The sequence below is a fragment of the Candidatus Limnocylindrales bacterium genome (genome assembly GCA_035626395.1).
Lineage (GTDB): Bacteria > Desulfobacterota > Binatia > UBA1149 > CAITLU01 > DASPNH01.
Map to the genome: position 1 here is coordinate 520731 of DASPNR010000002.1, position 57671 is coordinate 578401.

General features: G+C 68.5%; 49 protein-coding genes (2 of these 49 cut by a window edge). 8 read left to right on the forward strand and 41 right to left on the reverse strand.

Annotated elements, in window-relative coordinates; all coding sequences use genetic code 11:
• From hemB to VEC57_02740, 7 genes are all read right to left on the reverse strand, one after another.
• Positions 1 to 918 carry the 5' portion of a porphobilinogen synthase gene (hemB, locus tag VEC57_02710; GenBank protein ID HYB98024.1) on the reverse strand. Its footprint begins 51 nt before the window's first position, so only the first 918 of its 969 coding nucleotides appear in the window; the start codon lies at positions 916 to 918; its stop codon lies off the left edge, out of view.
• A gap of 63 nt (positions 919 to 981) precedes the next feature.
• Positions 982 to 2484 carry a uroporphyrinogen-III C-methyltransferase gene (cobA, locus tag VEC57_02715; GenBank protein ID HYB98025.1) on the reverse strand — a complete coding sequence of 501 codons (1503 nt, stop codon included), beginning with the start codon at positions 2482 to 2484 and terminating at the stop codon, positions 982 to 984.
• Positions 2481 to 3407 carry a hydroxymethylbilane synthase gene (hemC, locus tag VEC57_02720; GenBank protein ID HYB98026.1) on the reverse strand — a complete coding sequence of 309 codons (927 nt, stop codon included), beginning with the start codon at positions 3405 to 3407 and terminating at the stop codon, positions 2481 to 2483. The genes cobA and hemC overlap by 4 nt, the downstream gene beginning before the upstream one ends.
• On the reverse strand, positions 3404 to 4702 hold the full coding sequence (gene hemA / locus VEC57_02725) for a glutamyl-tRNA reductase (protein ID HYB98027.1): 1299 nt from the start codon (positions 4700 to 4702) through the stop codon (positions 3404 to 3406). The genes hemC and hemA overlap by 4 nt, the downstream gene beginning before the upstream one ends.
• Positions 4703 to 5518 carry a cytochrome c biogenesis protein CcsA gene (ccsA, locus tag VEC57_02730; GenBank protein HYB98028.1) on the reverse strand — a complete coding sequence of 272 codons (816 nt, stop codon included), beginning with the start codon at positions 5516 to 5518 and terminating at the stop codon, positions 4703 to 4705. It abuts the gene before it with no gap.
• Positions 5518 to 6228 carry a bifunctional precorrin-2 dehydrogenase/sirohydrochlorin ferrochelatase gene (locus VEC57_02735; GenBank protein HYB98029.1) on the reverse strand — a complete coding sequence of 237 codons (711 nt, stop codon included), beginning with the start codon at positions 6226 to 6228 and terminating at the stop codon, positions 5518 to 5520. Before VEC57_02735 ends, ccsA begins: the two co-directional genes overlap by 1 nt.
• Positions 6229 to 6282: 54 nt before the next feature.
• Complete coding sequence (locus VEC57_02740; protein HYB98030.1) at positions 6283 to 8481, reverse strand: LysM peptidoglycan-binding domain-containing protein; 2199 nt, start codon at positions 8479 to 8481, stop codon at positions 6283 to 6285.
• 211 nt (positions 8482 to 8692) lie between these two features.
• On the opposite strand from VEC57_02740, the gene VEC57_02745 reads away from it, so the two are divergent.
• Entirely contained in the window at positions 8693 to 10096 is a 1404-nt protein-coding gene (locus VEC57_02745; GenBank protein HYB98031.1) for an ABC transporter substrate-binding protein, read from the forward strand.
• A gap of 36 nt (positions 10097 to 10132) precedes the next feature.
• Here the strand turns inward: VEC57_02745 and VEC57_02750 are convergent, their stop codons facing one another.
• Entirely contained in the window at positions 10133 to 11854 is a 1722-nt protein-coding gene (locus VEC57_02750) for a hypothetical protein (GenBank protein HYB98032.1), read from the reverse strand.
• A complete protein-coding gene (locus tag VEC57_02755) occupies positions 11851 to 12609 on the reverse strand; it encodes a hypothetical protein (protein ID HYB98033.1) in 759 nt (252 codons plus the stop codon). The genes VEC57_02750 and VEC57_02755 overlap by 4 nt, the downstream gene beginning before the upstream one ends.
• Positions 12610 to 12965: 356 nt before the next feature.
• On the opposite strand from VEC57_02755, the gene ftsH reads away from it, so the two are divergent.
• A complete protein-coding gene (ftsH, locus tag VEC57_02760; protein HYB98034.1) occupies positions 12966 to 14972 on the forward strand; it encodes an ATP-dependent zinc metalloprotease FtsH in 2007 nt (668 codons plus the stop codon).
• 20 nt (positions 14973 to 14992) lie between these two features.
• Here ftsH and VEC57_02765 read toward each other — a convergent pair whose 3' ends face one another.
• Positions 14993 to 17218 (reverse strand): molybdopterin oxidoreductase family protein, encoded by a 2226-nt coding sequence (locus VEC57_02765; protein ID HYB98035.1) that lies wholly within the window; start codon positions 17216 to 17218, stop codon positions 14993 to 14995.
• Between the two features lie 450 nt (positions 17219 to 17668).
• On the opposite strand from VEC57_02765, the gene VEC57_02770 reads away from it, so the two are divergent.
• Positions 17669 to 21763: a hypothetical protein gene (locus VEC57_02770; GenBank protein ID HYB98036.1), complete on the forward strand. Its 4095-nt coding sequence runs from the start codon at positions 17669 to 17671 to the stop codon at positions 21761 to 21763.
• A gap of 89 nt (positions 21764 to 21852) precedes the next feature.
• Here the strand turns inward: VEC57_02770 and VEC57_02775 are convergent, their stop codons facing one another.
• Positions 21853 to 23166, reverse strand: coding sequence for a YihY/virulence factor BrkB family protein (locus tag VEC57_02775; GenBank protein ID HYB98037.1), 1314 nt, complete (start codon positions 23164 to 23166; stop codon positions 21853 to 21855).
• Positions 23167 to 23271: 105 nt separating this feature from the next.
• Between VEC57_02775 and VEC57_02780 the strand changes: the two genes are divergently transcribed.
• Entirely contained in the window at positions 23272 to 24213 is a 942-nt protein-coding gene (locus tag VEC57_02780) for an ABC transporter permease (GenBank protein ID HYB98038.1), read from the forward strand.
• 11 nt (positions 24214 to 24224) lie between these two features.
• On the forward strand, positions 24225 to 25040 hold the full coding sequence (locus tag VEC57_02785) for an ABC transporter permease (protein ID HYB98039.1): 816 nt from the start codon (positions 24225 to 24227) through the stop codon (positions 25038 to 25040).
• A 20-nt stretch (positions 25041 to 25060) separates the two neighbouring features.
• Here VEC57_02785 and VEC57_02790 read toward each other — a convergent pair whose 3' ends face one another.
• From VEC57_02790 to VEC57_02810, 5 genes are all read right to left on the reverse strand, one after another.
• Positions 25061 to 25873 carry a carbohydrate ABC transporter permease gene (locus VEC57_02790; protein ID HYB98040.1) on the reverse strand — a complete coding sequence of 271 codons (813 nt, stop codon included), beginning with the start codon at positions 25871 to 25873 and terminating at the stop codon, positions 25061 to 25063.
• On the reverse strand, positions 25870 to 26757 hold the full coding sequence (locus tag VEC57_02795; GenBank protein HYB98041.1) for a sugar ABC transporter permease: 888 nt from the start codon (positions 26755 to 26757) through the stop codon (positions 25870 to 25872). Before VEC57_02795 ends, VEC57_02790 begins: the two co-directional genes overlap by 4 nt.
• An 89-nt stretch (positions 26758 to 26846) precedes the next feature.
• Positions 26847 to 27998 (reverse strand): extracellular solute-binding protein, encoded by a 1152-nt coding sequence (locus VEC57_02800; GenBank protein ID HYB98042.1) that lies wholly within the window; start codon positions 27996 to 27998, stop codon positions 26847 to 26849.
• A 5-nt stretch (positions 27999 to 28003) separates the two neighbouring features.
• Positions 28004 to 28822 carry an alpha/beta fold hydrolase gene (locus VEC57_02805; protein ID HYB98043.1) on the reverse strand — a complete coding sequence of 273 codons (819 nt, stop codon included), beginning with the start codon at positions 28820 to 28822 and terminating at the stop codon, positions 28004 to 28006.
• The gene (locus VEC57_02810; GenBank protein ID HYB98044.1) at positions 28819 to 30093 is read right to left on the reverse strand and encodes an LLM class flavin-dependent oxidoreductase; all 1275 of its coding nucleotides are present in this window, start codon (positions 30091 to 30093) and stop codon (positions 28819 to 28821) included. Before VEC57_02810 ends, VEC57_02805 begins: the two co-directional genes overlap by 4 nt.
• A gap of 513 nt (positions 30094 to 30606) precedes the next feature.
• On the opposite strand from VEC57_02810, the gene VEC57_02815 reads away from it, so the two are divergent.
• A complete protein-coding gene (locus VEC57_02815) occupies positions 30607 to 31095 on the forward strand; it encodes a prepilin-type N-terminal cleavage/methylation domain-containing protein (protein HYB98045.1) in 489 nt (162 codons plus the stop codon).
• A 7-nt stretch (positions 31096 to 31102) separates the two neighbouring features.
• Here VEC57_02815 and mutM read toward each other — a convergent pair whose 3' ends face one another.
• The 7 genes from mutM to VEC57_02850 form a co-directional block, all read right to left on the reverse strand.
• Positions 31103 to 31918 (reverse strand): bifunctional DNA-formamidopyrimidine glycosylase/DNA-(apurinic or apyrimidinic site) lyase, encoded by an 816-nt coding sequence (gene mutM, locus VEC57_02820; GenBank protein ID HYB98046.1) that lies wholly within the window; start codon positions 31916 to 31918, stop codon positions 31103 to 31105.
• The gene (gene rsmA, locus VEC57_02825) at positions 31911 to 32735 is read right to left on the reverse strand and encodes a 16S rRNA (adenine(1518)-N(6)/adenine(1519)-N(6))-dimethyltransferase RsmA (GenBank protein HYB98047.1); all 825 of its coding nucleotides are present in this window, start codon (positions 32733 to 32735) and stop codon (positions 31911 to 31913) included. Before rsmA ends, mutM begins: the two co-directional genes overlap by 8 nt.
• Positions 32732 to 33754 carry a tRNA (adenosine(37)-N6)-threonylcarbamoyltransferase complex transferase subunit TsaD gene (tsaD, locus tag VEC57_02830; protein HYB98048.1) on the reverse strand — a complete coding sequence of 341 codons (1023 nt, stop codon included), beginning with the start codon at positions 33752 to 33754 and terminating at the stop codon, positions 32732 to 32734. Before tsaD ends, rsmA begins: the two co-directional genes overlap by 4 nt.
• A gap of 5 nt (positions 33755 to 33759) precedes the next feature.
• Entirely contained in the window at positions 33760 to 34203 is a 444-nt protein-coding gene (locus VEC57_02835; protein ID HYB98049.1) for a tetratricopeptide repeat protein, read from the reverse strand.
• Positions 34204 to 34633: 430 nt separating this feature from the next.
• On the reverse strand, positions 34634 to 36973 hold the full coding sequence (locus VEC57_02840; protein ID HYB98050.1) for a PBP1A family penicillin-binding protein: 2340 nt from the start codon (positions 36971 to 36973) through the stop codon (positions 34634 to 34636).
• Positions 36970 to 38814, reverse strand: coding sequence for a DegQ family serine endoprotease (locus VEC57_02845; GenBank protein ID HYB98051.1), 1845 nt, complete (start codon positions 38812 to 38814; stop codon positions 36970 to 36972). The genes VEC57_02840 and VEC57_02845 overlap by 4 nt, the downstream gene beginning before the upstream one ends.
• Positions 38814 to 39389 carry a DUF1844 domain-containing protein gene (locus VEC57_02850; GenBank protein HYB98052.1) on the reverse strand — a complete coding sequence of 192 codons (576 nt, stop codon included), beginning with the start codon at positions 39387 to 39389 and terminating at the stop codon, positions 38814 to 38816. Before VEC57_02850 ends, VEC57_02845 begins: the two co-directional genes overlap by 1 nt.
• Positions 39390 to 39614: 225 nt before the next feature.
• On the opposite strand from VEC57_02850, the gene cysK reads away from it, so the two are divergent.
• Together cysK and larE are read left to right on the forward strand one after the other, a co-directional pair.
• The gene (gene cysK / locus VEC57_02855; GenBank protein ID HYB98053.1) at positions 39615 to 40553 is read left to right on the forward strand and encodes a cysteine synthase A; all 939 of its coding nucleotides are present in this window, start codon (positions 39615 to 39617) and stop codon (positions 40551 to 40553) included.
• An 8-nt stretch (positions 40554 to 40561) separates the two neighbouring features.
• Positions 40562 to 41407: an ATP-dependent sacrificial sulfur transferase LarE gene (gene larE / locus VEC57_02860; protein HYB98054.1), complete on the forward strand. Its 846-nt coding sequence runs from the start codon at positions 40562 to 40564 to the stop codon at positions 41405 to 41407.
• A gap of 90 nt (positions 41408 to 41497) precedes the next feature.
• Here larE and VEC57_02865 read toward each other — a convergent pair whose 3' ends face one another.
• The 18 genes from VEC57_02865 to VEC57_02950 all read right to left on the reverse strand — a co-directional run.
• Positions 41498 to 42274, reverse strand: a complete 777-nt coding sequence (locus tag VEC57_02865; GenBank protein HYB98055.1) for a 2-C-methyl-D-erythritol 4-phosphate cytidylyltransferase — start codon at positions 42272 to 42274, stop codon at positions 41498 to 41500.
• 99 nt (positions 42275 to 42373) lie between these two features.
• Positions 42374 to 42859, reverse strand: a complete 486-nt coding sequence (locus VEC57_02870; protein HYB98056.1) for a CarD family transcriptional regulator — start codon at positions 42857 to 42859, stop codon at positions 42374 to 42376.
• A 194-nt stretch (positions 42860 to 43053) separates the two neighbouring features.
• Positions 43054 to 43872 (reverse strand): hypothetical protein, encoded by an 819-nt coding sequence (locus tag VEC57_02875; GenBank protein HYB98057.1) that lies wholly within the window; start codon positions 43870 to 43872, stop codon positions 43054 to 43056.
• A 97-nt stretch (positions 43873 to 43969) separates the two neighbouring features.
• On the reverse strand, positions 43970 to 44887 hold the full coding sequence (locus tag VEC57_02880) for a dihydroorotate dehydrogenase (GenBank protein HYB98058.1): 918 nt from the start codon (positions 44885 to 44887) through the stop codon (positions 43970 to 43972).
• 159 nt (positions 44888 to 45046) lie between these two features.
• Entirely contained in the window at positions 45047 to 46054 is a 1008-nt protein-coding gene (locus VEC57_02885; protein HYB98059.1) for a beta-ketoacyl-ACP synthase III, read from the reverse strand.
• Positions 46054 to 47061 carry a 3-oxoacyl-ACP synthase III family protein gene (locus VEC57_02890; protein HYB98060.1) on the reverse strand — a complete coding sequence of 336 codons (1008 nt, stop codon included), beginning with the start codon at positions 47059 to 47061 and terminating at the stop codon, positions 46054 to 46056. Before VEC57_02890 ends, VEC57_02885 begins: the two co-directional genes overlap by 1 nt.
• Entirely contained in the window at positions 47061 to 48512 is a 1452-nt protein-coding gene (locus VEC57_02895) for a 4Fe-4S dicluster domain-containing protein (protein HYB98061.1), read from the reverse strand. Before VEC57_02895 ends, VEC57_02890 begins: the two co-directional genes overlap by 1 nt.
• Before the next feature lie 56 nt (positions 48513 to 48568).
• Entirely contained in the window at positions 48569 to 51004 is a 2436-nt protein-coding gene (gene gspD, locus VEC57_02900) for a type II secretion system secretin GspD (GenBank protein ID HYB98062.1), read from the reverse strand.
• Positions 51005 to 51057: 53 nt separating this feature from the next.
• Entirely contained in the window at positions 51058 to 51882 is an 825-nt protein-coding gene (locus VEC57_02905; GenBank protein HYB98063.1) for a hypothetical protein, read from the reverse strand.
• Complete coding sequence (gene gspM, locus VEC57_02910) at positions 51879 to 52502, reverse strand: type II secretion system protein GspM (protein HYB98064.1); 624 nt, start codon at positions 52500 to 52502, stop codon at positions 51879 to 51881. Before gspM ends, VEC57_02905 begins: the two co-directional genes overlap by 4 nt.
• Positions 52499 to 53809 (reverse strand): PilN domain-containing protein, encoded by a 1311-nt coding sequence (locus VEC57_02915; protein ID HYB98065.1) that lies wholly within the window; start codon positions 53807 to 53809, stop codon positions 52499 to 52501. Before VEC57_02915 ends, gspM begins: the two co-directional genes overlap by 4 nt.
• A gap of 57 nt (positions 53810 to 53866) precedes the next feature.
• Positions 53867 to 54832: a hypothetical protein gene (locus VEC57_02920; protein HYB98066.1), complete on the reverse strand. Its 966-nt coding sequence runs from the start codon at positions 54830 to 54832 to the stop codon at positions 53867 to 53869.
• A 49-nt stretch (positions 54833 to 54881) separates the two neighbouring features.
• On the reverse strand, positions 54882 to 55265 hold the full coding sequence (locus VEC57_02925) for a hypothetical protein (GenBank protein ID HYB98067.1): 384 nt from the start codon (positions 55263 to 55265) through the stop codon (positions 54882 to 54884).
• Between the two features lie 51 nt (positions 55266 to 55316).
• On the reverse strand, positions 55317 to 56150 hold the full coding sequence (locus VEC57_02930; protein HYB98068.1) for a prepilin-type N-terminal cleavage/methylation domain-containing protein: 834 nt from the start codon (positions 56148 to 56150) through the stop codon (positions 55317 to 55319).
• On the reverse strand, positions 56150 to 56569 hold the full coding sequence (locus tag VEC57_02935; GenBank protein HYB98069.1) for a prepilin-type N-terminal cleavage/methylation domain-containing protein: 420 nt from the start codon (positions 56567 to 56569) through the stop codon (positions 56150 to 56152). The genes VEC57_02930 and VEC57_02935 overlap by 1 nt, the downstream gene beginning before the upstream one ends.
• Positions 56566 to 57039 (reverse strand): prepilin-type N-terminal cleavage/methylation domain-containing protein, encoded by a 474-nt coding sequence (locus VEC57_02940; protein HYB98070.1) that lies wholly within the window; start codon positions 57037 to 57039, stop codon positions 56566 to 56568. The genes VEC57_02935 and VEC57_02940 overlap by 4 nt, the downstream gene beginning before the upstream one ends.
• A gap of 65 nt (positions 57040 to 57104) precedes the next feature.
• Positions 57105 to 57572, reverse strand: coding sequence for a type II secretion system major pseudopilin GspG (gene gspG, locus VEC57_02945; protein HYB98071.1), 468 nt, complete (start codon positions 57570 to 57572; stop codon positions 57105 to 57107).
• Between the two features lie 51 nt (positions 57573 to 57623).
• On the reverse strand, positions 57624 to 57671 hold the 3' portion of the coding sequence (locus VEC57_02950) for a type II secretion system F family protein (protein ID HYB98072.1). 1203 nt of this gene lie beyond the right edge of the window; the window shows 48 of its 1251 coding nt (coding positions 1204-1251); its start codon lies off the right edge, out of view; it ends in the stop codon at positions 57624 to 57626.

The window sequence follows — 57671 nt, forward strand, 5'->3', positions numbered from 1 at the left end:
CCCGGCGCGGCGGATGGAGAGCAGCGTCTCGTCGACGATTCGCTGCTCGTCGAGCCACCCCGCCCTGGCCGCCGCCTTGATCATCGAATACTCGCCGCTGACCTGGTAGGCGGCCACGGGGCAGTCGAACGTATCCTTGGCGCGGCGCACGATGTCCAGGTACGGCAGCGCCGGCTTGACCATGACCATGTCGGCGCCTTCGTCCAGGTCCATGGCGATCTCGCGCATGGCCTCGGCGGCGTTGCCTGGATCCATCTGATAGGCGCGGCGGTCGCCGAACTGCGGCGCGGACTCGGCTGCCTCACGAAAGGGACCGTAGAAGCCGGAGCAGTACTTGGCCGCGTACGAGAGAATGGCGACGTGGTCGAAGCCTTCCTCGTCCAGCACGGAGCGAATGCGCCCGACGCGCCCGTCCATCATGTCGGAGGGCGCAACGATGTCGGCGCCGGCGCGCGCGTGCGACAGCGCTTCCTGCGCGAGCACCTCGAGCGTGGGATCGTTGGCCACGTCCTGCCCGTCCAGAAGCCCGCAGTGCCCGTGGTCGGTGTACTCGCAAAGACAGACGTCGGTGATGACGAGCAGATCGGGCACCGCCTGCCCGATCGACCGGACCAGCGTCTGCACGGGGCCGTCGGCTCGCGCGCTGTCGCTGCCGACGGCGTCCTTCTTCTCGGGAATGCCGAAGAGCAGCACCGCGGGAATGCCGAGATCGCGCGCGCGGATGGCGGTGTCGGTGGCCTTGTCGACCGACTGCTGGAAAACGCCCGGCATCGAGCCGATCTCCTTCTCCACGCCGGTGCCGGGCACGACGAAGAGCGGCAGCACCAGATCCTCTCGCGACAGGCGCGTCTCGCGCACCATGCGTCGGATCGTCTCGTTGCGGCGCAGCCGGCGCGGCCGCTGATCGGGAAATCCCACGCGGCGATGCTAGCAGGCCGAGGCTAAAAAACCACTTGCCGCGGCCGGCGCGTGCACGTTCCGTCAGGCCTTGCGGGTGCCGCTGCCGAGGTGCGCGATGATGGCTTCGGCCAGCGCATCGATCGTGTAGTCGCCGGGCATCACCGCGACGTGCATGCCCAGATCGGCGATCGTCTGGGCGGTGACGGGACCGATGGCGGCGATGGCGGCGTCGCCGATGATCTCTCGCGTGCGGCCCTCGCACAGACGATCGAAGTTGGTCACGGTGCTCGAGCTCGTGAACGTGATCACGTCGAAGGAGCCGAGCGAGTCGGCCGGCTCGGGCGCGGACGGCAAGCCGGTGCGATAGACCGGCACCACATCGACGCAGGCGCCGCGCGCCCGCAGCTCCTCGGGCAGCACCTCGCGTGCGACTTCCGCGCGCGCCAGCAGGATCCGCTTTCCGTCGACCTCGCCGAGCGCATGCAGCAGCGCCTCGGCCCGAAACTCGGCCGGCTGCGCCGCCACCAGCACGCCGTGCGCTTCGATCGCGGCCGCGGTGACCGGACCGATGGCGGCTACGCGTACGCCGGCAAGCTGGCGCACATCGCACCGCGCCGCCTTCATCTGATCGAAGAACGAAGCCACGCCGTTCGTGCTCGTCAGCACCAGCCAGTCGTACGTCGCCAAACGATCGAAGACGTCGCGGCCGATCGGCAGCTCGGTCAGCTCGATGGTGGGATACTCGATCACCCAGGCACCGGCGCGCTCGAGCAGGGACGCCAGCGCCCCGGCCTGCGCGCGGGCGCGCGTGACGACGACGCGGCGGCCGAAAAGCGGCAGCCGTTCGTACCAGGCCAGCTCGTCCGCCAGCGCGGCGACCTGGCCGACCACGAAGATCACGGGCGGCCGCTTCAGGTCCTCGCCGGCCTTCGAGCCGATGTCTTTCAGCGTCGCGAGCACGCTCTGCTGCCTCGGCAGCGTGCCCCATCGAATCGCGGCAACCGGCGTAGCGGGGTCCATCCCCGCCGCGATCAGACGCGCCGCGATGTGCTCGATCCGCGTCATGGCCATGAGGAACACCAGCGTACCGCCGCTGCGCGCCAGGAAGTCCCAGTCCGGCTCGAACTCGGGGCGCGTGGAGCCGGGCTGGCCGGTGACGAACGTGACCGACGAGGAATGCTCGCGGTGCGTCAGCGGGATGCCCGCATAGGCGGGCACGGCGATGGCGGAGGTCACGCCCGGAACGATCTCGAAATCGATGCCGGCGGCGCGGCACGCCTGCGCTTCCTCGCCGCCGCGTCCGAAGATGTACGGGTCGCCGCCCTTGAGGCGCACCACGTTCTTCCCCTGCCGTGCCAGAGCGACCAGCATGGCCTCGATCTCTTCCTGCTCGACGCTGGTGCGGCCGTGGCGCTTGCCGACCAGGATCCGCTGCGCCGAGGGCGGCGCATGGTCGAGAAGACGGGCGTTGGCCAGCGAGTCGTAGAGCACGACGTCGGCCTGCTCGAGCACCTCCTTTCCGCGCAGCGTCAGAAGGCCCGGATCGCCGGGCCCGGCGCCGACCAGGTAGACGCGCCCGCTCACGATGGCTCTGCGGCAGCGATGATCTCGGCGGCGCCGCGATCGAAGAAGCCCCGCGCGAGCCGCTCGCCCAGGATCGCGCCGTGCTCGGCGGGGCCGATGGCCTGCTCGCGCAACACGCGCTGTCCGTCGGGCGACGACAGCAGCCCGGTGAGCGTGACGCGCGTGCCGGTGACCTCCGCGAACGCGGCCAGCGGCAGATGGCAGCCGCCGCCGAACGCGCGTGCGAAGGCACGCTCGGCATCGATGGCGGCGTGCGACGGAGGGTGATCGAGCGGGCGCAGCGCAGCGATGGTGGCCTCGTCGTCGGCGCGCGCGGTGATGGCCAGGGCACCCTGCCCCGGCGCCGGTACGAACACCGACGGATCGAGCACGACGCCGTGCGCGGGCGCCAGCGCCAGGCCGAGGCGCGCGATGCCGGCGGCCGCCAGGAACGTTGCCGCGCACTCGCCCGCCAGCAGCTTCTTCACTCGCGTCTCGATGTTGCCGCGCAGCATCCTGACACGCGCTTTCGGGCGGCGCGCGAGCAGCTGGCAGGAGCGCCGCAGGCTGGTGGTGCCGACGAGCACGTCGGCGGGAAGCTCATCGAGCGTGCGCCCGTCGGTGGTCACGAGCAGGTCGCGCGGGTCGGCGCGCTCGAGCACCGCGGCGATGGCGATGCCGGGAGCGAGCTCGGAAGGAACGTCCTTGAGCGAGTGCACGGCGCAGTCGATGCGGCCGTCCAGCAGCGCTTCGTCCAGCTCCTTGATGAACAGGCCCTTGCCGCCCGACTCGCGCAGAGGGCGGTCCTGTATTCGGTCGCCGCTGGTGACGATCTCCACCAGCTCGTAGGAGAGCGAGGCGTCGTGCACGGCCAGGGCGCGCATCGACTGCCGGGTCTGCGTCAGCGCCAGAGGGCTTCGCCGCGTTCCCACTCGCAGCTTCACCGGCTTTCTCCCAGTCCGAACAGACGCCTGACCGCGGTCAGCAGGCGCGACTCCTCGGTCGACGATTCCTCCTGCTTGAGCACGCTGGTGGGATGGTGGAGCAGCTTGTTGACGATGGCCTTGGTCATCTGGTGGATGCGCTCACGGTCTTCCTCGGACAGCGAGCGCATCTTCGCCAGCGTCTTCTCCACTTCGCCGCGCCGGATCGTGTCCGCGTACTCGCGCAGCTCGACGATCGTCGGCACGACGTCGAGCTTCTCGAACCACTGCCAGAACTGCTCGACCTCGCTTTCGACCATCGCCTCGGCGCGCACCGCTTCGCGGCGCCGCTCTCCGAGGTTGTCGTCGATGACGGCACCGAGCTCGTCGATGTCGTAGAGGTAGGCGCCGTCGAGCTGGTTGATCGCCGGCTGGAAGTTGCGCGGCACCGCAAGGTCGATGAAGAACACCGGCTTTCCGCGCCGCTCGCGCAGCGAAGTCCTGACGTCGTCGGCGGTCAGCAGCTCGCCGCCGCCCGCCGAGCCCACCACCAGGTCCGCCAGCGGCAGGTACGTACGGAAGCGCTCGAGCGGAAGCGGCGTAGCCGACAGCTCGCGCGCCAGCTCCACCGCCGTCTCGAAAGTGCGATTGACGACCATGAGCTGCCCGACGCCGGCGGCAAGGAAGTAACGGGCCGCGGTCTCGCCGGTATCGCCCGCGCCGATCAGCATCACGACCTTGCCCTCGAGCGTGTCGAAGATGTGGCGCGCCAGGTCGACGGCTGCCCCGGCCACCGATACCGACCGTGAGGCAATGCCGGTCTCGGTGCGCACGCGCTTGGCGACGGAGAAGCTCTTGTTGAAGACGCGGAACAGCACCGGTCCCACCGCCGCCATCGTGGCGGCCGCGTCGAACTGCTGCTTCATCTGGCCGAGGATCTGCGGCTCGCCCACGACCATGGAGTCCAGGCTGGAGGCCACGCGGAAGACGTGACGAACGGCGTCGCGGCCGCTCATCGCGGCGACGACCTCGGAGTGGCCCTCTGCGATGCCGCCCGACTCCAGCAGCAGCGAGCCGATGCGCGCGGCCGCGCCCTGCGACGACGCCGCGCACACCACGACCTCGATGCGATTGCAGGTGCTGAGCAGAACCGCCTCCTGCACGCCCTCCAGCGAGAGCACGCGCGAGAGAAACGCCGCCGCGTCCTCGCACGCAGCCGCCAGCCTCTCGCGCACCGCCACCGGAGCGTTGTGGTGATTGACGCTGACCACCGTCAGCTCACGACCGGCGGCGCCCTTGTGCGCGGAAGCGCTCAACTACCCGACCTGCCCCAGCCCATGACGCACGCCGATACCGAGGATGTTGACCGCCAGATACGAGACCAGCAGGAAGGAGAAGGCGGCGATGGTCCAGTGCGCGGCACGGCGGCCGCGAAGGTCGCCCAGCATGCGCAGCTGCAGGAGGCCCGCGTAGAGAATCCAGGTCAGCACGGCGAGCACTTCGCGCGGCTCCCAGCTCCAGAAATGGCCCCACGCGTTCATGGACCAGATGCCGCCGGTGACGATGCCGAGCGTCAGCAGCGGGAATCCCCACAGCAGGAAGACGTGGTTGAGGCGGTCGAGCCGCTCCAGCGCCGGCAGGCGCCGGATGAGCGCGCCGCTGCGGTGGGTCTTGAGCAGGTTCTCCTGCAGCAGGTAGATGGCGCTGACGGCGAAGGCCAGAGCGAAGACCGCGTTGCCAAGGAACGCCAGCGTGACGTGCACCGGCAGCCACGGGCTTCGCAGCCCCTGCGGCAGCGCCGCATCGCTGGCGCCCACCAGCGCGTCGCCGAGGACGGCGATGAAGGCCAGCGGCGCGACCAGCGCGCCGGCCGCCGCCAGCGGCAGACGCGACTGCAGCGCAAGGTACAGCCCCACCAGCAGCCAGGCGAAAAAGGAGAACCCGCCGGCGAAGCTCGCGACAGGCGGAGCGCCGCCGACCATGAACGCGCGCAGCAGATCGAACGTGTGCATGGCAAAGCCGGCGGCCAGCAGCCATGGCGCCAGCCGCGTGCCGGCTGCCTCGGGCGAGGCGATAGCGCGCGAGAAGCTGAACGACGCGGTCACGTAGCAGAGGGCCGCCAACAGAAGCATCAGGCTGTGCACGGGTCGACCTCGCTCATCGTCTCCCTCGTCGTTGCGCTCTGGCCATCATCGAGAGGCTCGGCCGCAGCGCGCGTGGCCGCCTCCGCCACGAGCGCCTCCGCTTCCGCGCTGCGGCCCTCGCGCAGGAGCTGCACGAGCCCGCGCTCCAACACGCTTCGCAGCGCGGTGGCGCGCTGCGCCTGCGAGGACGGCGTCGCTCGCAGCAGCGTTCGCATGTGGGCGAGGAGCTCGGCCGCCCGTCCGTACTCTTCGCCGACCGTTTCGGCGACGGCGTCTCGCGCACGCGCGGCCAGCGCGGGACTGGCGCCGCCGCTGGAGACGGCCACGCACAGCGTCCCGCGCCGCAGCACGGCGGCGCTGGAAAAATCCCCGGCTTCGGCGTCGTCGGCCCGGCAAAGCAGTGCGCCGCCGGCGTGGGCATCCGACTCGATCTCCGCCTGAGCCTCCGGCGAGGAAGTGCAGGCAAAGACGAGGAGCGCGCCGCGTGTGTCGTGCTTCTGGAAGTTGCGGGCAAGAATGCGAACGTTGTCGGCGCGTGCGGCAAGTGCGCGAAGGTTCGCGCAGGGCTCGGCATCGATGACCGTGACCAGCGCGCCCGCCTGCGCCAACGCCTCGGCCTTGGCCAGCCCGACGCTGCCGGCCCCCACCACGACACAGCGCTTGCCCTGGAGACGGAGAAAGACGGGGAACAAATGCACGACGGCCCGACGTATAGCACGCCGGGCCGTCGTTTCCGAAGGAGGCTTCGGTGGTTAGAGCGGAACCTTGATGGTCTGCCCGACTTTGACCTTGGAGGGATCGCTGATGCGGTTGATCTTCTTGATCGTGTCGACCGAGGTGCCGTACTGCCGTGCGATCGCCGACAGCGTCTGCCCCGGCTTGACCTTGTGCATGCCGTAATCGGCCGCCTTGGCTGCGGCCTTCGATGCCGTCGAGGTCGCGCTGCCGGTCGGCAGCTTGATCGTGCTGCCGACCTTGAGGTTGTCGGTGCCGGGGTTGAGACGCCTGAGCGTCTCCACCGAGGTGTCGTTGGCCTTGGCCACGCTCCAGAGAGTGTCGCCGCTCTTGACCTTGTAGCTGCCGGTGGCCGGCGCCGACGAGGCGATCTGCGTGGCGCTCGCCTTCACCTTCAGCTCCTGGCCCTGGCGGACCCTGGCGGCACTCTTGATGCCGTTGATGCGCATCAGCTCGGGCACCGTCGTCTTGTACATCGCCGCGATCTGCGTGAGCGTCTGACCGCGACCGACCTTGTGCGTGGTCGTCAGCACCGCATCCTCGTCTGCGCTCTTCTTGGCGGCCGTTTCGACCGGTCGGGGCTCGGTGGCCTCGTCGCTGCTCTTGGCGACGACGGCCGCCGGCATCGCGGCAACAGCCGTCTTGGCAGCCAGAACCGTTGCCGATGCAGCACCTGCGGGCTCGGCCGCGGAGGGCTTGGCCGGCGCGCTCGCCGCCGCCGGGACCGCAGCAGCAGCGGCTGCCGCAGCCTTGGCGTCTTCGACGTCCTTGGCCGCGGCCTTGGCGGCCTCGACCGCTTGGCTGGTCTTGCTCGACGAAGCCACCACCGCCGGCTCGACCTCGATGACCTTGGGCCCGCCCGGAATCTTCAGCGTCTGCCCGACCTTGACCGACTTGCTGCTCTTGAGCCCGTTGAGCTTCTGCAGCGAGGACACCGAGGTGCCGTAGCGGCTGGCGATCTGCGAGAGTGTCTGGCCGCGCGAAACCTTGTGCGTGCGGGTGCCCGAGGACGCGACCATCGTCGGGGCCGTGCTGCGATCCAGGCGCGCGTACGCGACGGCGAAGTCATTGCGCGCGCCGCGCGGCAGATTCAGCCGATAGCCCTTGGGCACGCGCGCACCGCCCTTGACGACGCGGTCGCCGAGCGCCGGGTTCATCGCTGCCAGATCCTCGACCGACACGCCGGCCGCCCGCGCCAGGTCCTTCAGCGACGTGTGCGCGTCGATGACGAAATCGTCGGGCATGTAGGTGTCGACGGCGATGACGCCGCAGATCTCCGGCGCGCGCTCGAGCGAGTCGTGGGCAGCGAGGAACTCGGCGTAGAAGTTGCGCGAGGCAAAGCCGAAGGTCTTGCCCTTGTAGTGACGGGCGATGACGCCGAAGTGCGTCGTCCCCATCGTCTTGACCGCATTGGCCACGCCGCCGAGGCCATGGTTGTAGGAGGTGATGGCCAGCGGCCAGGAACCCAGGGCGTCATAGCTCTTGCGCAGGTAGCGCGCAGCGCCTTCGGTGGCGCGGACCGGGTCGCGACGATCGTCGTAGAGGTCGTTGACCTCCATGTAGAGGCGGCCGGTGCTGGGCATGAACTGCCAGATGCCGGCGGCGCCGACGCTGGAGCGGGCGCCGATCTGGTAGCCGGACTCCACCAACGGCAGCGCGACGAGCTCTTCGGGCACGCCCTGGCTGCGCAGGATGGACTTCATCATCGGCATGTAGGCGGCGGCGCGCTTGTAGGCGTCGCAGAACTTGTCGCCGAGGCCGCGCTGGGAGCGGATCTGAGAGGCCAGCGTCTTGGCGTAGACCGGCTCGTGCCCGATCTTGGCGATGGCCTTGACGATGTTCTTTTCTTCCTCGGTGCGGGCGTGGCCCTCGCCGATCCGGTTGAGCATCGCTTCGATGCGCTCACCCTCGGCCTTGCGGCGGGCCGTGATGGCGGCATCCTGCTGGGGATATGGCAGGCGCGTGACGATGTCTTCGACCGACAGGACCGAGTACACCAGGTCCAGGTGCTCGACGTCGTGGAAGGCGATCTGCTTGCTCGTCCACTTCGTGAAGACGTTGCGCCAGAAGGCGACGTTGGATTCCAGCTCCTTGTATCTCGGGAAGTGCGAGCTGCCGGGAGTCGACCCCGGAGCCGCCGTCGCTGGAGCGATCGAACAAACCGACAAAGCCACCGCCGCCGCCGCAGCCGCCACTGCCCCACCAAATTTCCGCATTCCGAAGGACCTCCTGAAGGCGATAGGCGGTCATGGTACCAAACCGACCACCGGCCTTCTAATCAAAAAGGCTCATTTTCCTGCCCATTTACTCACCACCGGTGCGTTACTCGCCGTATTTTCCGCATCCTCCTGCCGCACTGCCCCAAGCTTGGTGGGCGATGTGTTTCAAATCGGGATCGAGTCGGCACCAGGAAACCTCGATCCGCGCATGGCCACCGACGCCAACGCCTCCCGGATCGCCGGACTCGTCTTCTGCTCCCTCGTCGAAGCCGATGAGAGCGGCGGCTATCGGCCTTCCTTGGCGGAGTCATGGTCGCGCCTGGACGATCAGACCTATGAGTTTCGGCTCCGCGCTGGGGCGTTTTTCCACGACGGCACGCCGGTAACCGCCGACGACGTCGTGGCTACGTATCGATCGGTGCTCGACGGCGCGGTGGCCTCGCCGAAACGGGCGGCGATGTCTTCGATCGGAACGGTCGAAAGCGATGGCATCGATGTGGTGCGGATGCGTCTGACGCAGCGCTCCGCGGCGGTGCTCGAGGCGGCCGGGCTCGGCATCCTGCCTCGAGCGCTGGCCGGCCGTTCAAATTTGAACGCGCGCGAGCTCGTTGGCTGCGGTCCCTATCGCATCCTCGCCGTCGATGAAGATCAGGGCGTCCAGCTCGAAGCCTTCCCGGGCTGGTACGGCGGCACGCCCGCTCTCGCCTCGCTTCGATTCCGCGTGGTGCCCGATTCCATCATGCGCGTCCTGGAGCTGCGCTACGGCAGCCTTCACCTGGTGCAGAACGCGCTGGAGCCGGACGCGGTGGCGTATCTTGCCGAGCACGAGCCCTCGCTGCGCGTGCTGCTCGGCCCGTACGACGCCGTGCAGTATCTGAGTTTTCGACACGACCACCCGGCCCTGCGCGACCTGCGCGTGCGGCGGGCGATCGCGCATGCCGTCGATGGCAAGGCCATCGTCACGCACGTGCTGCGAGGACAGGCCCGCGTGGCCACAGGGCTGCTGCCGCCGCATCACTGGGCGTTCCATGGCAACGTCCGCACCTACGATCACGATCCGTCTCTGGCGCGCGCGCTTCTCGACAGCGCAGGGATTCGGGACGCCGACGGTGATGGTCCGCAGCCGCGCCTTCGCCTGCGCTACCGTACGAGCACCGTCGAGCTTCGCCGCCGGATCGGCGAGGTGCTGGCGGCGCAGCTCGCCGAGGTCGGCATCGAGCTGGAGGTGCAGAGTCATGAATGGGGAACGTTCTTCGAGGACGTTCGCCGGGGCGATTTCGACCTGCACTCGCTGGCGTGGATCGGCATCCGCGATCCCGACCTGTTCCGCCTAGCGTTCCATTCGAAGATGACGCCGCCTGCGGGCAGCAATCGCGGCCGCTTCGCCGACCGCGTCGTCGACAGGCTCAGCGAGCGCGGCCAGAGCACGCTCGACCCTGCTCGACGGAGGCGCATCTACGCGCGTCTGCAAAGGCGCACGGCGCGCCTGCTGCCGTACGTGATGCTCTGGTGGCCGAACAACGTCGTGGTCGCGTCGGCGCGCCTCGACGGATTCACGCCGCATCCGACGGGCGATCTCACCGGTCTGGCGCGGGCGCGGATGCGGCCATGATGGCCTGGCTCACCGGCCGTGCAGCGCGCAGCTGGCTCACTCGCTCTGGCAGTCCGCGCTGCAGCCGTCGCCGTCCTCGACGTTGCCGTCGTCGCACGTTTCGTACTGGTCGATCTCGGAGTTGCCGCAGACCGGACATCCGCTGAGCGAGGCGTCAACCGACACTTGCGCCGCCGGCATCACTTGCCCGAGCAGAACCGGAGGCTTGGCGGCGTCGCGGTGGACGATGCGGGTTGAGCTTTCGGCCTTGTTGAGAATCTTCGTCTCCGGTCCAGCGTACATGCTCTCACCGATGTAGAAGTTCGTGTAGCCCTTGTCCTCGTACTGCTGCCCGAACCGGCCGTCGAGCGTCGCCCGCTCCTGCAGGCGCACACGGCACGCATCGAGCTCGATCTGACCTCCATACTCGGTCCCGCCCGTGACGAGGTCACCAGTGACGATGACGTTTTCTGCATCGATGCGCAGCAGGCCGCCGTTGCCGCTCGGGTATCCGTAAGATCGCCCGATGCCGCGCGCGTCGAGCCTGCCGTCGATGGTGACGTTGCGCCCGTACAGCGCAATCGGGCCCGCTACGCTCGCGGAGGTGGTGGTCATCAGCCCTCCTTCCGCGATGCGGATGTCTCCGTCGGCGTAGACCGGAATGCGCAGGCCGTAGCCTCCCGAGCCGATGCCGCGGCTGGTGACGATGCCGTGGATGTCGACGTCGCCGCCGGCCTCGAAGTACCAGTTGGCGGAGAACGGAAGATCGTCGGTGTTGCCGCGGCTCGGGCCGCTGTCGCCGAGCAGCGCCACCTTGGGCCCCAGCACCAGGTCGCGGCCGGAGAAAAGGAAGCCGTAGCCGCCCGGCCCTGCATAGGTTCCTCCGTAGTATCGGCTGCGCTCACTTCCGCCGGTGATGTTCAGACGGGTGCCGCCCGCTCCCGGCGCATCGATGATGAGGAGGTCGCGGCCGGCGGTAAGCTCGAGCGTCCCGCCGATCCAGTCCTCATTCTTCGGCCCCTGAGCGAAGATGGCAGCGCCGATGGCGACGTCCTGCCCAGATTCGATGTCGATCTCGGCGGCTCCGCCCACGGCGCGGACGCGATTGCGAAGGGTGATGTTGCCCGGCGCGCGCAGCACCAGGCTGCCGCTCAGGCCGGTCCCGCCGTAGTCGTCGTTGCGGCCCGCACTGATGTCGATGGGCCCGGCCACGTCGATGACGCCCATTCCGGACACGACCTCCACGGCGCCGCCGTAGCCTTCGGGCGCAATGCCCCTGGCACGAATGCTCCCCTCCAGGAGCACGTCTCCCGCCGCGCGCAGCATGATGCTGGGTGAAGCGCCAGAAAGGCGCCCAGACAGGAAGATGTTGCCGCTTCCCTGCGTGCACGTTCCCTGGCTCGCGGCGGCGCAGGAAGCGTCGTCCAGACACGGTGTCGAGGGCGAGAGCGAGCATCCGCGGCGAGCGGCGATGGCGACGCTGCCGGTACCGTCGGCCGGCCGCACCACCATCCACTGATCGCTCGGGTCCACCACGCTCTCGAAGGTGCCGCAGGCAAGTTCGAGGCTACCGACGAAACCGCCGGTGCCGCTCACTCGCACGGTGCGCAATCCGAAATCCAGTGGAGCGCTCGTGTCCACCTCGTACGTGCCGGTCACCAGGCACGGATCGGCGCTCGCTGGACAGATCTCCTCGGGCGATGTCACCACGGCCGCGTACGCGGCAACGACCCCAGCCAGTTGCGTGCAGATCGCCAGAAACATCGACCATGTGATCATCGAGGAACCTCTCGGGGCGACATGCGTATACGGTCGGAGCCGTCGACTCGGGCCGCGTGCGTGCACGAGCCGCGCACCAATACGCCGTCGCGGCCGTTGTCGCGGGCCGATGCGGCAGCCAGATCGTTGTCGGCACCATCGACGATGATGCCGCTGCGCGCATTTCGCACAGCAATCGCGTCCACCGCCATGCCGCGCGTGAACAGGCGAATTCCGTTCTGTCCGTTCTCTTCGCTGCGCACGCCGACCAGGCGCCCACCGGTGCCTCGCAGGTACAGGCCATCACCGCGATTGTGTCTGGCCACCACGTCCTCGAGCAGAGTTCCGGCAATGCGGAGCCTTGCACCTTCGAACCGATTGTCGCGTAGCTCGAGGCGGCTGACGCGCGCAACGCGGTTGCCCGCGTCGGCGCGCAGGCCGGTGCCAAAGCCTGCAATCGTGCCGTGCGCGCCGGCCGGTGCGCCGACGATGGCAGCACCGTGCGAGCCGCCGTACACGACGCGCACGCCAGCGCCGCTGCCGCTGCCGCGGATCATCTGTCCGCCCAGGTCCAGCTGGATGGATTCCGCCAGCTCACCGGCGCGAATGATCAGACCGTCGATGGGACAGACAGAGGCTACGACCGGGTCGGTCGCGAGAAGACGCGCATCGGTGACTACGGTGTCGCCGCAGGCGCAGGCGACGCGTCCCTGCGGGAGCTCGTCCCCGCACGCCGCCGCCGAAGCGGAAGCCGGAACGGCAGTGAGAACCAGCATGAGGCACCACCGTAGCGCCGGTCCCCCGATCGTCATGGCGCGGACCATAGTGTCCGCGCCAAGGTTGCGTCAATCGGAGACGCTCGCTCGTCGGCGCAGACGCCGTCGTGGCGCACCCATGGCAGCGCCCAAGAACGCGCTCCGGCGCCGCCATCGCTCTGCGACGATCCTCGCCCGGGACGATCGCGCTCGTGGTTGCGTGCAATTGGTGCATCCATCGTCACAATGGTTACGCAGGACGAGCGATGATCTGGCCCACACGAAAGGATCGCCCCGGCCGGGACGCTGCGCCCCGCCGCCCACCGCTGTGGCAGAAAAGCGCACCGCCGCAGCAGCAGCGCGCAGCCGCGCCGGCCATGCCGCCGCGCAACACCTGGCTGACTTTCGTCGCGATCCTGCTCGTCAACTACCTGCTCATGCGCTTCCTGCTGCCGGGGCCGGGCGACCCCGTCACCGTGCCGTACACGGCGTTCAAGGAGCAGGTGCTGGCGCGAAACGTCGCTTCCATCTACAGCCAGGGCGCGAGCATCGAGGGTCGCTTCGTTGCTCCCATCACGTGGCCGCCCCCGAGCGACGAGGCCACGGCGCAGATCAACCCCGAGGCCGGCGCCGCCGACAGGCCGGACGCCGGCGCCGCAGAGGCCGTCGAGCCCGAGGCCGGTGCTGCAGGGCGCGCGCAGCCGCGGCAGTTCGAGACATTCGAGACGACTCTGCCGGTGTTCGTCGACCCGGGCCTGGAGGGGCTCCTCATCGAGCACGGCGTCGAGATCAGTGCCGTTCCGATCCAGGACGGGAGCGGGTGGACGACGCTGCTGTTGGGGTTTGGCCCGGCCCTTCTCATCATCGGCTTCTACGTCTGGATGTACCGGCGCGCTGCCGGACAGGCCGGCGGCTTTGGCTCGCTCATGGGAATCGGCGCGAGCAAGGCGCGGCGCTACGATCAGGAGACCAGCGCAAGAGTCACGTTCGAGGACGTCGCCGGAATCGACGAGGCCGAGAACGAGCTCGTCGAGATCGTCGACTTCCTCAAGGAGCCCGACAAGTACACGCGCCTCGGCGGCAGTGCGCCCAAGGGAGTGCTGCTGGTGGGAGCGCCGGGTACGGGCAAGACACTTTTGGCGCGTGCAGTGGCCGGCGAGGCCGACGTTCCTTTCTTCTCGATGTCGGCCGCCGAGTTCGTCGAGATGATCGTGGGCGTCGGCGCGGCGCGCGTGCGCGACCTCTTCCGGCAGGCGCGCGAGAACGCGCCCGCCATCATTTTCATCGACGAGATCGATTCCATTGGCCGCGCGCGCGGCGCCGTTGCCATCGGCGGATCGACCGAGCAGGAGCAGACGCTCAACCAGATCCTCACCGAGATGGACGGCTTCTCCGGCCGCGAGGGCGTCATCGTGCTGGCGGCGACGAATCAGCCCGATCTTCTCGACAAGGCGCTGCTGCGGCCGGGCCGCTTCGACCGGCGCGTCGTCGTCAATCTGCCCGACAAGAACGGCCGGCAAGCCATCCTGAAGGTGCACACGCGAAAGGTGCCGCTGGCGTCCGATGTGCGCCTCGATGAGCTGGCCGCCGCCACTCCCGGCCTGTCGGGCGCCGATCTTCGCAACCTCGTCAACGAAAGCGCCCTGCTGGCGGCGCGGCGCAACCAGAGCGAGGTGCGGCAGAAGGATTTCCTGGACGCGCTCGAGAAGATCGTGCTCGGCCCGGAGCGGCCGCTGCTGCTCAGCCGCGAGGATCGCGAGCGCATCGCCTATCACGAGAGCGGCCACGCGATTCTGGGCCTGGTGGTGCCGGGAGCCGACCCGGTTCATCGCGTCAGCATCGTGCCGCGCGGGCAGGCGCTCGGCGTGACCTACCAGCGTCCGGAGTCGGACCGCTACAACTATCCGGAGGCGTACCTGCGGGCGCGCATCATCGGCATGCTCGGCGGCCGCGCGGCCGAAGAAATCGTCTACGGCACGCGCACGACCGGTGCGGAGAACGACATCGAGCAGGCTACGGCTCTGGCGCGCAGCATGGTCACGCGCTGGGGCATGAGCGATGCCGTGGGCCTGGTGCAGCTCGCGCCGCGGGTCAATCCGTTCCTGGGGACGCAGGACATGGCGGGACCGCGGCCGTTCAGCGACGAGACGGCGCGTCTGATCGACACCGAGGTGCAGCGCATCATCGGCGATTGCCACGACCAGGCACGCTCGCTGCTCACGCGCCACCGCAGGGAGCTGGAGGCGCTGGTCGAAGCGCTTCTCGAGCACGAGACGCTCGACGAGCAGCAGATCCTGGACGTGACCGGGCTTCCTCCGGCGCCGGCCCTGGAGAGCAGCCGCGTGGCGGCGGCCGATCGAAAGAGCGCGGCCGGCGGCGTGTAAGAGATGCAGGGACGAAAAGCCTACGCCGGCGCGCGCTCCAGCCGAACCGGAATGCCGTTGAACATCGTCGTTCCGGTGGCGACGTCGTAGGCGCGGTCGTCGGTCAGGAGGTTCGTGTTGACGCCGGCGTGCTCGGCGGCCACCGAGAGCCTGGCCCCCGGCGCATCGTGGCCCCAGCCGTGCGGCAGGCTGACGACGCCGGGCATGAGGTCGTCGGTGACCTCCACCGGCACCAGCACCCCGCCGGTTCGGCTGGTGAGGCGGACGCGATCGCCGCTGGCGACGCCGACGCGTGCCGCATCGCGCGACGACATCTGCAACGTGCACCGATCGCGCCCCTTCACCAGCGCGCGCACGTTGTGCATGAACGAATTGCACGAGCGCAGATCGCGCCGCCCGATCAGGACGAGATCGGGACGCGGCGCCGCCATGGCGGCGCGCAGGCGCGAAAGATCCGCGAGCATCGGCTCCGGCGCCAGCTCGATCTTGCCGCTGACGGTGTTGATGACGTCGGCGAGGTGCGGCTTGAGCGCGCCGAGGTCGATGCCGTGGGGATGCTCGCGCACCTTCTGCAGCGTCAGCCCGCCCGGCTTTCTGCCAAAGCCGTCGCCGTACGGGCCCACGCGCAGCAGCATGTCCAGGATCCGCTCGGGCCCCTGCCCTGCTCCTACCTTCTCGATGATCTCCTCCTCTGTCAGGCCGGGATAACGTCCGCTCTCGGCGACCGCCTGCGCGTACTGTCGCAGCACGAAGTCGTCCATCATCTGCAGCGGCGCCCCGCCCATGCCGAGAAGATGCGCGGACAGCGTCAGCAGGATCTGCCAGCTCTGCTGCGCGCCTTGCGGCGGCGGCACTGCCTCCGAATACCACTTGGCGACGTCGCGCACCGAGAGCAGGTACAGCGCCAGCTCGTATCCGGAGTGCTCGACATACGACGGCGGCGGCAGGATGACGTTGGCCAGGCGCGTGGTCTCGTTGATGTAGAAGTCGATGCACACCAGGTAATCGAGGCCCGCGAAGGCCTCGGTCAGCCGCGCCGAATTGGCTGCGCTGACGGTGGCGTTGGTCGCGAGCAGGATCATCGCCCGCACCTGCCCCGGCCCCGGCGTCAGCATCTCCTCGCACATCGCGTTGGACGGAATGAGGCCTGCGACCTCGGGCTGACCGCTGACGCGGCTTCGCCAGCGCGCGATCTCGAAGCCCTTGCCGCGTGGCAGCGCGGCATCCACGGGCGCGGCCGGCGTCGTGAACATGACGCCTCCTTCGCGGTCGAGATTTCCCGACAGGATGTTGACGAGATCGCAGCCCCAGCTCGCAAGCAGGCCGAACTCCTGTACGCAGGTGCCGAGGCGACCGTAGCACGCCGCGCTCGGCGCGGCGCAGAACTCGCGCGCGAGCCGGCGGATGTCATCGGCGCTGATTCCGCAGTAGTCGGCGACGGCTTCGGGCGGGAACCCGGAGGCGACGGCGCGCACTTCTGCAAGCCCTTCGACCATTCCCTCCGCACGCTGCAGTCGCACGAGCCCCTCGGCGAACATCACGTGCACGAGGGACAGCAGGAAGGCGGCATCGGCGCCTGGCCGGATGAAATGATGCTCGTCGGCGATGCGCGCCGTCTCGGTGCGGCGCGGATCGATCACCACGATCCTGCCGCCGCGCCCCTGCACTTCCTCCAGGCGCCGCGGCATGTCGGGCGTGGTCATGAGGCTTCCGTGCGACACGATCGGGTTGGCGCCGACGATGAGGAGATAGCTGGTGCGGTCGATGTCGGGAACCGGCACGCCCAGCGGAAACTGGCGGCCGAACATCAGCCCCGTCTGCACGATCTTCGGCAGCGTGTCGATGGCGGCCGAGTTGAACAGGTTCTTCGAACCCAGCGCGCGTGCCAGCACCGGGCGATACAGAACCGAGCCCAGGTCGTGCACGACAGGATTGCCGGTGTACATGCCGATGGCGTCGTTGCCGTGCTCGTCGCGCACGGCGAGCAGGTTGCGCGCGACGTCGGCGTAGGCCTCTTCCCAGGAGATCTCCTCCCATCCCTCCCCGACCCGGCGGACGGGACGGCGCAGGCGGTCGGGATCCTCGTAGAGACCTTTCAGGCCGTACGCTTTCGGGCAGATGTAGCCGCGCGAGAAAGGGTCGCGATCATCGCCGCGCACGGTGACGATGCGGTCCTCCTCGATCTCGAGGCTTACGCCGCAGGTCGCTTCGCAAAAGGGACAGGTCCGTTGGGCAGTGCGGGCCATGGCCGGAGCCTCCGCGTGGCGACGGATCGTTCGGACGTCGCCATCTGCAGGCAACTGTAGTGGCGGCGCTCGCTGCCGGCCATGGCCAATCCCGGCGCCGTCGCGCAGGCCACTACGAGGCTCGTCGGCCGTGGCTCAGCGTGCTCGGCGAAGCCGTCCGACGATGCAACGCGCATAGCGCGATGCACATTCGGCCGCTTGGACCGCGCCTAGCGAACCGGCTCCTCCCGGAGCGGAGGCGGCAAGCGCACCAGTCGGACTTTCGGGGGGCAACGATGGACGGAACGGGGAACCAGTCTCTGCTCCACGCGCATTTCGCCACTGGCTTGAGCGGCCCCGGCGGGCAATAACCGGCCTGCTCAACGGAACATCGGGTCAGGCGCGCTCTTCCGGCTCTCGCTGCCGGCACGACAGCCTGGGCCGCTGGTCGTCCGTGACTGGAGGGGCCCCATGAAACTCGATGTTCGCAGCGCGGGCCGCGGCCTTGGCCGCCGTCTGCTCATGTCTGCCGCGCTCGCTTTCGCCTCGGCGCTGCTGCCTGCTGCCGCCGGCGCCGAAGTGACGCTCGGCGGCTGGATGGCCCACAGCCCCGACGACATCGACACGGGCAACATCCCGGGCCTGCTCGGCTTCAGCGGCGACAACGTGGTGCAGACGGCGACGATGCCGTTCAGCATCAGCATCAACGGCACCAGCTACAACACGGTCGCGATCTCGACCAACGGCTGGCTCGAGTTCGGCGGCAACACGTCGCCCGACAGCGACCCGACCAACGACTGCCTTCCAACCAGCGCGCACACCAATCCCTTCCTGGCGGCGTTCTGGGACGACATGCAGACGGCGAGCACCAGCGAGGTGCAGTACGGGACCGTCGGCAGCACCGGCAACCGGACGTTCCTGGTCGACTTCTTCCTGGACACCAAGACCAGCAGCGACGATGGCGGTGACGACGTCAGGATGCAGGTGCAGATCCACGAGCGCTCCAGCCTGATCTCGGTAAAGTACACCGACACGCAGCCGCTGTCGGGAGGACAGACGGCAACGATCGGCTTTCAGACCTCCACTGCCGTCTCCGGCTCCTATCCCGTCGGCTGCAACGCGCGCATCCTCGACGACAACCACGTCGGCGAAGGCTGGTCGATCGACGTGCGCAACACCGGCCTGCTGACGCTGGCCGGCTCGATGGCGATGAGCTCGGACGACATCAGCGGCTTCACCACGCTCTCCGGCGACGATGCCACCGCCACGCCCACCCTTCCCTTCAGCGTCAACATCGAAGGGACCAGCTACAGCACGATGACGATCTCGACCAACGGCTGGATCGAGTTCGGCGGCAACACCTCGGGCGACAGCGATCCCACCAACAACTGCCTGCCGTCGTCCGTGCACACCAACCCGCTGCTGGCCGTGTACTGGGACGACATGCGCACGGTCAACCAGAACATCCGTTACGGCGTGACCGGCACCAGTCCCAACCGCGTCTACGTCGTCGACTTCGTGCTCGACGACGTCGATGCAAGCGACGACGGCGCCGACGACGTGGAGGCGCAGGTCCAGATCCACGAACGCAGCAGCATGATCAGCGTGCGCTACCGCCTGGCGCAGCACCTGACCAACGGCCAGGGCGCGACCATCGGTTTTCAGGGCGACGGCGGCTCCTCGGCCGTCGGTTATCCGCTCACCTGCAACGGCCGCATCCTGGACGACAACCAGATCGACAAGGAGTGGTTCTCGGTGCACCCGAAGAGTCTCGGCGCGATGTCGCTGCACGGCGCCATGGCGTTCTCCACCGACGACCTCAACGTGGGCAACTTCGCCGATATGCAGACGCTGTCGGGCAATGACGCCACGGCGACGGTGGACATGGAGTTCTCCATCACCATCGACGGCGTCGCCTACAACACCGTGACTCTGTCCACCAACGGCTGGATGGAGTTCGGCGGCAATACCTCGGGCAGCAGCGATCCGACCAACGACTGCCTGCCGACCTCGGCGCACACCAATCCCTTCCTGGCCGCCTACTGGAACGACATGCAGACGGTGACCAATGGCGTTCGCTACGGCACGCTCGGCCAGGGCACCAACCAGGTCTTCATCGCCGACTTCTCGCTCGACATGGTCACGAGCAGCGACGACAGCATCGACGACCTCGGCGTGCAGGTGCAGGTGCACCAGCGATCCGGAACCATCACCGTCAAATACCGCACCGTCCAGCCGAGCAGCGGCGGCCAGGGCACGACCATCGGCTTCCAGGGTGCCGGCGGCGCCTCGGCCACCGCCTCTCCGCTGACCTGCAACGGCAAGATCCTCGACGACAACGTCGACGGCGAGAGCTGGTCGGTGGCGCCGCTGCCCGTGTGCGACAACGGCATCGTCGAGACCAAGGAGTCATGCGACACCGGCGCGGCCAACGGCACGGGCAGCTCGTGCTGCACGAGCACGTGCGGCTTCGTCGCCGCTGCCACGCTCTGCCGCACCGGCTCGGGCGACTCGTGCGATCCGAACGAAGCGTGCACGGGCAGCTCGGGCACCTGCCCCACCGACGTTTTCGCGTCCTCCAGCACGGTCTGCCGCAGCGGCTCGGGCGACCTGTGCGATCCGGACGAGACGTGCACCGGCGTTGCCGGTCAGACCTGCCCCGCCAACACGGTGGCCGCCTCCGGCACGCTTTGCCGCGCGGGCTCCGGCGACATGTGCGACCCCGACGAGACGTGCACCGGTCAGGTCGGAGCGACCTGTCCGGCCAACGTCGTGCTGAGCGCCGCCACCGAGTGCCGCGCCGGCGGCGGAGCGTGCGACGTCGCCGAGAGCTGCACCGGCACCGCCAATCAGCCGTGTCCCGCCGACGCGTTCGTGCCGGCACAGACGAGCGTGTGCCGCACGGGCTCGGGCGACCTGTGCGATCCCGAGGAGCTCTGCAGCGGGAGCTCGGCCGACTGCCCCGGCGACGTCGTGGCGTCACCGGGCACCACGTGTCGCGCCGGCTCCGGCGACATCTGCGATCCGGATGAGCAGTGTACGGGAACGGCCGGCGCCTCCTGCCCGGCCGATACGATCTCCAGCGCGGCGACGATCTGTCGCACCGGCTCCGGCGACGTGTGCGACCCCGACGAGACCTGCACCGGCAGCGCCGGGCAGGCGTGTCCAAGCGACGTCGTCGCCTCCACCGACACGCAATGCCGGGCGCCAGCCGATCTGTGCGATGCCGCCGAGACCTGCACCGGCAGTGCCGGCCAGGGCTGCCCCAGCGATGCGCCGGCACAAGAAGGGACCTCGTGCCGCGGTGTTGCCAGCGACTGCGACGACGAAGAAACCTGCGACGGCAGCTCCTTCTCCTGTCCGGCCGATGAGCCTGCAGAGCAAGGGACGACGTGCCGCGTGGCCGCCGGCATCTGCGACGCCGACGAAACCTGCGACGGCACTTCGTTTGAATGCCCGCAGGATGCACCGGCCGCAGCCGGCAAGCCCTGTCGCGAAGCGGCCGGCGCCTGCGACGCCGCCGACACGTGCGACGGCCAGGGCTTCGACTGCATCGACGGCGTTCAGCCGAGCGACGTCCCCTGCCGCGCGGCCGCCGGCGCCTGCGACGCGGTCGACTACTGCGACGGCGGCGGAATCGACTGTCCTGCCGACGCCAAGAGCAGCGCCGTCTGCCGTTCGGCCGCGCACTCGTGCGACGTCGCCGAGAGCTGCGACGGCGTCTCCGACGCCTGTCCCTCCGACGGCCTGCACGGCGACGGCACCGCGTGCAGCGACGGAGACACCTGCACCATCGAAGAGACGTGCCTGTCGGGAGTGTGCCAGGGCGGCCTGCAGGAGCCCGACAACTGCCAGGACGGCTTCCTGTGCTACAAGGCCAAGAACCCGCCCTTCGAGCCTGCCGAAGCGATCGTCATGGACGACGTCTACGACGGGCTGCGTTTCTTCGATCTCTACAAGCCGGGGCCGCTGTGCTCACCGAGCGAGATCGACGAGGAGGCGATCATCGATCCCTCCACGTTCCTGCGTGGCTATTCCATCGACGAGACCTACTCATCGTTCACGCATGCACGGCGCACGGGCCTCGTCTTCACCAACGACCTCGGAATGATCCAGCTCGATACGATCTCGCCGGCGATGCTGATGGCGCCGGCGGCCGTCGATTCCTCGTCACCGCCGGCGGCGCCGCCGTTCGGCAGCCACGACGTCGATCACTTCAAGTGCTACAAAGTCGCAGTCACCAAGGGCACCGCCGGAATCACCAAGGGAACGCAGCTTGCGGTTCGCGACGAGCTGTCGCCTTCGGCGCCCGATCGCGTTTTGGACATCAAGAAGCCGAAGTTCGTGTGCTCGCCCGTGGACCTGGCCGGCGCCGGCATCAAGAACGAGCACGGCTATCTCGTGTGCTATGGAGCCAAGACTGCCAAGGGCGAGCCCAGGCACGAGGTGCTGGCGGTGCATGCCACCGACGCGTATGGACGAGGCCGCACCGAGGTCGGCAAGGAATCGGTCGTATGCCTGCCGTCGGAGGTCGTGCCGGATGCCGGCCCGGCGGTCGGCCGATAGATCAGGTCCCTGCACCGAACAGGCTCGGACGGCGCGTGCCCGGCGCTTTCGATGGAACGTCGGGCACGGCCGGCGAACCACGCGCCTTTCTAGCGGTCGACGAGGTCGGCCAGCGTCATCCCCTCCATCGATTGCTCGCGCGCGCCGTAGAGGCGCGAGAGCAGATCGCGGACTCGCGAGTCGACCTTGCGGCGGTCGGCGCTCTTCTCGCCGCGCAGCGCGGCCAGCACGCGGGTGACGCGGATGCTGCCCGGCGACAGCGACAGGAACACGCGCGCCTGCTCCTCGCCGCCCAGATGCACGAGCCCGGCATCCGACAGCGTGCAGACCATTTCGTTGATGTCGCGCACCGGTACGTCCAGCGCGGCCGACAGGCTCTCCAGCGTCGGCACCGGCCGCTTCTCGTAGGCCGCCGCCGCCATCTCGGTCACCAGCGCCAGCGCCAGCGTCTCGCGCTCGGCGATGCTGAGGTCCTTGTTGCGGCGCTGGCGGCTCAGCGCCGTCAGGTTCTGCACCGTGGCCGATACTTCGGCGCCCGCCAGCACGATCGTCCAGCTCGTGTACATCCACACCATCAGGACGGGCAGCTGCGCCAGGGTTCCGTAGATGGCGTTGTAGTTGGCCATGCCGAACTGGAACGCCAGATACGCCGACTGCGTGAGCTGCCAGCCGATGCCGGCCACGATCCCGCCGGCGGCGGCCGCCGTCCATCGAACGCGGGCGTTGGGCACGAACGTGTAGAGGAACGTGAACAGCGCCGACACCACCAGATACGGCACCAGCGAGGTCAGCAGATGCATGAGCACGCCCACGCCGCCGAGACTCGCCAGCCATGCCAGCATGGAGTTGGTCTTGAGAGCGGCGGTGACGCTCATCGCCGCCGCCAGAAGAATGGGCGCGCCGACCAGCAGCGCGAAGTAGTCGGCGGTGCGCCGCACCACGCCGCGCGGCTGCGCGTTGCCCCAGATGACGTCGAGCGACTGCTCGACCTGGGCCATCACCGAAACCGACGAGATGACGACGAACACGGCCCCGATCACGCCCAGGCCTGCAATGCTGGTATTGTCGATGTAGGAGACGATGGTGTCGACGGCCTCGGGTGACATCAGGGTGAACCTGGCAAGGATCACCGCCTCGAGACGATCGCCCGACCATCCCATGCCGCGCAGGAATGCGAAGGAGACTGCCATCACCGGGACCAGCGCCAGCAGGCTCGCGTACGTCAGCGCCGCCGCGCGCAGCGCGCAGTGGTCGCGCATGAAGCCCTGCCCCGCGAACCATGCCACTCGCGCCGATCGCACGGCCCATCGTCGAGCCGGCGATGCGGCCTCATCCGGATCGCGCCAGACGTAGTGGTCGAGCAGCTGTGCCAACCCGAATGTGTAGCCGCCGGAGGAAGCCATGAGCGCCGACTTAAGCCGCGACCGATCCTTTTTGGCAACCCGTGCGTGCGCCACGCGTGCGCGCAGATGCCTGCCCTGCGCCGCAGCCGCCGGCCGCGTGAGCCGATGAGCTCGCTGCGCCGCTACGTTCTTCGCCGGCTCGCGCTCGCCATCCCCACCATCCTCGGCGTGTGCACGCTCGTCTTCGCGGTGTTGCACGTGGTGCCCGGCGATCCGGTCGACATCATGCTCGGCGAGAACGCGGCTGCATCCGATCGCGCAGCGCTGCGCGCAAGGATGGGCCTGGACCAGCCGCTGCTCGCACAGTACGGCGCGTTCATGAGCGGCATTGCTCGCGGGCATCTCGGATACTCGATGCGAAGCCAGCGGCCCGTCGGCGAGGTGCTGGCCGAGCGCGCACCCGCCACTCTTCGGCTTGGCCTGGCGGCGGCCGCGCTGGCCGCCGCCATCGGCATCCCGCTCGGAGTGCTGTCGGCGCGCCGCCCGAACGGCGCGTTCGATCGGATGGCGCTTGCGGCAAGCCTCTCGGCGGTCGCCATCCCGAATTTCTGGCTCGGCCCGATGCTCGTCCTGCTGTTCTCGATTCAGCTCGGGTGGCTGCCGGTGGCGGGAGCGGGCAGCCCAGCACACCTGGTGCTGCCCGCGCTGACGCTCGGCAGCGGCATGAGCGGCATCCTCGTGCGCATGACCCGCGCCGCGATGCTCGAGACCATGAGCGACGACTATGTGCGCACCGCCCGCGCCAAGGGCCTCGGCGAGAGCCGCGTGCTGGTGCGGCACGCGCTGCCGAATGCGCTGGTTCCGATCCTGTCGCTCGTCGGCCTGCAGCTCGGAGCGGTCCTTGCCGGCTCCGTCATCACCGAGACGATCTTTGCATGGCCGGGCCTGGGGCGGCTGGTCGTGGAGGCGATCCAGGCGCGCGATTATCCCGTCGTGCAGGGAGCGGTGCTGGCCATCGCCGGCATGTACGTCGTCGTCAATCTGCTGACGGACCTTGCGCAGGCGCTCGTGCATCCGCGGCTGCGCGAAGCGGCGCACGGCGCCTGAGAGCAGGCACGATGGCGATCCGGCGCGGAACCTCGCTGTCCCTGGCGCTCGGCGCCGGCGTCATCGCGATCGTGGCAGTGGCCGCGCTCGTCGCGGATGTCGCCGCGCCCGCGCCCAATGCCATCGCGCTGGAACACGGGTTGACGCCCCCGCACGTCGAGCATCCGCTCGGTCAGGACAAGCTCGGCCGCGACGTGCTCGGGCGCCTGATGCACGGCGCGCGCGTCTCGCTGCTGGTGGCGCTGGGAACGGTGGCCGTATCGGTATTCATCGGTGTGGGCGTCGGCGCAGTGGCCGGCTTTGCCGGAGGTGCCCTCGACTTCTGGCTCATGCGCCTGGTCGACGTGCTGCTGGCCTTCCCTGGCCTGCTGCTGACCATTGCGCTGGCGGCAGCGCTCGGCGCAGGCCTCGGCAATCTCGTTCTGGCGCTGTCGGTGATCGGATGGACCGGCTATGCCCGCGTCGCACGCGCCGAGGTGATGGCGCTTCGCGGGCGTGAGCACGTCGAGGCGGCCATCGCGCTCGGCGCACGGCCGCGGCGAGTGCTGGTGCGTCACGTCCTTCCGATGGCGGTGGCGCCGCTGCTCGTGCAGGCCGTGTTCGGCATGGCCGGGGCGGTGGTGGCCGAGGCCAGCCTGTCGTTTCTGGGGCTGGGCGTGCAGCCGCCCACGCCGTCGTGGGGATCGATGCTCGCCGAGGGCCGCTCGTTCCTGATCGAAGCACCCTATCTCACCGTCGCACCGGGCATCGCCATCACGCTGCTGGTGCTGGGCCTGAACCTGCTCGGCGACGGCCTGCGCGACCTGCTCGACGTGCGGATGAAGTGACGTCCGTGGCGCCGAGCGTCTCAGCGGTTGCTGCCGGCAAGCGCGCCCGACCGCATCGCGGGCTCGAGCACGAACACGACGGCCAGCGCCGGCACCAGCATGATGCAGCCGATGGCGCTGGCCATGCCCGGATAGCCGAAGCCGGCAAAGTAGTAGAGCAGCGGCGGCAGCGTTCGGTTCGTGACCTGGATCAGCATCGCGAACGCGAACTCATCCCAGGACAGGAGAAAGACCAGGATGGCCGCCGCGCCGAGCGAGGGACGTACGAGCGGCAGCGTCACGCGCAGGAACAGGCCCAACTCGCTGGCTCCGTCGAGCCTGGCCGCGTGCTCCAGGTCCTGGGGAACCTCACGGAAAGCCTGGCGCAGCACCAGGAAGGCGATCGGAATGGCCGCCAGCGTGTGCGCGAGCACGAGCCCGAAACCGCTCGGGTGGTTGTAGAGGCCGGCGTGCACGAACAGCGCGGCCATCGGTACGGCCAGCGCGATGGACGGAAAAAGGCGCGCCACGACCGTGGCGGCATCCAGCGGCCGCTCCAGCGATCGCCTTCTTGCCGACAGGTATGCGGCGGGCAGCACCAGCGCGAGCGTGAGCACGACGGTGCAGACGGCGACGAGCAGGCTCAGCGCCAGGCCCAGCATCAGCTCCTGACCTTCGAGCAGCACGCGGAAGTTCTCGAGCGTCAGCGTCTGCGGCAGCCAGGTCGGCGGCCACGCGAAGCTCTCCTGCTCGGGCGTGACGGCCTGCTTGAAGATGAGCGCCAGCGGCGCCAGGTCGGCGAACGCGATGGCCGCTGCCGTCAGCGAGATGGCGATACCGCGGCGCCCGCTCATTCCTCGATCCTTCGCCGCAGCAGCGGAATGATCAGGAGCACGCTCATCATCGCCAGCAGCATCGATGCCGCTGCAGCGCCCGGCTCGTTGCCGTAGTCGGACCACTGGTGGTACGCGTACGTCGACAGCACGGGCGCCCCCTCGACGCCCGCGAGCACCAGCGGCGTTGCGAACATCCGCAGCGCATCCAGTCCGCGCAGCAGCACGGCCGAGACGATCACCGGCCGCAGCCACGGCAGCGTGATGTGCACGAAGCGCGTCCAGCCGCGCGCGCCGTCGAGCAACGCGGCTTCGTGCATGCCCGGCGGCATGGACGCCAGCCCCGCCAGCAGCATCAGGAACACGATGGGCGTGACGTGCCACGCGTCGACGAGCACGACCGTCGCGTAGGCCGCCGTGCTTCCCGGCGCCAGCCATTCCACCGGCGCGATGCCGGCCGCGACCAAGGCGGCGTTGGCGTAGCCGCGCGGCGCGAAGATGCTGCGCATCATCGTAAGGAACACGACCTCGGGCAGCGCCAGCGGCAGGATCACGATCGTGCGCAGCAGGCGCCGGCCGGCAAAGCGCTGGTGCAGGAACAGCGCCAGCGCCAGACCCGCAACCAGCTCCAGTGCGACGCTGGTTGCGGGGAGGACCAGATTGCCGACGAGCGCGCGCCAGAACAGCGCATCGTTCCACATCGCCACGAAGTTGTCGGCGACAGGCGCGCGGCCGCTGAAGGGATCGGTCAGCGCGAGCTTGATCGCATAGATTGCCGGATAGAGCAGGAAGGCCGCGAAGTAGAGAAGCATCGGGGCGGCCAGAACCAGCGGCGGCCCCGCCGTCCATGCGGGCGCGGCGCGCGCCGATGGCGCCGGCGCGCCTGGTTGCGGTGACTGGTTCACGCCCCGTCTCATCCTCTGCAACCGACGCTACGGCCCTTCGAGCGCTTCCTGCAAGCGGCGCTGGCCACTTCTCCTGCTGCACGCGGATGCTAGCGCGCTTGAAGCTCCTCACGCGCCTGCGCCAGCGCCTGGGCCGGCTCGGCGTGCTCGAACAGCACCGCTCGCGCCGCCTTCTGCCAGGCGTGGCTCAGGCGAGGATAATCCTTGCGCTCCGGTCGCGGCCGCACGTCCTTGCGCATCTCCAGGAAGCCGGTCAGCACGCCTGCCGCGTCCTTCAGCTGCACGTCGCGACGCGCCGAGAACCAGCCCGCCTCCTGCGCAAGACGCTGCTGCGCATGGCGTCCGAGCAGGAAGCGCGCGAGCGACAACGCCTGCTCGCGATGAGGAGCGGCGCGAGGAATGGCCAGATAGCCGCCGCCGAGAACGGTCGCGCGGCCCTGCGGGCCCTGCGGCAGCGGCGCCGAGCGCAGGCGCTGCGGCGCCAGGCCCTGGCTCTGGTAGAGCGCCATCACCGCCGGCCAGTTCAGATGCAGGACGATCTCTCCGCGCGCCATGGCCTCCGAGATCGTCGCTTCCTTGAACGTCTCGCTGTGCGGGTGAAGGTAGGGAGCCAGCTCGCGCAGCATCTGCAACGCCGCCACGGCGCCTGGATCGGCAAGCGACTCGCCGTCGCCGCCTGCCGACCACACCAGCGGAAGCACGTCGCAGGTCAGCCCTTCATACAGCGCTGCCTTGAGGCCGATCTTCCCGGGATGCGCCCGCGCAACCTCGAGCAGCTCGTCCCAGCTACCGGGCGCGCGTCCGAGAACCTCGTGATCGTAGATCATCGCCTGCCAGGCCAAACGATGAGGAAGGAAGCGAAGGCCATCGATCGTCCCGGCCTCGAGCGCCTGCTCGTCCAGGACGGCGAGCTCCTCGCCAAGAGCGCCCTCATCGAGCACGGCGACGTCGGCGGCGCTCGGCGCCAGCGAGTAGACGTCCAGCTCGACCAGGTCGAGCGTGCCGCGGCCGGCCCTGGACTCGGCCGCGACCGCCCTGCGGATGTCCGAGTACTGCTGCGGCACGATCATCACGCGATGGCCGCTTTCGCGTTCGAAATCCGCGACGACGCTGCGGTAGACCGGCAACTCGGCCGGCAGCAGCGCCACTGCCAGCACGATCGCATCCGAGCCGCGCGTGCAGCCGGCAACCAGCGTCAGAGCCAGCAGGACCAGCGACACCTCCGGCCGGTGTCGGAGCACCGACGTCACCTGCCGAAGGCGATCAGCATGTCGGCGTATTGCCTTGGCTGTTCCTGTGCGATGGCGTGGCCGGCGCCGTCGATCATCTCCAGGCGCGCGCCCGCGATCCTGTCGGCGAAGATGCGGCCGTAGGACGGCGCGATGAAGCGATCCTGCGCGCCCCAGATCACCAGCGTCGGCGCCTTGATGCGATGCAGCCGCTTCTCCACGCCGGTATCGGGAATGGGGAACAGGAACTTGGCCATCGTGCGAAGGCCGCGCTGGAGGCCGAGGAGGAATTCGACCTGCTCGTCGGTGCGATCGTCCTTGTTGCTGAGCAGGTCGCTGACGCCGCGCATGCGGCGAGCGGACTCGCAGTCGGGATCGTGGAACAGGTACGGCACCAGCTCGTGCGACATCATGCCGAACATGTCCTGCACGGGAGCCTCATCGCGCCAGATGCCCACCGGCGCGGCCAGCGCCAGGCGCCCGACTTCCTTCGGCCGCAGCGCCGCCATCTCCGCCGCCAGCCATCCGCCCAGCGACTCGCCGACGAGGTAAGGCCGCTCCAGGCCCAGCGCCTCGCAGACGTCGAAGCAGTGCAGGACCAGATCGAGCTTGTCGTCGATGAACTCGAGGCCCGTGGACTTTCCGAAGCCCGGCAGCAGCGGCGCAACGACGCGGAAGTGCTCGGCCAGCAGCGGCAGCGCAGCTTCCCACACCGGAATGCCGCCGCCGCTGTGCAGGAACAGCAGCGGCTCGCCCCACCCCGCCTCCAGCACTTCGATGGTCGGGCGGTTCTCGCCCAACTCCAGCATGCGCGAGCGGACCTCGGCGGCGCTCATCGCACTCCCTCGGCGGCGCGCTCGGCCGAAGCGCGCACGAAGTCGTTGTGGCCGCCGGGCACGGATCGCTCTTCGAGCGGAAGCGGCCGCGGCGACCATAGATCTTCATAGCCCTGCCACAACGGCCGAAGCCTCGGAAGGACGTGCTGTCCGAGCAGGTAGGTCGAGCGATTGGTGAGGTCGATGGGCGAGGAGCCGATGTGCACGCCGAGCAGCAGGTGGCCGACGCGCAGCGATTTGACCAGCTCCTCGAGCTGCTGCGTCACCGTCTCCACCGAGCCGGCGACGATGTAGCGCTGATCGATGAGCTCCTTCCACGATTTGTCGCGCCCGTAGTTGCCGCCGGTGTTGCCGACCTGGGAGACGATGCCCGCGCGCAGCGACGCTTCGCTCATGTGTCCGGGTGCCGAGGCCATGCCCGGATACAGGTGCAGGCAGTTGTTGAAGAAGTAGTCCACGTGCGGCCACCACTCGCGCTCGCAACTGGCGTCGGTGTCGCTGACGCACACCTGCTGGAAGAAGGCCGCGCTGTAGGGATTGTCGTCCAGCCCGCGAGCGGCACGCCGCTCCCAGTATCCTTCCATCACCTTCTGCGCGCGCTTGTAGCCACTGAAGGAAAGGTAGCTGTAGTTGTAGCCGTGCTGGGCGCAGAAGTCCCAGGTCTCGATCGAGCCGAGGCCGGGGATCCAGATCGGCGGATGCGGCTTCTGGATCGGTTGCGGCCAGACGTTGACGTAGCGCAGCTTCGTATACTTGCCGTTGAATGCGAACGGCTCCCGCTCCGCCCACGCCTTGAGCACCAGATCGTGCGCCTCGCGGTACTTCTCGCGCAACAGCGGCGGGTTCTCTCCGTAGCAGTAGTTCGTGTCCATCGACGTGCCGACGGGGAAGCCGGCGATCAGGCGTCCGCCGCTGATCACGTCGAGCATCGCGAACTCTTCGGCCACGCGCACCGGGGGATTGTAGAGGGCCAGCGAGTTGCCGAGGACCAGAAGGTTGGCCTTGGATGTGCGCCGGGCCAGCGCCGCCGCCATGATGTTGGGCGACGGCATCATTCCGTATGCGTTCTGATGATGCTCGTTGACGCCGATGGCGTCGAAGCCGCAGGTCTCGGCGTACTCGAGCATGTCCAGATACTCGTTGTAGAGATGGTGCCCCTTGCGCGGATCGTAGAGACGGTTGGGAAGATCGACCCAGATGCTGTGGTACCGCTCGCGAAAATCGGCTGGCAGGTAGCGCCAGGGCATGAGGTGGAACCAGCTTGTCTTCATGGCGTGCTCCCGGCCGCCGCTGCGGCCACTGCGTTTTCGCTCAATCCATCCGTTCGAAACCCGCGCTGCGAGCTTTGGTCACGCGCCGTTCGATAGACCGTAACGATAGAATTCGCGACAAACGTATTGCCGCCGCGCTCGAGCGGTGCCTAGCCTAGCTGCATACCGCGGAGTCGAGAAGGTTCAGGGGTGGCATGGATGGACCGATATTCCTCGCGCGCCGGGCTTGGCGTCGCCGCCCTTTCCGTTCTTTTCGCGTCCGCCCCGCCCTTGCCGGCAAGGGGCGATTGCACGCAGCCCCTCACAACGGGGTCGTCGCCGGCGACTGCCTGCACAACCGGGAATCGGCGGTGGGCGTGGAGAGCCGCGACTCCCGCGTGTTCGCGGCCCGCAGCAGCTCGGGCAGATTCGTGGCCGAGCGCGACGGTGACGATTCATTCTTCGATGTCGACAATCAGCGCCTGACGGCCGCGATGGGACCGCATCGGTGCATCCGCGGCCAGGAGTATTGCCATGAACACATTCGCAGCCGCACGGTCTCGCAACGGATTCACGCTCATCGAGCTGCTGGTCGTCATTGCCATCATCGCGATCCTGATCGGCCTGCTGCTGCCCGCGGTGCAGAAGGTGCGCGAAGCGGCCGCCCGCATGCAGAACATCGACACCACCTCCGACCTCGCCGGCAGGATGATGGCGGCCGCCGACGACATGGACGCCGATCTGTCGCAGTTCCGGCAGCCCCTGGGCGCGGCATTGGCCGGGGAGGATATCGACTCGCAGGACGTCGAAGGATTCTTTCCCGTACTCTGCCAGCACGAGGAGACTCTCACGGACCTTCGCAATGAAGCGCAACAGCTGCTGAAGGCGGAAGCCAATCGTGAGACGCGCAAGGCCCTGGCCATGGGCGTGCGCGCGCTCTCGCAGGCGCTGCGCGGGGTAAAGAAGTCGCGAGCGCATCTTTCGAGGCTGCTCGGCGACGACAAGCTGGCCTGCATCCGGTAGCTGCGCTCTAACGCTGGCACTTCGGGCAATAGAAGCTCGAGCGCTGGCCGACGATCACAGCCTTGATCGGGGTGCGGCAGCTCGGACAAGGCTGGCCTTCCCTGTCGTAGACGCAGTGCCGCCACTGGTAGCCGCCGCGGCGGCCGATCCCGTCGAGGAAATCGGAGATCGTGCTGCCGCGGTGCTCGATCGCGTCGGCGATGACCGTTCGAGTGGCCTCCACGACGCGCTCGAGATCGGCGGCCGTCAACCGCTTGATGCTGCGCCGCGGCCGCAGACCGGCGCGGAAGAGGATCTCGTTGACGTAGATGTTGCCCAGCCCCGCGACCACGCGCTGATCCATCAGCACGTCCTTGATGCTGCGACGGGTTGTCGCGCGGCGGCTGCACAGGTACTGCGCCGTGAAGCGCTGCTCGTCCAGCGGCTCCGGGCCCATGTCGGCCAGCAGCTTGCTGACGGCGGCGTCTTCGACCACCGACAGTCCGAAGCGCCGCGGATCGTGAAACACCAGCGTGCCGCCTTCGACGAACCGCGCCAGCAGGTGCTCGTGCAGCGCCGGCAGGTGCTCGCCGTCGACGAAGCGCAGGCGGCCGCTCATCCCCATGTGGAAGAACCAGGTTCGTCCGTCGCTCAAGGCCAGCAGCAGATACTTGCCGCGTCGCGAGCTGCCGACGATGCGCCGCCCGAGCAGTGCGGTCCGCAGGGTCTGGTCCAGCGGACGCCGCAGCATCGGCGCGCGCAGCTCGACGTCGGCGATGGTGCGTCCGACCAGGACGGGGTCGAGCGAGACGCGAATGGTCTCGACTTCCGGGAGCTCAGGCATGCGGCTCGGACCGCGGCGCTTCCGCCTTCGCGGCAAACGTGGCCCGCGACAGCGCGGCGAATGCCTCGAGGGGAAGATCCTCGGGACGCACGCTCGGCGCGACATCCGCGTCGGCGAACACGCGCGCTGCCGCCTGCTCGCCAACGCGCCGCTCCAGCCAGGCGCCGAGGCTGTTGCGGAGCATCTTGCGCCGGTTGCCGAAGCTGGCGTGCACGACCTCGCGCAGCGTCTCCTCGTCTCCGACGTCCACGCGCGGGGACGACAGCGGCCGGATGCGCACGACCTGCGACTCCACGCGCGGCCGCGGACGGAACGATCGGGGCGCCACGACGAAGCCGGTCCTGACGTCGGCGATCATCTGCACGAGCACGCTGAGCCCGCCGAAGGACTTGCTGCCGGGTCTGGCGGCAATGCGCTCGACGACTTCCTTCTGCAGCATGACGACCATGTCCTCGACGAGCGGGCGCGCGCGGAGAAGAGACGCCACGATGGCGGTGCCGCTCTCGTAGGGCAGGTTCGATACGACGCGGGTACCGGCGGCCACGACGGCAGGCAGATTCATCCGCAGGACGTCGCCTTCGACCACCCTTACGCCGTTCGCGCCGGCGAATTTCTCGCGCAGAGCGCCGGCCAGCGCCGGATCGATCTCGACGAGCGTCAGCGATGCCGCATGCTGCGCCAGCAGCGCCGTCAGCGCACCGCGCCCGGGACCGATCTCCAGCACCGGGCGTCCCTCGACGTCGGCCCACGCGACGATCCGCTCGGCGACGCTGCGGTCGATCAGGAAGTTCTGGCCCCAGCGGGCGCGCGCGGTCACGACGCTCGGCGTGCCGACGGCGGTGCTTCCGCGTCCCGCGACATGCGCGGCCCCAGCGGCAGCCGCGACCGAACCTCGAGCTCTTCGCATGGCAGGCCTCGCTGCGCCCGCAGAATGGCCGCATGCGCGATCATCGCACCATTGTCCGTGCACATCGCCATCGGCGGAAAGACGGCAAGCGGCCATCGCTCGCGCACCTTCTCGCGAAGGCGGCTGTTGGCGGAGACGCCGCCGGCGACGGCGATGCGATCGACGCCGGTGGCAACCGACACCGCCTGCAGCCGGTCGACCAGCGCGTCGACGATCGCCTCCTGGAACGATGCGCAGATGTCCTCCTTGGCGGCGCCGCCCGGCTTGGACAGGTAGTCCCACAGCGACGTCTTCAAGCCGGAGAACGAAAGCGCCAGCGGGTCCGCCTTCACGCGCGCGCGCGGAAACGACAGCGCGCGGCAGTTGCCCTTGCGCGAAAGCTCGTCGATCACACGCCCGCCCGGATAGCCGAGGCCGAGCATCTTGGCACCCTTGTCGAAAGCCTCGCCGGCCGAGTCGTCACGGGTGCAGGCGACCTCGACGTAATCGCCGACGTCGCGGACGAGGTAGATCGAGCTGTGACCGCCAGAGACGAGCAGCGCCAGGAACGGCATCTGGATGTCCGCGTGCACGAGCGGCGACAGGACGTGGCCCTCCAGATGATTGATGCCCAGCAGCGGCTTGCCGCTGCGCAGCGACAGCCCCGTCGCCGCCGCCACCCCCACCAGCAGCGAGCCGATGAGGCCCGGCCCGCGCGTGACCGCGATCGCGTCCAGCTCGTCGACGGCGGTCGAGGCACGCTCGAGCGCCAGCTGAAGAACTTTGGTGATCGTCTCCAGATGCCGGCGCGCGGCGAGCTCCGGGACCACGCCGCCGTAAGGAGCATGCACGGCGTCCTGCGAGGCGATGACGTTGGAGAGAACGCTGCGATCGTCGACGACGGCGGCCGAGGTGTCGTCGCAGGAGGTCTCGATGCCAAGGACTCGCACGGTCTCTAGGATCTGGCGCGCGATGAAGGTGCGCGGCTTTCGGTGTTGGACTTGATCGAGCGCGAGAGCCCCTCGAGCTCGCCGTGCACGCGCGGGTCGGGCGGCAGGTAGCGACGCGCGCTCGAGAGGAACTCGGCGCCGCGCGCCGAACGGCCCTGCAGATGGTGCACGTAGGCCAGGAACATGTAGGCGTAGCCGTTGCCCTTGTACATGGAGATGGAGCGCTCGAGCAGCTCCAGCGCCGATCCCGGCGATCCCTTTTCGATCATGCCCCGCGCGCGATTGGTCATGCGCAGGCTTGCCAGCTCGGCCGGCTGATTCCCCGCCGGCCCTTTCTTGAGCGCCGCGGCGCGCTCGCGGATCTCCTTCTGCAATGCTTCGGAGGCATGGAGGAATGCCTCCCAATTCTCGACCTTCACCGGCGCCACCGGCTGCCGCGCCTTCTGCACCACCGCCGGCGGCCTGCGAGGCGGAGGCGCCGGTGCCCGAGCCGGCTGCTGCGCCGCACACCCCGCCACGACGAACGAAACAGCAAGAGCACCAATCGCGCAGCGGCAAAGATCAGAACGCAGCATCAATCACCCTCTTGGACCCGTGCGACCGGAGCGGGCGCGCAGAGTGGGCCGGATACGAGGCGCAGACCGAAGAGTGAGCGGCATCGCCGAGCGCGGGCGCGCAGAGTGGGCCGGATACGAGGCGCAGACCGAGGAGTGAGCGGCATCGCCGAGCGCGGGCGCGCAGAGTGGTCCGGATACGAGGCGCAGACCGAGGAGTGAGCGTAGGCGGGCTGGAGGCCCGCCGGAGCGAGCCCCGAGGGCTGCAACGAAGTAGACGGGCCGCTATGCGCGCCCGCCGGCCGATTCAGCAACACCGCCGATCTCACTGCCACATGCCTCCGTGCTCGGAGCAGTACTCCGTCGGCTGCTCGCCGTCGAGAAACGCCTCGCGCACCTGCTTCGGACACTGCGGCCTGGCAATCCCTCCCGTCCTCTTGTCGACGTCCGCCAACACGATGCCCGGAGGAACATCGAAGCTCGTGTGCGGATGGTCCGCCAGCGCCTGGCGCATGAAATCGGTCCAGATCGGCAGCGCAGCTTCCGATCCGGCAAGGCCCATGCTCGCGGCCTCGTCGAAACCGACCCACACCGCCGTCAGCAGATCGGGCGTGAAGCCGACGAACCAGGCGTCCTTGTAGTCATTGGAAGTGCCGGTCTTTCCCGCGGCCGGATGGCGAAATCCCTTGCGGCGCGCCGTCGCGCCGGTGCCGCGCTCCATGACGCCCTCCAGGATGTGCGTGACGAGGTAGGCGTCGGCTGCCGGCACCACGCGCCGCATCTCCACGCTGGCGTCGTGCACGGTCTTGCCGCGTCCGTCTGTCACGCGCCGTACCGACTGGATCGTCGGCCGCATTCCGTCGGTGGCAAAGACGCTGAACACGCGCGCCATGTCCATGAGCGGTACCGGATGCCCGCCCAGCACGATGCTCGGGTAGACGCCGAGATCGGCGCTCATGCCCATGCGCACGGCGAGGTCGCGAATCGCCTTGACCCCCACGTCCTTGGAGATGCGGGCGACGGCCGAGTTCAGCGAGTGCTCGATGGCCTCCCGGACCGTGACGGGGCCGTAGAACTCGCCTTCGTAGTTGCGAGGCGACCACACCTGCCCCTGCCACTCCCACTGCATGCGCTCGTCGATGACGATGCTGGTGGGCTTGAAGTGCGCCGCGCCCACGCGCTCGCTGCCGAGCGCCGCCAGCGCGACGATCGGTTTGAACGTCGAGCCCGGCTGGCGCCGCATGTCGACCGCCCGATTGAACTGACTGAGCCCGTAGTCGCGGCCGCCCACCATCGCCCGGATGGCGCCCGTGCGCGGCTCGATGGCGATCAGCGCCGCCTGCAGCGGCTGGCCCGCCTTGGCCAGCGCCTCGCCGATGTCGTTCTCGATCTCGCGCACGTTGTCGGCCACGACGTACTCGGCGATCGCCTGCATCTCCGGGTCGAGGGTGGTGAAGATGCTGTAGTTGTCGGCATCCAGCGTCTGGCGCGGAAAGCGCTTGCCGAGGTCGCGGCCGACGTAGTCGACGAAGTACGGCGCCTGCACGCCCGAGGCGTCGGGGGCGATCACGCGCATCGGCTCGCCCACCGCGAGCTGATAGTCCGCCTCGCTGATGTCGCCCTGCTCGTGCATCATCGACAGCACCAGATCGCGGCGCGACTGCGCGCGCTCGGGGTGGCGGTGCGGCGAATAGAAGTTCGGCGAGCGGATGATGCCCGCCAGCGTCGCGATCTCCGCCAGCGAAAGGTCCTGCACGTCGTGCCCGAAGTAGAAGCGAGCCGCTTCTCCGACTCCGTGCACCGAATCCGACCCGTTCTGCCCCATGTAGATCTCGTTCAGATAGTTCTCGAGAATCTCGAGCTTCGAGAACTTCTGCTCGGCAACCAGCGCCAGTGCCGCCTCGTTCATCTTCCTGCTCATGGTCCGTTCATTGGACAGGAAGAAGTTCTTCATGAGCTGCTGCGTCAGCGTGGATCCGCCCTCGATGACGCGGCCGGAAGTGACGTTGACGGCCACGGCGCGCGCCAGCGCGCGCATGTCGACGCCGGCATGCTCGAAGAAGCGCTTGTCTTCGACCGCGATGACCGCGCGCACGAGCAGGCGCGGGAACTCCTCGAGCTTCATGACGCGCCGGTGCTCGTAGCCGCGCGCGCTGCGCCCGGAGATCAGCGCCGGCTCGAGCCGGAAATCGAAAACCTCGTTGCCGGTGCCGCGGTCGACGATGCGGATGACGCGCCCGAGCTCGTCGAGATCCATGTGCAGGAAACGGCCCGGCTCGTTGCCGTCGGGATAGTCGAAAGCGTTCAGGTAGAGATCGAGGCCGCGCGGGCGAGCGGCGAACGCGTAGGTACCGCGCCGTTCGGGCTCGCGCGAGACGCGCGTGTAGCCGAGCCGCTCCAGCCGTCGCCGGAACGCGTCCGTGTCGACGCGAAGCCCCGGATAGACCGAAAACGAATCGCTGTAGATGCGCGCGGGCACTTCCCAGCGCTGGCCTTCGAACTTCTGCGCCAGCTGCTGCTCGATCTTCTCGTACTGGACCCACGTGCCCAGCGCGCCGAGCGCGAGCGTCGGCGGGACCAGCACGAACGCCAGCGAGGCCACGAAGCGTCCGATCGAGAACGCCCTGGCGCTCTTCCTTCTTCCTCCGCCCGTGCTCTCGTTCACCGCCGGTCCCCTTCCTTCGTGCCGTTGTTCTCTTGGTCGCCGTCCTGTTCTTCGGTCTCTTCCTTGTCCTTGCCGCCCTCGCCGCCGTCGGTCTTGGGCGGCTTGATCACTCGGAACAAGGTCTGGTCGCCGCGTCGCACCAGCACCAGGACGCTCTGGGTCTTGTCGACGTCGGCGAGCAGCGTGGCGAACTGCTCGGCGCTCTCGACCGAGCGATTGCCGACCATCTGGATGAGATCGCCGGGCTGCAGACCCGCTTCCTCTGCCGGCGAGCCCTTCTTGACGGAGGTGACGACGACGCCGCGAGCGTCCTTGGCCAGGCCGAGCTCCTCGGCCATCTCGGGCGCCAGATCCTGCACCGAAAGGCCGAGCGCGCCGGTCTGCACGGGCTTGGCCGCCTGCGCTTCATCCTCGAGCTGCGCCACTTCCACCTTGATGGTCATCCGCTCGCCGCCGCGCATCACCACGACGTCGACGGTCTTGCCCACCGGCGTCCCCGCGACGATGGCCGGAAGATCACTCGATTTGGCGACCTCGACTCCATCGAACGAGGTGATGACGTCGCCCACCTTCAGCTCGGCCTTGGAGGCCGGGCTGTCCGGGAAGATCTCGGCGACGAGCGCGCCCTTGGCGTCGGTAAGACCGAGCGAGCGCGCGATATCCGCGTCGACGGGCTGGATCTTGACGCCCAGCCATCCGCGCGTGACGTGCCCGCTCTCCTGAAGCTGCGGCACGATGGTGCGCGCCATGTTGACCGGGATGGCGAAGCCGATGCCGATGTTGCCGCCGCCTTGGGAGAAGATCGCCGTGTTGATGCCCACAACCTGCCCGGCAAGGTTGACGAGCGGGCCGCCGGAGTTGCCGGGATTGATGGCGGCATCGGTCTGGATGAAGTCGTCGTAGGGATTGCGCCGGTTGATCTGGCGCCCCTTGGCCGAAACGATGCCGGCGGTCACCGTGTGATCGAGGCCGAACGGGTTGCCGATGGCCACGACCCACTCGCCGACTTTGAGCGCATCGGAATCACCGAGCGGCACCGGCACCAGCCCAGTGGCGCCTTTGATGCGGATGACGGCCAGGTCGGTCTTGGAATCGACTCCGACCACCTCGGCCTCGAACTCGCGCTCGTCGTGCAGGCGCACGACGATCTTCGCTGCATCCTCGACGACGTGGGAATTGGTGATGATGGCGCCGTCGGTGTCGAGCACGAACCCGGAGCCGAGGCTGCGGCGCGGGCCGCGGAAGAACGGCTCGAAAGGTCCTTCCATCCCACCGCGTCCGCCGAGCTCCTCCTTCTCTTCGGACTCGGTGGAGATGTTGACGACCGAGGGGCCCAGCACTTCCACGAGCTTGCTGAAATCGGGCAGGCCCTGCACCAGCGCGTCCCGCGCGGTGACGGGCAGCTGGTCGGGCAGATGCGGCGCCGGCGGCGCCGGCGGCACGAGCACCGGTGGCCCTTCGACGTTGCCTTCACCTCTTGCGCCGCCGCTGTCCTGATCTTCGCGAGCATCGCCAGGCTGATTCTCGGGCCTCTCGCGCGGCTGCGGAGCTTCCATCGCCGGCGGTGCACCGGCGCCGCGCTCGCGCTGGCCCTCGGGCGCATCCATTCCGTGCTGCTCCTGCGGCGCGTCCGTGTCGCGCTGCTCCTGCGGCGCGTCCATTCCTCGCTGCGCCAGCGGCGCATCCATTCCGCGATGCGCCTGCGGCGCATCCATTCCGCGATGCGCCTGCGGCGCATCTATGCGCTCCTCCTCGCAGCCTCGGACGGCCGTGGTCACGCCGACGCCGAGGATCGCGCCGAACACCAAACCCAACGTCAGCATCGAACGTGTGGCCTTCATCAGCCCTGGTTTCCTTCACCCGCTCCGCGGCGAGTTTCGCGCACATAGCGCATGCGTAAGTCGTAAAGGACGTCCTCGATCAGTCGCGCCTCGTCCTCGGCGAGATTGCCCGCCGTCTTGCGCTCGAGCATCCCGAGGATGTCGATCAAAGCCGCGGCCTCGGCGAGGTTCCGCTTCGGCCCCTTGCCGGCCGGGTCGGGCACGGCGCCCATGAACATCAATGCCTGCGTGGCCAGACCGACGACGAAGCTCGAGAACGTGATCTCGGAGGGCTTGCCGCCAGCGGCCTTGTTGGCCGCGTTGAACGCGGCTTCGCTCTCCGCAGCCGAAGTCGATGATCCCCGCTCCGGCGATGCCTCGCCGGCACCGGCGCCCTGCTCGTCCGCCGTGGCGTCCGCGCCCGCCGCGTGCGCACTGTCTTTCGGACCCGAGGCGCCCGTTCGCTCGCGCTCGTTGGCAGCCGAGCCGGCCTCCGCCGCGTTGCCCTCGCCGTTCTCCGCGCGCGGCGTGCCGTCGGGGCCGAAGCGCCGCCGGTCTTCCACCTTGAACGCACGCTCGTCTCGTTCGTCGCTCATAAGTCCCTACCTGTGCCTGCGGAACGCCTCGACCGCGACCGGCCAGCCGGTAAAGCCGCCGTGCATCCATGAGCCCAGCGCCTCGCCGCGTCGATGGCCTCACGAGTAGCCGATGCAGTAGCAGAAGCCCGAAAAAGCTTCATATGCAGCCTGGGCAAGGTTTTTGACTCCATGCAATGGGGTTCCTATCATCCGCTCCCGCGGTGGCCCTGCCGCGCCTCTTTCATGCCGCAAGCCTGCCAAGTCGCCAGCAACACCCTCGAGCTGATCGGCAACACCCCCGTCATCGAACTCACGCGCATCGTCCCGGCGGGCGGCGCTCGCGTGCTCGGCAAGCTCGAGTCCCAGAATCCCGGCGGCAGCGTCAAGGATCGGATCTGCCTCAGTATCATCGAAGCCGCCGAGCGCGACGGCCTTCTCGGCCCCGGCGGCACGATCGTCGAGCCGACCAGCGGCAATACCGGCATTGGCCTGGCCCTGGTGGCGGCAGCGCGGGGCTATCGGCTCATCCTGACGATGCCGGACACGATGAGCGAGGAGCGGCGAAGCCTGCTGCGCGCGTATGGGGCCGAGCTGATCCTGACGCCCGATAGCAAGGGAATGCACGCGGCCATCGCCAAGGCCGAAGAGATCGTCCGCTCCAACCCCGGCTTCTTCATGCCGAGCCAGTTTTCGAACCCCGCCAACCCCGATGCGCACCGCCGCAGCACCGCCCGCGAAATCCTCGACCAGTGCCCGCGCATCGATGCATTCGTGGCCGGGGTGGGAACGGGCGGCACGATCACAGGTGTCGGCTCGGTGCTGAAGAAGGAGCGGCCCGGCGTGAGCATCGTGGCCGTGGAGCCGGCGGGGTCGGCGGTCCTGTCGGGCGGTGAGGCCGGCTTTCACGCCATCCAGGGCATCGGCGCCGGCTTCGTCCCCGCCAACCTGGACGTGGGCGTCATCGACCGCGTCATCACGGTCAGCGACGACGACGCCAAGACCTACACTCGCCGCCTGGCTGCGGAAGAAGGAATTCTCGTCGGCATTTCGGCAGGCGCCGCGGCAGCCGCCGCCCTACGTGTTGCCAGCGAGCTTCCCTCCGATGCCATCGTCCTGTTCATGCTGTGCGACACCGGAGAGCGATATCTGACCACGGATCTGTTCGGGTCGGCCGGCATCTGAGCGCTGCGATGGCCGGCGGCGACTGCAGCGATCTCTCCCACAAGCATGAACGGCTGCTGCGCTCGCTGGCCGACATGCGCTCGGCGGTGCTCGCGTTCTCGGGCGGTGTCGATTCGACGCTCGTGCTGGCGGCCGCCGCCGACGCGCGCAGCCGCTTCGGCGGCGACATGCTGCGATTCCTCGCGCTGACGACAGCTTCACCCACCAACACCGCCGAGGAGGTCGAGCAGGCGCGCGCGCTGGCGGAGCGCATCGGCATCGAGCACGTCGTCATCGCCACCAACGAGCTGGAGACGCCAGGCTACGCCGACAACCCGGCCCATCGATGCTACCTGTGCAAGCAGACGCTGTATCCGCTGTGCCTGTCGATGGCGCACCGGCATGGGCTCGCGTTCGTCGCCGACGGCGTCAACCGCGACGATCTTTCCGACTACCGGCCGGGCCTGCGCGCCGCCGTCGAGCTCGGCGTGCGCCACCCGCTGGTGGAGGCCGAGCTGACCAAGGCCGAGGTGCGCGAGCTATCGCGCCGCTACGGCCTGCCGACCGCCGACGCTCCGGCCTCCCCCTGCCTTTCCTCGCGCTTTCCCTACGGCACCCGCATCACCGAGCAGCGCCTGGCCCAGGTCGCAGCCGCCGAGGCAGCGCTGAAGCGGCTGGGGTTCGTCGAGCTGCGCGTGCGTTACTACGGTGAGCGCGCGCGAGTGGAAGTGGCCGCCGGCGAGCTCGGCCGCCTGAGCGACGCGTCGCTGCGGGACGCGGCCGTGGCCGCCGTTGCCGCCGCCGGGTTCTCGGAGGTGGAGCTGGCGGCTGAGCCGCTGCGCTCGGGCAGCCTCAACGCGGCCATCGGCCGCTAGTGCCGCCGGCCCACCGTCGCTCTTGTTGCGACGACGGGCTACAGCCACGACGCTGACGCAGAGCGGTTCGAGCTCCAGCGCACGGCCCCGCTAGAGGCCGAGCAGGGCTCGCGCCACCAGGAGATCGGCCGCACTGGTGATCTTGAGGTTGCAGCTTCCCGACCCAACTACGCGAATCTGCACGCCGAGCGCTTCGACGAGGGACGCATCGTCGGTGCCCTCGGTGCCGTCGCGCAGAGCCCGGGCGTGCGCACGCTCGAGAAGCTCGCGACGGAAGGCCTGAGGCGTCTCGACCAGCCATACCCGCGCCCGATCCACCGCACGGGTGACGGCGGCGTGGCCTCCGCCGTCGCCGGCGGCAGGGGTTCGGCTGGGGCTGAGAGTACCGCTCCGGTCGCCGCTGCCGCTGATCGCGCCACTTGCCGCGTCGCCGCCGTCCTCGACGCGGATGCTGTCGGCCGGCCGCGACGCCGCCGTCGCCGCGCCGTGCGCCCGGGCCTGCTCGAGCACGCCGCGAACGGTGGCAGCATCGACGAGCGGCCTTGCCGCGTCATGAACGCAGACCAGATCGCAGGCGGGACTCAGAGCCGTCAGTCCTGCCCGGACCGACGCCTGCCGCGTGGCGCCGCCGGCGCAGACCTGCAGCTGGCCGAGGGCGGTGGCCAGGCCGGCGAGCGCCTGCTCCATCTGCGGCAGCCAGGCGGCGGGTGCGAGCACGACTGTCTCGTTGAACGTCGTCGCCTGGGCCAGGCGCTCCAGCGTGCGGCGCACGAGCGGCTGCCCGTCCAGCTCGACCAGCGCCTTGGGCGTGCCCAGCCCCAATCGCTCGCCGCTGCCCGCCGCCGGAACCAGAAGCCCCACTCTCATGGCTGCACCATGAAAAGCCGGCCCGCCGAATGCAAAAAGGCCGGGCGCACTGTTTCAGCGCCCGGCCTTTTCGACCTCTCTTTTTTCTGTCGGAGCTGCTCAGTGACCGAAGATGGTCTTGAGCTCCTCCATGATGTTCTCTTCGGTGTTGGACTTGGCGATCGCCAGCTCTTTGACGAGCAGATTGCGCGCCGTGTCGAGCATCTTGCGCTCGCCGAACGACAGCTCCTTGTCACCCTTGAGCATGAACAGATCGCGAAGGACCGATGCAATCTCCAATACCGATCCGGTCTTGATCTTCTCGGTGTACTCACGGTAGCGACGGTTCCAGGTCGCCTGGTCGACCGTGATGCGCTTCTCGCGAAGGACCTTGTAGACCTTGTTGACCATGTCCTTGCCGATCACGCGGCGAAGGCCCACGGCTTTGCTCTTGCCCGTGGGAATCATGATCTTCATGTCGGTGTCGAGGATCCGCAGCGAGTAGAATGTCGCAGTAGCCCCCGAGATCATTCGTGCCTCGACTTCCTCGATGACGCCTACCCCATGAGCGGGGTACACGACCTTGTCTCCTACTTTGAATTCCAAAGGAACCTCCTGGCCCGGACAGGGAAAACCGGCCGAAGTGTAGCTTTGGCTTGATGGACGGTCAAACTTGTGTTTGCGGAAATCTGCTTCTCCGACGCCGGTTTGGCGCCTTCGGGCGGTCTGGACATCAAGCATGCCGCGGCTGTGCTGATCGTCCACGAAGGCGACCAGAGGCCCGCCCAACGCTCTCGCCGTCAGTCGTTTTCGCACACTCCCCACGACACGTACGGCTTCGCGCCACCCGAATTGTGAATGTTGCGACTCGTGCCGCACACGGAGTCCCGAAGGTTCGGCCTGCGCCGGCTGGCGATGTCCGCACATGGGCTCGCGGTTCCCTCTACGCAGTTGCCGGTGACGGTCGAGCGATCCAGCCGAAGGAAGCGGCCGATAACGCCGTAGTTGTCGGCGCCAGTGACGACGGTGTCCTCGAGATCGACGCGCCGCGCGTTCAGCTCTGCGGAAAACGTGGAGTTGGAAACCTCGATGCGCCGACCCGTGAAACGGGTTGCCGAAGTCGTAGCCGTAATGTCGATATTCCGGCCGCTGGAATTCCAGGCGCTCTCCCCAAGCACCAGGTGCTCGAGCTGAAGGTCACCGCCGACGATGGCCTGTCCATAAAAGCCCGAGATTTCCATTCGAGTGATGATGAGGAGGTGGCGCGTCGACATGCCGTCCGCAAAGCCATCCGTGAAGACACCAGGCGCGTAATCGAGAGGGCTTCCCTCGACTCCCAGCCCCAGGATCGCGCCTTCACGGCCGATGACGAAGCAGTCGGCCTCGCAGTAGACACCACCGCCCGCTCCGGCGTGAATCGTAAAGCCTGCAAGGTCGAGCTGCCCGCCCGGCGAGACGGTGACGGCCGGAACGCTCGAAGACGAGCAATCCAGATCGTTGATGAGAACGCCATTGGCGACGGTCTGACCGCACGCCGATACGGAAGTCTGTGCAACGGCAAGCAATGGACACAACGCCACGAGCACGATTGCAAGGGCGGCAGCAGCGGATCGACGCATGGTGGACCTCCGAATGGATCGAATGCGGCCACCCTAGGCCGGCGGCAGGAGCAACGTCCAATCAAATGTGCCCGATGTGACGAGCAACACCGGACGGTCAGGTCCTCAGGGTTGCGATCACGGCGGCGGCGTCAGTGGCACCGATCGTTCGGAGGCATTCGGCGAGCTCGGCCGCGATGCGGGCCGGAGCGCCGGGATCGTAGAGGCTGGCCGTGCCCACCTCCACCGCCGCCGCGCCGGCCATGAGAAACTCGACCGCATCACGACCGGTCATGATGCCGCCAACGCCGACCACGGGAATGCGCACGGCCTTGGCGGTGGCGTGCACCATGTACAGCGCGACCGGTTTGATTGCCGGTCCCGACAGGCCGCCGCTGCCGTTGGCGAGAGATGGCCGCCGCGTCTCGATGTCGATGGACAGCCCGCGCAGCGTGTTGATCAACGTCACCGCATCGGCACCTTCGGCCTCGGCAACTTTGGCGATCTCGGTGATGTCGGCCACGTTCGGCGACAGCTTGATCCACAGCGGACGCCGCGTCCGTTGTCGCACCGCGCGGACGACTTCCGCGGTCATGCGCGGATCGGCCGCCAGCACCCCGCCCCACTCGTGCTTGTGCGGACACGACAGGTTGACCTCGATCGCATCGACCTCGGCGGCATCGAGCTTCTCCACCACGCGCTCGAAATCGGTGGTGGTATTGCCCCAGCAGTTGGCGATGATGCGCGGCCCGAGCTGGCGAAGCCGCGGCAGCTTGTCGCGCACGAATGCATCGGCACCGATGTTCTGAAGCCCGATGGCATTGAGCATGCCTCCAGGCGTCTCGACCATTCGCGGCGCCGCATGCCCCTCCGATGGCTCGGCCGAAAGCCCTTTGACCGAGACTCCACCGACCAGCGACCAATCGAGCAGATGATCGTACTCGACCCCGTAACCGAACGTCCCCGACGCAGCAATGACCGGAGTCGCAAGCTCGACGCTGCCGACGCCAACCCGCAGATCAACGTTGCTATTCACACTCTTCGACCAGGCGCAGGCGCGCAGAGTGGTCCAGATGCGAGGCGCAGGCCGAGGCGTGAGCGTAGGCGGGCTGGAGGCCCGCCGGAGCGAGCACCGAGGACTGCAACGAAGCAGATGGGCCGCTATGCGCGTCCGTCCGCGTCTCAGCCACAACCGTTACCACCGCAACAGCGCAGCGCCCCACGTGAATCCGGACCCGAACGCAGCCAGACAAACGAGATCGCCGCGCTTGATGCGTCCCGCCGCCCAAGTCTCGGCCAGCAGGATTGGAATGGTCGCCGCGGTGGTGTTGCCGTAGCGGTCGATGTTGTTGCCCATGCGGTCGTCGCCGATGCCGAGGCCCATCGCGACGAGCTGGTTGATGCGCAGGTTGGCCTGGTGCGGCACCAGCATCGCGATGTCTTCCTTGCGCGCGCCGATGTCGGCCAACGCCTCTTCGATCGCCTCGGTCATGCGCGTCACCGCGTGGCGAAACACGAGCTTGCCGTCCATCTGCGGCCAGCCATAGATGTCGGCGGGGCTCCAGCCGGCGGGGATGCGCGGCTTGCGCAGCGAACCCGGCCCGAGCAGGCACAGCTTCTCCGCGTACTTTCCCTCGGCGTGAAGGTTGATGGTCAGCAGGCCGCGCTCCGCATCCGGCGCCGGCCCGACGACCACCGCGCCGGCGCCGTCGCCGAACAGCACGGTGACGTGACGGCTGCGGTCGGCGTACTCGATTCCACTCGAATGCACCTCGCTGCCCACGATCAGCACGTGGCGGGCTCCTCCCGTGCGCACGTACTGATCGGCGATCGAAAGCATGTAGAGGAATCCCGAGCACTGGTTGCGCACGTCGAAGGCGAGCACGCCTTCCAGACCGAGGCGCTGCTGCAGCCACGAGGAGTTGCCGGGGAAGTCGACGTCGGGGCTGAGCGTTCCGCAAAGGATCAGATCGATGTCGGCCGGCGTGATGCCGGCCATCTCGATGGCGCGGCGGCTGGCGCGCTCGGCCAGCGGCACGCTGCCCTGGTCGTCGTCGACATAGCGGCGTTCCTTGATGCCGCTGCGCTGCTGAATCCACTCGTCGCTCGTATCGAGCACGCTCGACAGCTCATCGTTGGTGACGACGGTCTGGGGAACTTCGAAGCCTGCGCCGAGGATGTGCGATCGCTGCGGTAGGGTCATCACGAGCACCTGATGACGGCCGCGCCCCATGACGCGCCCGCGCCGGAAGTCGCCAAGGCCACCGTCTGTCCTGCCTGCACGCGGCCGTCGCTGCGCGCATGCGCCAGCAGAACCGCCAGCGACGCACCGCCGCTATAGGCCAACGTCGAACGTACGATGCTTCCGGCGCGAGCCCCGAGCCTGGTCGCCAGCTCCTCTTCCACATCCGGAAGCAGATGCGCGATCAGCGTCGCGTCCACCGCTGCCACGCCGGCCTGCTGCAGTGCCTCGTCGAAGACCGCCGGCACGCGCGCCAGCGCCAGCTCGCGAAGCGCCTCCAGGTTCACGCGCGGGAGGTGCAGCCCCTGCGCCACCTTGTCGGCGGGCAGGCGGTTGCGGCCCCGGATCGCGCTGCCCTCGCGATGGCGGCTGGCCGGGTACTCGCACCAGTAGTCGGTGGCGCGCGAGCCGTCGGTGTGTACGCGTACAGCGAGCACTTCCGATGCGGTCTCGGCGCGCTCGAGCAGAACGGCGCAGGCGCTGTCGCCCATGGCGCACGCAAGCTCGGGCGTGCGACCGTTGCGGCCGTTGAAGTGCGATGGCGTGTCGGCCGCCGCCACGAGCACGCGCCGGTAACGGCCGCTGGCGACGAACCGCGAGCCGACATCGAGCGCGACGAGGAAACCCGTGCAGTTGGCGCGCACGTCGAGCGCGCCGATCGGCGGCGCCTCGAGCAGGCTCTGCAGCACGCAGCCGGTGCCGGGGAAGAACATGTCGGGGGTGTTGGTGGCCGCAACCAGGAAGTCGATCTCGCCGGTCGCCAGCCCGCGGCGCTCGAGCAGGCGCTGCGTGGCACGAGCCAGCAAGGCGGCAGGGCCCTCGCCCTCCCCGCTCTCGTGTCGAGCGCGGCCGCCCGACCAGCGCGCGACCTCGCTCTCTTCGATCCTCAGCTCGCGAGCCAGCTCGGCATCGCTTACCGGCGTGCCGGGAAGCTCGGCTTCCAGATCACGCAGCGCGACGGCATGCACTATGAGGCGTCCTGGCGAAGCACCACGACCTCCAGCACCTTGTCGGCGTAGCGATGGCGGAAGCCGGCGAGCCTGCCTTCGAGAGGAATCGGCGTCTTGAAGTCGGCAGGGAATGACGAGGACACGCCGCACAGCGCGCGCAGGCTCTCGTCCACCACGCGCCCCCGCACCGTCAGCGTGTGATCATCGAGGCTGAGCTTCACGTCGTAGTCGGGCATTTCGTCGCCGATGCCGAGGTCGTGTTTGGCGCCGGAGCGCGGAACCTTTCGCGGCAGCTCGAAACGCACGTAGTAGCCGGCCGGATACTGATCGACGCGATAGACCTCGCCGTAGCGGCGCTCGCGCTCGCGCTTCTCGTCGAACTCCGTCGTGTAGAAACCTTCGGTGCCGGCGCCGCCGCTCTGACGCGAGCTGCTGAACCGCGACGCGATCGGCGCAACCAGGATGCTCAACGGCGCACCGTAGATCGCGGGCCCGAAACGCATGTCGGAGGCTGGCATGCCGCGGAAGCCGTCGCGCAGTCGCCAGCCGGCTTCCGCCATCGCGATGAGCAGGCCGAGAATGATCCAGCCCTTGTCGTCTTCGGTGAACGGCGTGACGCTGCCGCCGAGGAAGGCGATCACGGTGAACGCGATCGGATACAGAAGGAAGTTGAGCAGGATGTTCAGGCCCGTGGCCATCTCGGCGTTGAAGTAGCGACGGTCGCCGATGGCGGCTTCCAGGTCGCGCTTGGCCTTGTGCCCCAGTGCGCCCAGCAGCGGCGAAGCGAGCAGGATGGGCAGACCGAGCAGCGCAGGAACGCGGCGCCTCGGCCCCTTCTGCAGCCGATCGAGCAGCAACGAGAAAGGCTCGCGCAGCTCGCCTTCGAAGTCCTTGCCGGGATCGCCGGCAGCGAGCGTGCGAGCCGGAGGACGCAGCGGCTTCTCGACGCGCGCAGCAGCCGCAGGAGCGGCGGCGGCTTTTGCCGCCGGCGCGGCAGCCGGCGCTGCGGCGGCGGGTTTGGCGGCGGGTGCGGCCGGCGCTGCGGCAGCAGGTTTGGCAGCAGCGGCCGGTGCAGCGGCGGACGGAGCGGCTACGGCTGCTGCGGGTGCGCCGTCGCCGGCCGGCGCAGCCCCGTTGCCTTTGTGGAAACGCGACGGCGCGTCGGCGCCGAAGGCCTTGTCCGGATGCAGCTCGCGCGCACGCTGCAGCAGGGCATCGTGCGTCTCCGGTCGCTTGGGATCGGGCACGCAGCAATCGACGGGACAGACCGCCGCGCAGGCCTCGTGGTCGAAGAAGCCCACGCACTCGGTGCACTTCTCCGGAACGATGTAGAAGAAGTCGTTGGAAAGCGCCGCGTGCTTGCTGCCTTGCCAGTCGTACTCGACGCCGCCCTGGTAGATGGCGGTGTTCGGGCACTCGGGCTCACACGCGCCGCAGTTGATGCACTCCTCGGTAATGACCGTCGCCATCGTGCCGCATCGCTCCGCGTCGGAATCGCCCCCGGCAGCGCCGGCGGCGATGCTAGCTAACGGTATTTCCTATTGAAATCCACCGGGATCGGCCCGCCTGTGGGTTGCGGGACCGGCGGCCGTTTCGTCTCGGCCGGGACGACCTCGCCCACCGGCCCGCGCTGCTCGATGATCAGAGTGTGCGGCCCGGCATCGACGGACCCGGGCTTCTCCACGTCCTCCAGCACGCGGTCGACGCGGCGGCGGAACTCTTCGGTGACCGACTGGGCCTCCTCGCGGTCGCGGACCACGAATGGGGTGATGAGGATGATCAGCTCGGTGCGGCGCCGGTTGGTGTTGTCGCTGCGGAAGAGCTGCCCCAGCACCGGCACATCCATCAGATAGGGCACGCCCGAGCGGTCCTCGTTGGAGGATTCCGAGATGATGCCGCCGATGATGATGGTCTCGCCGCTGTGCACCACCACGGTCGTCTCGGCCTCGCGGGTCGTGAACGTCGGAGAGGAAATCTCCTGGACGCTGTTGCCCTGCGAGGAGATCTCGCTGACCTCCTGCGCCAGCTCCATGTTGACGAGGCCCTCGGAGTTCACCTGCGGCAGCACGCGGATGATGATGCCCGTGTCGCGGTACTGGACGTTCTGCAGGAAGCGGCTCTGACCCGACGTGATGACGTCGGTGTCGGACTGGCTGGTGATGATCGGGACTTCCTGGCCGACCAGGATGCGCGCCTCCTGGTTGTCGGTGGTCATCAGGTGCGGACGCGAGAGCACCTTGACGCGCGAGCGCGTCGACTGCGCCTCCAGGAGCCCGCGGTAGACCTCGATGCCGTTGCGGTAGCCGGAGATGGTGCCGAGCAGGCCGCCGCTGCCGAGCTCGCCGATGAGCCGCAGCTGCTGCCCGAACGCATTGAAATAGCCTCCGCCGAGGTCGCCGGTGCCCACGTCGGTGTCCGAGTTGTTCGGCAGCAGAGACTGGAGGACGCTCAGCGTATCGTTCTCGCCGATGGTGATTTCGGCGATCATCGATTCGATCAGCACCTGGCGCGGCACGATGTCGAGGTCGCGCAACACCACTCGCAGCGTCTGGTAGTCGCGCGGCGTGGCCAGGATGACGAGCGAGTTGGTCACCTCGTCTTCGACCACGCGCACTTCCTGCTCGAACAGATCGTCTTCGGTGCCGCCAATGACGACGCCGGAGACGCCGCCGCCACCGCCGCCGCCGCGGCCGCCGCGCGTCGTGCTCCCGTCGCCGCGTCCGGAGCGCGAGGAGCCACGGCTGCTGCCGAGGCCGCCGCCGCCCGAGCTTCCCAGCCCGCCGCCGCCGCTGCTGCCGAGCGCGGAACCGCCGCCGCCGTCGTCGAGGCCCCCGCTGATGCGAGTGCTGCCGCTGCCGCCGCCGCTGCGCCGTCCCGAGCTTCCACCGCCGGAGGCGCGCCCGAGCCCGCCGCCGATGCCGAGGCCGGCTTCGGCCGCATCGCCGCTTCGGCCGCGGCGGCCGCCGCGGCCGGTGCCGCCGCCTTCGCCGTACACTTCGCTCAGCACGGCGGCCAGGTCGGCAGCCTTGCTGTTCTCGACGCGATAGACGTAGACCTGCCGGCGCCCGCCGGCCTCCGAGCGAACGTCCAGGACGCCGACCCAGTAGTCCACCGCCATCACCACGGCCGGGTCCTGCGCGATCAGCGCGATGGCGCCCAGACGCGGCAATGGGATCAGGAAGGCCGGGCTGCCGGTTTCGGCGGCGTGGTACGCCTCCAGGATCGACTGCAGCTCCTCGGCAAGATCCTCGAGCACGGCGTGCTCGACCTTGAACAGCTTCGCGTTCATCTCGGCGAAGGTGTTGGTGTCGAACGTGTGAACCAGATCGGTGAGCCGGTCGGCGTTGGTGGCGACGTCGGTGATGATGAGCAGGTTCGAGCGCGGGAACGCGATGGCGTCGCCGCCAGGAGAGACGAACGGCGTGATGGTCTGCGCCATCTGATCGGCGCCGACGTGGTAGACCTTGACCACGTTCATCACGAAGTGGTTCTCGGCGGCGAGCTCGCGGCTGCCGATGATCTTGGTCTTGCCCTCCTCGGCCGGGACGATCGAATACAGATCGCCGGTCTTGACGGCGGTGAAGCCGGTGTTGCGCAGGAGCTGGTGGAAGATCGGAAAGAGATCCTCGCGCGAGAGCCGGCCCGAGGTGCGCACCGTCACCTGGCCCTGCACGCGCGGGTCGATCCAGTAGTTGATGTTCATCGCCGCGGCCAGCGAATAGATGACTTCGCGGATGTCGGCGTTCTCGAAGTTCAGGACGATGCTCTCGTCGCCGATCTCGGCGGCGGCGGCCGTCGGCGCTGCCGGCGGTGCCACGCGCGCCGGAGCAGGCGGCGGAGGCGGAGCCAGCTCGGTGTCTTCCTCGTCCTGCGCGCGGGCGCCGCTGGCGAGCATGGCCAACGCCATCGCCGCCAGCAGCGTCGCCACCGGTCGGCGGCGGCGGGTGCAGCTATCGAGCATCCTTCTCTCCATGTCCCCTCATGCCGCGCCGGCCCGACGCAGCGTTGCATGTCTTAACGTGATTTGGCCGCCTCACGAAGCCGCCGCAGGGCGTCCAGACGGGCCTGCACAGGATCGGCGCCGCCTGCCTCTTCCTTCTCGCCGCCGCCCTTGCCGCCCTGCTGGTTACCGGCCGTCCTGCCACGCGCGGCGGCGTTACGCTGCGCGATGGCCTGGGCGCGCTCGCGCGCAGTCATCGATCGTGTCTCGTCCTGCGGCTCGGGCTCGCCTCGGCCGGGCCTGGGCGTGGCCGGCCGCGCCGCGGCGGTCGTACCGGGCCGATTGGCTGCTGCCGAGGGCCGCGCCCCCGGGGCCGGCGGCGCCGCAGCCACGCCTCCTCCGCCCGAGCCGCCCTGAATCTTGAGCGGCACGTGGAACTGCTGGCCTGCCTGTCCGAGCAGCGTCACCGAAGACGACGTGATCTCGCCGACCTCGTAGTCGCCGAGCATCTCGCCCTTGCGCAGGCTCTGCTGCTCGGGCCCGACTGCCGGATCGGAAAGGATCGCCACCGGCTCGGCGCCGATGATCATGACGCCGGTCAGCGTCACGCTGGTCGGAGGCGGCAGCGGCGTGGCATCCACCGGAGCGTCGTCGATGTTGATGTCGCCGAGGCCGGCTCCACGTTGCGCGTCGAAGAGGTCTCCCTTGACCACCGCCTCGGTGACGGCCGGAGAGATCCTGGCGCGCGGCTTGGGCGGCGGAATGGGCGCGGGCGCGGGCGCGTCGGGGATCTCGCCGAACTGCGGCGGCTCGGTGCGCATCACCTCGACCACGCGCAGACCCAACGCGACCACCAGCGCCAGCTGGACGATGGCCAGCGCCTGGAAGAGCCGCTTCACGACTCCTGCCTCATGAACGTGCGCACCTCCAGGCTGACCGTGAGCGGCGCGGTGGCCGGCTCGGGCGCTGTGGTCCCGGCGCGCGAGGTGGGAGGACGGCGGGTGGTTCCGAGCTTGCGGTTGATCTCCAGGTGCGTGACGACCATGTCCTTTTCGCCGCCTTCGATCGACGACAGGAGCCGGGTGACGCCCTCCAGGCTACCCGACAGCGTCAGGCGCACGCCCACGCGCTTGAAGCCGTCGGTGTCCTCTTCCTTCAGAATCTGGGAGCTGAGCACGTTCAGGCCCGCGTTGCCGGCCATCGTGCCGATGGCGCCCTGCAACTCGGCGGCGACTTGCGTGGCGGTGGCGCCGCTGCTGAGACGCGACTGCTGGTCGTTGTAGCGCTTCTCGAGCTCGGTGGCCTGCTGCTCGAGCGCGCGGCGGCGCGCGGCCAGGCGCCGGTAGTTCTCGACCTTGGCCACCTGCACCCACTGCGCGTCGGCGCTGACCGTGCCGACTTCTTCGTCGTCGCCCATGACGGTGAACCGCAGCACGAGCGCAAGGGCGATGGCGAAGGCGGCGCCGACCAGTACGCGCTCGCGCGAGGAGAGCGCGGTCCAGCGTTCCACCAGCGTCATTCTTCAAGATCCATGCGAAGCGAGAAACGCTCCTGGTTGGCCAGGTACTTGGTGGTGGGCGCGGTGAAGTTCACGTTGGCAAAGCTTGCCGAGGCTTCGAGGATCGCGATCAGGTCGGAGGCGCGCGCGGCGATGCCGTCGAGCTCGATGCGATTCTCCTTGTACCGGAAGGTCGTCAGATACGCATCCTGCGGGACGAGGTCTGTGATCTCCTTGAGATAGCGCGTGACGTTGCTGCGGCTCTTGCTCTCGAGCTTCTCGACGCGCGCCAGCATCTCCAGGTTCTTGTCCTGCTGTCGCAGGACCTGCTCGGCCATCGGCTCGAGAGTCTCGACCTCGGCGGCCAGGGCATTGTCGATGGCGAGGTTCTTGGCGGCGATGGTGGCCATCAACACGAGCGCCATGACCACGACCGCGCCCGACAGGGCCATTTCGCGAAGGCCGACGCCGGCCGCGGTCTGCACCAGCGTGGCCGGCAGGAGATTGAGAGGCGCGCGCGATTCGCTCAGCTGCGAGAGCGCCGCGCCCACCGCCACGATCTCCGCTTCGCCGACGGTGGCGCCGACGGGAAAGAAGTCCGGCGGCGCCACCGAGGTCAGCGAGGCCTCGGCGTCGCTGGCGGGCCGGGCCGAAAGGCAGGCCGGCGCGCGGTCGCTGTATTCGGGAAGCGTCGCTTCGACCTCGCGTGCCACCGCTTCGGTGCGGGAGCGTGCGCGCGGGTCCAGGTGATGGCTGGAGACCAGCAGCCCGTCCGCGCACAGCGTGATGTAGTCGCGGGTGCCCGAGCGGGTGAACACGGCGGCCAGCGGCAGCCCGGCAAAGCCGGTGTAGTCGGCCAGCGCCAGGGGCTCGGCCGTGACGGCCGAGACGGGCAGGCCAGCGTTGGTGACGACGGCGGCGGCCTCTTCCACGGCCACGCGCGGAGCCGAAACGATGGTGACGGCCACGCGCTCGCCCACGGTGCCGACGGGGCGAACCAGGTGTCCCCAGAACAGCGAGTCGGGAGGAACCGGAATCAGACGGTCCAGCTCGTATCCGGCCACCGTGGCGGCGTTGCCGGCGGCCGAGGCGGGAATCTGCATGCTGGCCATGAGCGTGACGCTTCGGTCGACGGCGATGGCCACGCGTCCGGCCTCGACGCCGGTGTTGGCAACGAATTCGCGAAGGAAGCTGGTGGCCTCGGCGCCGTGCGCTTCGGCCGGTCCCTCCAGGCGCTGCGAGGCAAGCTCGACCACGCGCACCGCGTTGAGGCGCTTACGGACGTGCGCGACCGAGACGACGTCGCCGCGCAGGGCCACGCCCAGCACGTCGGCGAAATCCGCCCTTACGATACGGCGGAAAAGGCTTTTGGCATCCACCCGTGATCAGCCCTCGTCGCTCGCTTCCCCAACGCTGTCGGTAGAACCGGATTGGTCGGAATCGGTGAAGATGGAATCATACCACCTGGCGACCCGCAACCCGTCGCCGGACTTGCCTAGATGGATGACGGCACCGACGTAGGCAAGGACTACGTCGCTGTCGGGCGCCTTGACGCGCGCCTCGATGGTCATGTCGACCGGCGGCTGCTCGCGGCCCGAGCCGACGGCCGAGGAATCGAGCAGCGCGCGCAACGCGTCGGGAATGCCCTCCTCGCCGCCACGGCGCCGGTCGAAGCTGAGCTGCTCGGCGTCCTCGCGATTGAGCCCGCCCAGCGCCTGCATGACCGCCGGAGAAACCGATCGCATGTTCACCTTCACCGAAGTGTTGAAGACGCTGAAGATTTCCTTGAAGCCCGGATAGTCCTCGTTGCCCTCGTACAGCTCGCGCGTCACCCCGCGCACGAGCAGAAGCTCGTCCACCGAGTCGAAGGCCGCATTCTTTGCGCGGTACGGTCGCGGCAGATCCTCGTAATATTCCGTCTCAGCACCTTCGGGCTGGTGCATGTCGTCGCCATCGCGCCAGTCGATGATGGAATCGGCGATGATCTGCGCCTCGTCGTCGGGGATCTCCAGGTTATAGAAAATCTGCGCGAGCTGCGCCGAGCTCAGCTTGTTCAAACTGAGCTTTCCCGCCTCATCGACGACGCGGACTTCGTAGGGCTTGCCACGCCAGGACGCCTCGACCCAGGTACCGTCTCCCTGCGCGAGTGAACGGATGGGGTCGAGGTTTTCCTCATCCTCCATCTTCTCGAAGGGGTCCTCGTGCTGGCGATCCGCGCGCAGAGCGAGGATCACCTCGCTGATGGCCGCCATCGCCGTGTTGCGGGCGATGGCGGACTCCTTGAAGTTGCGCGTGCTCATGGCCTCGTCGTGCATGGCGCGAGCGAACTCGGCGGCCAGCACGGCGAGCACGGCAAAGGTCCAGACGACGACGAGCAGCGCGACGCCGCGCTGACGCCGGTCAGGCGTCTTTGCCTTCGTCCTCGTCCTCGTCGTCCTCGTCGTCGTCTTCGTCATCGTCCTCAAGGTCTTCGTCGTCCTCGTCCTCGAAGTCCTCGTCGTCGTCCTCGAAGTCCTCTTCGTCCTCGAGGTCCTCGTCGTCCTCCTCGAGATCCTCCTCGTCCTCGTCCTCGAGGTCGTCGTCCTCGAGGTCGTCGTCCTCTTCCTCTTCCTCTTCGTTCAGATCCTCCTCTTCGATTGCGCCTTCCTCGGGCTCGGTCTTCTTGCCTTTGCCTCCGCGGCCGCCCATCGCCTCGAGGTCGGCGCCGGCCAGCCCGAACTTGCCGAGCAGGGTCGCCGGGGAGTCGTTGCCAGGTGTCATTACGGCTTCGTTCGTAAGTTGCATGTTACCTCCTCCGTCGTTCGTCGTTACCGAGCGTCCGGCATGTCCGCCAGCTCATTCCTCGTCCAGTTCCTCGTCGTCTTCGTCGTCTTCGTCGTCTTCTTCGTCGTTGTCGTTGTCGTTGTCGTTGTCGTTGCCGCCCGCAGGCTGCGTGGTCGGCGGCGTGCCGTCGTCATCGTCGTCGCCGCGGTCGCGCAAGCCGCGGCGTCCCTTGAAGTCCTCGGCATCGACTACCTGGTTGAACGTCGCGACCATCAACGGCATCTCATGGTAGAGCGCAGGACCGTCCACCGTAGCTGGTGCGATCTCGACTCGGACGCAAGCCGGCAGCAGATCCTCTTCGGCCGCGTCCCACACTTCGAGAAACTCATCCGCGTCTGCCTCGCGCTGATAGCTGAACGTAACCGACTCTACGTCGTACAGCAGCGTGGTTTCCATCGTTTCGTCGATGGCCTCCTCGTCGTCCAGGCCTTCGTCCGTGCCGTAGGCCAGGTAGACGGGCTTCTCGGACATCTTCAGCTCCCCCTCCTCTACCCAGTAGCGGACGATGGCCAGGCCGCTGGCGTCGGGACGTTGCGGGGCGGTCGTGACGAACTCGACCTCGTCCGCGTCCCCGTAGAAGAACGGCTCGGGCTCGCTCGAATCGTCTTCGTCTCCGAGGCCTTCCTCGTCCTGGCGCGGAAGGTAGAGGGCGTCGGTGGCGGCGATCTGACGGCCCATGAGGCTCGTGGCTATGCGAAAACGCCGCGCCTGCTCGCTGACGCGCTCGCCCGAGGATGCCGAGCGTGCGCCGAGGACCAGCACGCCGTAGAGCGCGACGGACACCAGGCCGAAGACGGCCATCGCCACCACCAGCTCGAGGAGCGTGAAGCCGCGAGCGCCGCGCATCACAGCTGCTCCTCGCCGATGCGCGCCGTCTCCAGAACGATCGTCTTCTCCCCGACCGGCCCCAGCCAGGTCACTTCGGCCACGATCTCCCACAGGCCGAGCTCGCCCGCCTGCTCCGTCAGATCGTCGAGCGACTCGGTCATGCCGACCAACTCCCGCTGGATGGGACGGGTCGTGACGGTCCAGGTGTACTCGCCCTCCTGCCCCGTCTGAGTTCCTTCCTCGAGGATCGACCGCCACAGCGCCTCGTCGATCAGCGACCGGCCGAGCACCATCGCGCGGGTCTGCCGGTCCGCCTCGCCCGCCAGTCGCAGGCTGCCGCTGAACAGTTGCAGCGCACCGACGATGCCCATCGACATCACGGCCACGGCCACCATGACCTCGAGAAGCGTGAAGCCTTTCTGCAGGCGCCGTCTCACGACGCCTCCTCGATACGCAGGCGGCCGATGAGCGGATCGAAGATCAGCACATAGGCCTGGCGCCCGCCGGCCACCTCGAACTCGATCTCGACGCTGCCGCCCACCGAGGCGCCGGTGGGAAAGAAGTCGAAGACGATCTCGTCCTCCGCTTCGCCTTCGCGTCCGCCCTCGATGGCGCCGAACTCGGCGAAGCCGGGCAGCTCGAACGTCTGCTCGCCCCCTTCGATTCCGAAGCGGCCGTCCTGCTCATAGACCGAGAGCCCGACCGCTTTGCGCGTGCTGACGGCCTTGGCCGAAGCGGCGCGCGAGGCACTGATGAACGTACGCACCGATCGTCGCACCGCGCCCTGGCGCCAGCCGGAGTTCATCGACGGCACCACCAATGCCGCAATGACGCCGATGATGACGACGACGACGACGACTTCGAAGAGAGTGAAGCCGCGCTGGCGGTGGTGGGTGGTGGAGCGCAAGGGTGCTGAAGAACTGGGTCAGGCACCCTTTGCACGGAAAGACCGTGCGAAGGGGTGCCAGCGTCCTAGTCCAGATTGGTGATGTCGGCGGCGTCGCCATCGCCGCCGGGGCTTCCGTCGGCGCCGTAGGACATGATCTCGTAATCGCCGCGGCCGCCTTCGGGCCCGCGGTAGACGTACTCGTTGCCCCATGGATCACGCGGCAGCTTCTTGATGTAGGGACCGTCCCACATGTCCATTCCCGAGGGCGGATCCAGCAGCGCATCGATTCCCTCGGAGCTGTTGGGATAGCGGCCGGTGTCCAGCGCAAGCGCATCGAGAGCGGTCGAGAGGTTCGCGATCTGCACGCGCGCGGTCTTGGCCCTGGCCTTGCCGACGTTCTGGAAGAAGTTCGGCGCCACCAGCGCGGCGAGCATGCCCAGAATCACCATCACCACCAGCAGCTCGATCATCGTGAAGCCGCTCTGGCGCTCGCGCCGCCGTCGCGCCTCCTTCTGGCATCGCTCTTCGTTTCGTTCTCTGTCTTCGGTCACGTTCTCCTACCTCCGACGCGGCCGTCGTTGTCGGCCCCGCCTTCCTGAGCTCTACAGAATCATCTGGTTGACGCTGAACACCGCCGACATCATCGCCCA

Excerpts from the sequence above, each read along its gene's own strand:
- ccsA (HYB98028.1), bottom strand. The coding sequence starts at position 5,518 with ATGCTTCTGTTGGCGGCCCTCTGCTACGTGACCGCGTCGTTCAGCTTC.
- VEC57_02740 (HYB98030.1), bottom strand. The coding sequence starts at position 8,481 with ATGCGGAAATTTGGTGGGGCAGTGGCGGCTGCGGCGGCGGCGGTGGCT.
- VEC57_02745 (HYB98031.1), top strand. The coding sequence starts at position 8,693 with ATGGCCACCGACGCCAACGCCTCCCGGATCGCCGGACTCGTCTTCTGC.
- VEC57_02750 (HYB98032.1), bottom strand. The coding sequence starts at position 11,854 with ATGATCACATGGTCGATGTTTCTGGCGATCTGCACGCAACTGGCTGGG.
- VEC57_02755 (HYB98033.1), bottom strand. The coding sequence starts at position 12,609 with ATGCTGGTTCTCACTGCCGTTCCGGCTTCCGCTTCGGCGGCGGCGTGC.
- ftsH (HYB98034.1), top strand. The coding sequence starts at position 12,966 with ATGCCGCCGCGCAACACCTGGCTGACTTTCGTCGCGATCCTGCTCGTC.
- VEC57_02765 (HYB98035.1), bottom strand. The coding sequence starts at position 17,218 with ATGGCCCGCACTGCCCAACGGACCTGTCCCTTTTGCGAAGCGACCTGC.
- VEC57_02770 (HYB98036.1), top strand. The coding sequence starts at position 17,669 with ATGAAACTCGATGTTCGCAGCGCGGGCCGCGGCCTTGGCCGCCGTCTG.
- VEC57_02775 (HYB98037.1), bottom strand. The coding sequence starts at position 23,166 with ATGGCTTCCTCCGGCGGCTACACATTCGGGTTGGCACAGCTGCTCGAC.
- VEC57_02780 (HYB98038.1), top strand. The coding sequence starts at position 23,272 with ATGAGCTCGCTGCGCCGCTACGTTCTTCGCCGGCTCGCGCTCGCCATC.
- VEC57_02785 (HYB98039.1), top strand. The coding sequence starts at position 24,225 with ATGGCGATCCGGCGCGGAACCTCGCTGTCCCTGGCGCTCGGCGCCGGC.
- VEC57_02790 (HYB98040.1), bottom strand. The coding sequence starts at position 25,873 with ATGAGCGGGCGCCGCGGTATCGCCATCTCGCTGACGGCAGCGGCCATC.
- VEC57_02805 (HYB98043.1), bottom strand. The coding sequence starts at position 28,822 with ATGAGCGCCGCCGAGGTCCGCTCGCGCATGCTGGAGTTGGGCGAGAAC.
- VEC57_02810 (HYB98044.1), bottom strand. The coding sequence starts at position 30,093 with ATGAAGACAAGCTGGTTCCACCTCATGCCCTGGCGCTACCTGCCAGCC.
- VEC57_02815 (HYB98045.1), top strand. The coding sequence starts at position 30,607 with ATGAACACATTCGCAGCCGCACGGTCTCGCAACGGATTCACGCTCATC.
- mutM (HYB98046.1), bottom strand. The coding sequence starts at position 31,918 with ATGCCTGAGCTCCCGGAAGTCGAGACCATTCGCGTCTCGCTCGACCCC.
- VEC57_02845 (HYB98051.1), bottom strand. The coding sequence starts at position 38,814 with ATGAAGGCCACACGTTCGATGCTGACGTTGGGTTTGGTGTTCGGCGCG.
- VEC57_02850 (HYB98052.1), bottom strand. The coding sequence starts at position 39,389 with ATGAGCGACGAACGAGACGAGCGTGCGTTCAAGGTGGAAGACCGGCGG.
- cysK (HYB98053.1), top strand. The coding sequence starts at position 39,615 with ATGCCGCAAGCCTGCCAAGTCGCCAGCAACACCCTCGAGCTGATCGGC.
- larE (HYB98054.1), top strand. The coding sequence starts at position 40,562 with ATGGCCGGCGGCGACTGCAGCGATCTCTCCCACAAGCATGAACGGCTG.
- VEC57_02865 (HYB98055.1), bottom strand. The coding sequence starts at position 42,274 with ATGAGAGTGGGGCTTCTGGTTCCGGCGGCGGGCAGCGGCGAGCGATTG.
- VEC57_02875 (HYB98057.1), bottom strand. The coding sequence starts at position 43,872 with ATGCGTCGATCCGCTGCTGCCGCCCTTGCAATCGTGCTCGTGGCGTTG.
- VEC57_02885 (HYB98059.1), bottom strand. The coding sequence starts at position 46,054 with ATGACCCTACCGCAGCGATCGCACATCCTCGGCGCAGGCTTCGAAGTT.
- VEC57_02895 (HYB98061.1), bottom strand. The coding sequence starts at position 48,512 with ATGGCGACGGTCATTACCGAGGAGTGCATCAACTGCGGCGCGTGTGAG.
- gspD (HYB98062.1), bottom strand. The coding sequence starts at position 51,004 with ATGCTCGATAGCTGCACCCGCCGCCGCCGACCGGTGGCGACGCTGCTG.
- gspM (HYB98064.1), bottom strand. The coding sequence starts at position 52,502 with ATGACGCTGGTGGAACGCTGGACCGCGCTCTCCTCGCGCGAGCGCGTA.
- VEC57_02925 (HYB98067.1), bottom strand. The coding sequence starts at position 55,265 with ATGCAACTTACGAACGAAGCCGTAATGACACCTGGCAACGACTCCCCG.
- VEC57_02930 (HYB98068.1), bottom strand. The coding sequence starts at position 56,150 with ATGCGCGGCGCTCGCGGCTTCACGCTCCTCGAGCTGGTGGTGGCGATG.